Source organism: Bacillus paralicheniformis (genome assembly GCF_001042485.2).
Classification (GTDB): Bacteria; Bacillota; Bacilli; order Bacillales; family Bacillaceae; genus Bacillus; species Bacillus paralicheniformis.
Map to the genome: position 1 here is coordinate 230,686 of NZ_LBMN02000035.1, position 57,540 is coordinate 288,225.

General features: G+C 40.6%; 66 protein-coding genes and 2 pseudogenes (2 of these 68 cut by a window edge). 62 read left to right on the plus strand and 6 right to left on the minus strand.

Annotated features, from left to right (window positions below; translation table 11 throughout):
• From ACH97_RS17980 to ACH97_RS18035, 13 genes are all read left to right on the plus strand, one after another.
• Nucleotides 1-359, plus strand: the 3' portion of a protein-coding gene (locus ACH97_RS17980; protein WP_020451518.1) for an OsmC family protein. 28 nt of this gene lie to the left of the window's left edge; 359 of the gene's 387 nt are visible here — the last part of the coding sequence; its start codon lies beyond the left edge, outside the window; it ends in the stop codon at nt 357-359.
• 32 nt (nt 360-391) lie between these two features.
• The gene (locus ACH97_RS17985; protein ID WP_048350647.1) at nt 392-1,741 is read left to right on the plus strand and encodes a cytosine permease; all 1,350 of its coding nucleotides are present in this window, start codon (nt 392-394) and stop codon (nt 1,739-1,741) included.
• A 24-nt stretch (nt 1,742-1,765) separates the two neighbouring features.
• On the plus strand, nt 1,766-3,871 hold the full coding sequence (locus tag ACH97_RS17990; RefSeq protein WP_020451520.1) for a hydantoinase/oxoprolinase family protein: 2,106 nt from the start codon (nt 1,766-1,768) through the stop codon (nt 3,869-3,871).
• Nucleotides 3,868-5,346, plus strand: coding sequence for a hydantoinase B/oxoprolinase family protein (locus tag ACH97_RS17995; RefSeq protein WP_020451521.1), 1,479 nt, complete (start codon nt 3,868-3,870; stop codon nt 5,344-5,346). The genes ACH97_RS17990 and ACH97_RS17995 overlap by 4 nt, the downstream gene beginning before the upstream one ends.
• Nucleotides 5,343-7,082, plus strand: coding sequence for a hydantoinase B/oxoprolinase family protein (locus tag ACH97_RS18000; protein ID WP_020451522.1), 1,740 nt, complete (start codon nt 5,343-5,345; stop codon nt 7,080-7,082). Before ACH97_RS17995 ends, ACH97_RS18000 begins: the two co-directional genes overlap by 4 nt.
• A 171-nt stretch (nt 7,083-7,253) precedes the next feature.
• On the plus strand, nt 7,254-7,688 hold the full coding sequence (locus tag ACH97_RS18005; RefSeq protein WP_020451523.1) for a DUF2243 domain-containing protein: 435 nt from the start codon (nt 7,254-7,256) through the stop codon (nt 7,686-7,688).
• A gap of 277 nt (nt 7,689-7,965) precedes the next feature.
• Nucleotides 7,966-8,142, plus strand: a complete 177-nt coding sequence (locus ACH97_RS23840) for a hypothetical protein (protein ID WP_020451524.1) — start codon at nt 7,966-7,968, stop codon at nt 8,140-8,142.
• 403 nt (nt 8,143-8,545) lie between these two features.
• Nucleotides 8,546-9,802, plus strand: a complete 1,257-nt coding sequence (locus tag ACH97_RS18010; RefSeq protein ID WP_020451525.1) for an MFS transporter — start codon at nt 8,546-8,548, stop codon at nt 9,800-9,802.
• 191 nt (nt 9,803-9,993) lie between these two features.
• On the plus strand, nt 9,994-11,124 hold the full coding sequence (locus ACH97_RS18015; protein ID WP_020451526.1) for a Rap family tetratricopeptide repeat protein: 1,131 nt from the start codon (nt 9,994-9,996) through the stop codon (nt 11,122-11,124).
• Nucleotides 11,125-11,669: 545 nt separating this feature from the next.
• Nucleotides 11,670-13,079 carry a pre-toxin TG domain-containing protein gene (locus ACH97_RS18020; RefSeq protein ID WP_020451527.1) on the plus strand — a complete coding sequence of 470 codons (1,410 nt, stop codon included), beginning with the start codon at nt 11,670-11,672 and terminating at the stop codon, nt 13,077-13,079.
• Between the two features lie 12 nt (nt 13,080-13,091).
• Complete coding sequence (locus ACH97_RS18025) at nt 13,092-13,331, plus strand: hypothetical protein (protein ID WP_020451528.1); 240 nt, start codon at nt 13,092-13,094, stop codon at nt 13,329-13,331.
• 223 nt (nt 13,332-13,554) lie between these two features.
• Nucleotides 13,555-13,827 (plus strand): barstar family protein, encoded by a 273-nt coding sequence (locus tag ACH97_RS18030; RefSeq protein WP_020451529.1) that lies wholly within the window; start codon nt 13,555-13,557, stop codon nt 13,825-13,827.
• Nucleotides 13,828-14,618: 791 nt separating this feature from the next.
• Complete coding sequence (locus tag ACH97_RS18035; RefSeq protein ID WP_020451531.1) at nt 14,619-14,870, plus strand: hypothetical protein; 252 nt, start codon at nt 14,619-14,621, stop codon at nt 14,868-14,870.
• A gap of 571 nt (nt 14,871-15,441) precedes the next feature.
• On the opposite strand, the gene ACH97_RS18040 is transcribed toward ACH97_RS18035, so the two are convergent.
• Nucleotides 15,442-16,386: an urea transporter gene (locus ACH97_RS18040; protein WP_020451533.1), complete on the minus strand. Its 945-nt coding sequence runs from the start codon at nt 16,384-16,386 to the stop codon at nt 15,442-15,444.
• Between the two features lie 240 nt (nt 16,387-16,626).
• Between ACH97_RS18040 and ACH97_RS18045 the strand changes: the two genes are divergently transcribed.
• From ACH97_RS18045 to ACH97_RS18135, 19 genes are all read left to right on the plus strand, one after another.
• Nucleotides 16,627-16,929, plus strand: coding sequence for an urease subunit gamma (locus ACH97_RS18045; RefSeq protein WP_020451534.1), 303 nt, complete (start codon nt 16,627-16,629; stop codon nt 16,927-16,929).
• A gap of 21 nt (nt 16,930-16,950) precedes the next feature.
• On the plus strand, nt 16,951-17,277 hold the full coding sequence (ureB, locus tag ACH97_RS18050) for an urease subunit beta (protein ID WP_020451535.1): 327 nt from the start codon (nt 16,951-16,953) through the stop codon (nt 17,275-17,277).
• The gene (gene ureC, locus ACH97_RS18055) at nt 17,274-18,986 is read left to right on the plus strand and encodes an urease subunit alpha (protein ID WP_020451536.1); all 1,713 of its coding nucleotides are present in this window, start codon (nt 17,274-17,276) and stop codon (nt 18,984-18,986) included. The genes ureB and ureC overlap by 4 nt, the downstream gene beginning before the upstream one ends.
• Nucleotides 18,987-18,996: 10 nt before the next feature.
• Nucleotides 18,997-19,452, plus strand: coding sequence for an urease accessory protein UreE (ureE, locus tag ACH97_RS18060; protein WP_020451537.1), 456 nt, complete (start codon nt 18,997-18,999; stop codon nt 19,450-19,452).
• Entirely contained in the window at nt 19,445-20,128 is a 684-nt protein-coding gene (locus tag ACH97_RS18065; protein WP_020451538.1) for an urease accessory protein UreF, read from the plus strand. The genes ureE and ACH97_RS18065 overlap by 8 nt, the downstream gene beginning before the upstream one ends.
• A 20-nt stretch (nt 20,129-20,148) precedes the next feature.
• The gene (gene ureG, locus ACH97_RS18070) at nt 20,149-20,760 is read left to right on the plus strand and encodes an urease accessory protein UreG (protein ID WP_020451539.1); all 612 of its coding nucleotides are present in this window, start codon (nt 20,149-20,151) and stop codon (nt 20,758-20,760) included.
• Between the two features lies 1 nt (nt 20,761).
• Nucleotides 20,762-21,586 carry an urease accessory protein UreD gene (locus ACH97_RS18075; RefSeq protein ID WP_020451540.1) on the plus strand — a complete coding sequence of 275 codons (825 nt, stop codon included), beginning with the start codon at nt 20,762-20,764 and terminating at the stop codon, nt 21,584-21,586.
• A gap of 65 nt (nt 21,587-21,651) precedes the next feature.
• Complete coding sequence (locus ACH97_RS18080; RefSeq protein ID WP_020451541.1) at nt 21,652-22,344, plus strand: HoxN/HupN/NixA family nickel/cobalt transporter; 693 nt, start codon at nt 21,652-21,654, stop codon at nt 22,342-22,344.
• 35 nt (nt 22,345-22,379) lie between these two features.
• Nucleotides 22,380-22,985, plus strand: coding sequence for a PadR family transcriptional regulator (locus ACH97_RS18085; protein WP_080646589.1), 606 nt, complete (start codon nt 22,380-22,382; stop codon nt 22,983-22,985).
• Nucleotides 22,986-23,048: 63 nt separating this feature from the next.
• Nucleotides 23,049-23,360: a hypothetical protein gene (locus ACH97_RS18090; RefSeq protein ID WP_020451543.1), complete on the plus strand. Its 312-nt coding sequence runs from the start codon at nt 23,049-23,051 to the stop codon at nt 23,358-23,360.
• A gap of 37 nt (nt 23,361-23,397) precedes the next feature.
• Nucleotides 23,398-23,775, plus strand: coding sequence for a hypothetical protein (locus tag ACH97_RS18095; RefSeq protein WP_125897614.1), 378 nt, complete (start codon nt 23,398-23,400; stop codon nt 23,773-23,775).
• An 89-nt stretch (nt 23,776-23,864) separates the two neighbouring features.
• Nucleotides 23,865-24,563: a hypothetical protein gene (locus ACH97_RS18100; RefSeq protein ID WP_020451545.1), complete on the plus strand. Its 699-nt coding sequence runs from the start codon at nt 23,865-23,867 to the stop codon at nt 24,561-24,563.
• A gap of 570 nt (nt 24,564-25,133) precedes the next feature.
• Entirely contained in the window at nt 25,134-26,099 is a 966-nt protein-coding gene (gene spoVK, locus ACH97_RS18105; protein WP_003182136.1) for a stage V sporulation protein K, read from the plus strand.
• A gap of 122 nt (nt 26,100-26,221) precedes the next feature.
• The gene (gene hflX, locus ACH97_RS18110; protein WP_020451548.1) at nt 26,222-27,466 is read left to right on the plus strand and encodes a GTPase HflX; all 1,245 of its coding nucleotides are present in this window, start codon (nt 26,222-26,224) and stop codon (nt 27,464-27,466) included.
• Nucleotides 27,467-27,484: 18 nt separating this feature from the next.
• The gene (locus ACH97_RS18115; protein WP_020451549.1) at nt 27,485-28,750 is read left to right on the plus strand and encodes a methionine gamma-lyase family protein; all 1,266 of its coding nucleotides are present in this window, start codon (nt 27,485-27,487) and stop codon (nt 28,748-28,750) included.
• Between the two features lie 102 nt (nt 28,751-28,852).
• On the plus strand, nt 28,853-29,260 hold the full coding sequence (locus ACH97_RS18120) for a MerR family transcriptional regulator (protein WP_003182143.1): 408 nt from the start codon (nt 28,853-28,855) through the stop codon (nt 29,258-29,260).
• A gap of 56 nt (nt 29,261-29,316) precedes the next feature.
• Nucleotides 29,317-30,651, plus strand: a complete 1,335-nt coding sequence (glnA, locus tag ACH97_RS18125) for a type I glutamate--ammonia ligase (RefSeq protein WP_020451550.1) — start codon at nt 29,317-29,319, stop codon at nt 30,649-30,651.
• Nucleotides 30,652-31,093: 442 nt separating this feature from the next.
• Entirely contained in the window at nt 31,094-31,450 is a 357-nt protein-coding gene (locus ACH97_RS24530; RefSeq protein WP_426523434.1) for a peptidoglycan-binding domain-containing protein, read from the plus strand.
• Nucleotides 31,451-31,623: 173 nt separating this feature from the next.
• A complete protein-coding gene (locus tag ACH97_RS18135; protein ID WP_020451551.1) occupies nt 31,624-32,211 on the plus strand; it encodes a hypothetical protein in 588 nt (195 codons plus the stop codon).
• Nucleotides 32,212-32,243: 32 nt separating this feature from the next.
• Here ACH97_RS18135 and ACH97_RS18140 read toward each other — a convergent pair whose 3' ends face one another.
• Entirely contained in the window at nt 32,244-32,474 is a 231-nt protein-coding gene (locus ACH97_RS18140) for a hypothetical protein (RefSeq protein WP_009327761.1), read from the minus strand.
• A gap of 132 nt (nt 32,475-32,606) precedes the next feature.
• Here ACH97_RS18140 and ACH97_RS23515 point away from each other — a divergent pair.
• The 5 genes and pseudogenes from ACH97_RS23515 to ACH97_RS24110 all read left to right on the plus strand — a co-directional run.
• Nucleotides 32,607-32,903 (plus strand): annotated as a pseudogene (locus ACH97_RS23515) (type I glutamate--ammonia ligase); the annotation flags it as partial.
• 357 nt (nt 32,904-33,260) lie between these two features.
• Nucleotides 33,261-33,464, plus strand: coding sequence for a hypothetical protein (locus ACH97_RS18150; RefSeq protein WP_020451553.1), 204 nt, complete (start codon nt 33,261-33,263; stop codon nt 33,462-33,464).
• 1,076 nt (nt 33,465-34,540) lie between these two features.
• Nucleotides 34,541-35,008, plus strand: coding sequence for a DUF6323 family protein (locus ACH97_RS18155; RefSeq protein ID WP_020451555.1), 468 nt, complete (start codon nt 34,541-34,543; stop codon nt 35,006-35,008).
• Between the two features lies 1 nt (nt 35,009).
• Nucleotides 35,010-35,993 (plus strand): DUF6179 domain-containing protein, encoded by a 984-nt coding sequence (locus tag ACH97_RS18160; protein ID WP_228119633.1) that lies wholly within the window; start codon nt 35,010-35,012, stop codon nt 35,991-35,993.
• On the plus strand, nt 35,987-36,445 hold the full coding sequence (locus tag ACH97_RS24110) for a hypothetical protein (RefSeq protein WP_228119632.1): 459 nt from the start codon (nt 35,987-35,989) through the stop codon (nt 36,443-36,445). Before ACH97_RS18160 ends, ACH97_RS24110 begins: the two co-directional genes overlap by 7 nt.
• Nucleotides 36,446-36,569: 124 nt before the next feature.
• Here ACH97_RS24110 and ACH97_RS24115 read toward each other — a convergent pair.
• Nucleotides 36,570-36,886, minus strand: a pseudogene (locus tag ACH97_RS24115) (hypothetical protein).
• 460 nt (nt 36,887-37,346) lie between these two features.
• Complete coding sequence (locus tag ACH97_RS18165; protein WP_020451558.1) at nt 37,347-38,201, minus strand: manganese catalase family protein; 855 nt, start codon at nt 38,199-38,201, stop codon at nt 37,347-37,349.
• Nucleotides 38,202-39,507: 1,306 nt separating this feature from the next.
• On the opposite strand from ACH97_RS18165, the gene ACH97_RS18170 reads away from it, so the two are divergent.
• From ACH97_RS18170 to ACH97_RS23845, 12 genes are all read left to right on the plus strand, one after another.
• A complete protein-coding gene (locus ACH97_RS18170) occupies nt 39,508-39,996 on the plus strand; it encodes a cation:proton antiporter regulatory subunit (RefSeq protein WP_020451560.1) in 489 nt (162 codons plus the stop codon).
• A gap of 16 nt (nt 39,997-40,012) precedes the next feature.
• A complete protein-coding gene (locus ACH97_RS18175) occupies nt 40,013-41,236 on the plus strand; it encodes a cation:proton antiporter (RefSeq protein WP_020451561.1) in 1,224 nt (407 codons plus the stop codon).
• 503 nt (nt 41,237-41,739) lie between these two features.
• Nucleotides 41,740-42,156 carry a hypothetical protein gene (locus ACH97_RS18180; protein ID WP_020451562.1) on the plus strand — a complete coding sequence of 139 codons (417 nt, stop codon included), beginning with the start codon at nt 41,740-41,742 and terminating at the stop codon, nt 42,154-42,156.
• A 161-nt stretch (nt 42,157-42,317) separates the two neighbouring features.
• On the plus strand, nt 42,318-43,295 hold the full coding sequence (locus ACH97_RS18185; RefSeq protein WP_020451563.1) for an alpha/beta hydrolase family protein: 978 nt from the start codon (nt 42,318-42,320) through the stop codon (nt 43,293-43,295).
• A 60-nt stretch (nt 43,296-43,355) separates the two neighbouring features.
• Entirely contained in the window at nt 43,356-43,580 is a 225-nt protein-coding gene (locus tag ACH97_RS18190; protein WP_020451564.1) for a hypothetical protein, read from the plus strand.
• Between the two features lie 197 nt (nt 43,581-43,777).
• Entirely contained in the window at nt 43,778-43,927 is a 150-nt protein-coding gene (locus tag ACH97_RS24575) for a DUF7878 domain-containing protein (protein WP_465038449.1), read from the plus strand.
• Nucleotides 43,870-44,115, plus strand: a complete 246-nt coding sequence (locus tag ACH97_RS24580; RefSeq protein WP_436231765.1) for a DUF7878 domain-containing protein — start codon at nt 43,870-43,872, stop codon at nt 44,113-44,115. Before ACH97_RS24575 ends, ACH97_RS24580 begins: the two co-directional genes overlap by 58 nt.
• Before the next feature lie 161 nt (nt 44,116-44,276).
• Nucleotides 44,277-44,873, plus strand: a complete 597-nt coding sequence (locus ACH97_RS18200; RefSeq protein ID WP_020451565.1) for an SAM-dependent methyltransferase — start codon at nt 44,277-44,279, stop codon at nt 44,871-44,873.
• Between the two features lie 105 nt (nt 44,874-44,978).
• Nucleotides 44,979-45,461 carry a DUF4944 domain-containing protein gene (locus ACH97_RS18205; protein ID WP_020451566.1) on the plus strand — a complete coding sequence of 161 codons (483 nt, stop codon included), beginning with the start codon at nt 44,979-44,981 and terminating at the stop codon, nt 45,459-45,461.
• Between the two features lie 33 nt (nt 45,462-45,494).
• Nucleotides 45,495-46,067: a GNAT family N-acetyltransferase gene (locus ACH97_RS18210; protein WP_020451567.1), complete on the plus strand. Its 573-nt coding sequence runs from the start codon at nt 45,495-45,497 to the stop codon at nt 46,065-46,067.
• 130 nt (nt 46,068-46,197) lie between these two features.
• Nucleotides 46,198-46,674 carry a Rok-like winged helix domain-containing protein gene (locus tag ACH97_RS18215; protein WP_020451568.1) on the plus strand — a complete coding sequence of 159 codons (477 nt, stop codon included), beginning with the start codon at nt 46,198-46,200 and terminating at the stop codon, nt 46,672-46,674.
• Nucleotides 46,675-46,792: 118 nt separating this feature from the next.
• A complete protein-coding gene (locus ACH97_RS23845) occupies nt 46,793-46,966 on the plus strand; it encodes a hypothetical protein (RefSeq protein ID WP_020451569.1) in 174 nt (57 codons plus the stop codon).
• 352 nt (nt 46,967-47,318) lie between these two features.
• On the opposite strand, the gene ACH97_RS18220 is transcribed toward ACH97_RS23845, so the two are convergent.
• Nucleotides 47,319-47,939 carry a hypothetical protein gene (locus ACH97_RS18220; protein ID WP_020451570.1) on the minus strand — a complete coding sequence of 207 codons (621 nt, stop codon included), beginning with the start codon at nt 47,937-47,939 and terminating at the stop codon, nt 47,319-47,321.
• Between the two features lie 560 nt (nt 47,940-48,499).
• On the opposite strand from ACH97_RS18220, the gene ACH97_RS18225 reads away from it, so the two are divergent.
• The 4 genes from ACH97_RS18225 (at nt 48,500) to speG (ending at nt 50,388) form a co-directional block, all read left to right on the plus strand.
• Entirely contained in the window at nt 48,500-49,084 is a 585-nt protein-coding gene (locus tag ACH97_RS18225) for a TetR/AcrR family transcriptional regulator (protein WP_020451571.1), read from the plus strand.
• An 80-nt stretch (nt 49,085-49,164) separates the two neighbouring features.
• Nucleotides 49,165-49,497 carry a DMT family transporter gene (locus ACH97_RS18230; RefSeq protein ID WP_020451572.1) on the plus strand — a complete coding sequence of 111 codons (333 nt, stop codon included), beginning with the start codon at nt 49,165-49,167 and terminating at the stop codon, nt 49,495-49,497.
• Between the two features lie 2 nt (nt 49,498-49,499).
• Nucleotides 49,500-49,817 (plus strand): DMT family transporter, encoded by a 318-nt coding sequence (locus tag ACH97_RS18235; protein ID WP_020451573.1) that lies wholly within the window; start codon nt 49,500-49,502, stop codon nt 49,815-49,817.
• 28 nt (nt 49,818-49,845) lie between these two features.
• On the plus strand, nt 49,846-50,388 hold the full coding sequence (gene speG / locus ACH97_RS18240) for a spermidine N1-acetyltransferase (RefSeq protein WP_020451574.1): 543 nt from the start codon (nt 49,846-49,848) through the stop codon (nt 50,386-50,388).
• A 36-nt stretch (nt 50,389-50,424) separates the two neighbouring features.
• On the opposite strand, the gene ACH97_RS18245 is transcribed toward speG, so the two are convergent.
• Nucleotides 50,425-50,751, minus strand: a complete 327-nt coding sequence (locus ACH97_RS18245; protein ID WP_217626321.1) for a YxeA family protein — start codon at nt 50,749-50,751, stop codon at nt 50,425-50,427.
• A gap of 209 nt (nt 50,752-50,960) precedes the next feature.
• On the opposite strand from ACH97_RS18245, the gene ACH97_RS18250 reads away from it, so the two are divergent.
• The 9 genes from ACH97_RS18250 to ACH97_RS18290 form a co-directional block, all read left to right on the plus strand.
• The gene (locus ACH97_RS18250; protein WP_048350287.1) at nt 50,961-51,401 is read left to right on the plus strand and encodes a hypothetical protein; all 441 of its coding nucleotides are present in this window, start codon (nt 50,961-50,963) and stop codon (nt 51,399-51,401) included.
• 160 nt (nt 51,402-51,561) lie between these two features.
• The gene (locus ACH97_RS23145; RefSeq protein WP_020451577.1) at nt 51,562-51,981 is read left to right on the plus strand and encodes a redoxin domain-containing protein; all 420 of its coding nucleotides are present in this window, start codon (nt 51,562-51,564) and stop codon (nt 51,979-51,981) included.
• 76 nt (nt 51,982-52,057) lie between these two features.
• A complete protein-coding gene (locus tag ACH97_RS18260) occupies nt 52,058-52,921 on the plus strand; it encodes a manganese catalase (protein ID WP_020451578.1) in 864 nt (287 codons plus the stop codon).
• A gap of 82 nt (nt 52,922-53,003) precedes the next feature.
• Nucleotides 53,004-53,804: a DUF2935 domain-containing protein gene (locus ACH97_RS18265; protein WP_020451579.1), complete on the plus strand. Its 801-nt coding sequence runs from the start codon at nt 53,004-53,006 to the stop codon at nt 53,802-53,804.
• Between the two features lie 131 nt (nt 53,805-53,935).
• Nucleotides 53,936-54,430 carry a GNAT family N-acetyltransferase gene (locus ACH97_RS18270; protein WP_020451580.1) on the plus strand — a complete coding sequence of 165 codons (495 nt, stop codon included), beginning with the start codon at nt 53,936-53,938 and terminating at the stop codon, nt 54,428-54,430.
• Between the two features lie 16 nt (nt 54,431-54,446).
• A complete protein-coding gene (locus tag ACH97_RS18275; protein WP_020451581.1) occupies nt 54,447-54,749 on the plus strand; it encodes a hypothetical protein in 303 nt (100 codons plus the stop codon).
• 323 nt (nt 54,750-55,072) lie between these two features.
• Nucleotides 55,073-55,678 (plus strand): TetR/AcrR family transcriptional regulator, encoded by a 606-nt coding sequence (locus ACH97_RS18280; RefSeq protein WP_020451582.1) that lies wholly within the window; start codon nt 55,073-55,075, stop codon nt 55,676-55,678.
• A gap of 215 nt (nt 55,679-55,893) precedes the next feature.
• The gene (locus tag ACH97_RS18285) at nt 55,894-56,349 is read left to right on the plus strand and encodes a MarR family winged helix-turn-helix transcriptional regulator (protein ID WP_020451583.1); all 456 of its coding nucleotides are present in this window, start codon (nt 55,894-55,896) and stop codon (nt 56,347-56,349) included.
• Nucleotides 56,350-56,695: 346 nt separating this feature from the next.
• On the plus strand, nt 56,696-57,540 hold the 5' portion of the coding sequence (locus tag ACH97_RS18290; RefSeq protein WP_020451584.1) for a ring-cleaving dioxygenase. 94 nt of this gene lie beyond the right edge of the window; 845 of the gene's 939 nt are visible here — the first part of the coding sequence; the start codon lies at nt 56,696-56,698; its stop codon lies off the right edge, out of view.

Consider the following 57,540-nt stretch of genomic DNA (forward strand, 5'->3'; position numbering starts at 1 on the left):
AGTTTGGGATTTTTCATGAAGCCGGTATGCAGGCCAAGGGGTCTTTCACTCCGAATTCAGACGGCCTTTCGCCGATTGAGCTGTTGGAAGCTTCATTAGGGATGTGTATCACCATTTCTTTGCAAAGGATGTTTGAAAGGGACGGCATAGAAGTGCAGGAGGATGAATTTTCAGTTTCTGTTTCCGCCGCTAAAGCGCCCGATGGCCCGTCCCGTGTTGAAAAATGTACGGTTAGCGTCAAATTGCCCGAGCATCTTCCGACCGACTATAAAAAGAAATTAATCACCTCTGCTGAAAGGGCATGTACAATCGGCAATACGTTAAAACGAGGGGTAACGATTGATACGAATATGGTGTAACAACCTACATGATGAAACGAAGGAGCATGAAAATGGAAAACAACAGTAAAAAACCTTCCTATACAAATGCTGATGATTTTGCTGTTACATCAGTGCCTGAAAATAAGAGAAAATCGATTTTTAACATTACGATTACAAGCTGTGCCTGGATTATCTCATTGTCGACGATTGTGACTGGAGGAGCGCTGATCCAGGGATTGAATTTTGCGCACGCCGTTTTGGCTGCCGTCTTAGGTATGCTGATTCTTGCGGTCTATGGCTTTTTTCAAGGTGTAATGGGTGCAAAATACGGAATATCGACAACCGTTCTTGCCCGTCAGGCTTTTGGACGCTACGGATCGAGCCTTTTTGGAATCGTCTTGGCGCTGACGCTGGGAATCGGCTGGTTTGGCTGGCAGGTTGCTTTTTTCGGCACGACCATTTCTGAAATGTTTCCGGGTGTTTGGCTTGCAAAGCCTGAAGTCGCCATCGTTTGGGGCGGCATTTTAATGATCCTTACCGCTTTTATAGGATATCGCGGGCTTGCCGCTTTAAGCTTTATCGCTGTACCTTTAGTCGTCATCTTTTCTATATGGGGCATTGTGAGTGCTGTCAATTATTCTGGAAGCTGGCATAACTTGCTGACGTTTCATCCGACAGGGGACCCTATGACGATATTTGCCGGAATTACAATCGTAGTTGGAAATGCTGCATTGGGTGCGGTTGTTTTTCCTGATGTGACGAGATATGCAAAAGGAGCGGTTTCAGGAGGAATAGGTGCGTCTGTCGGTTATTTCCTTGGAGGTGTTTTCTGTCTTGTTGCAGGAGCGGCAATGGCCATTGCTGCGAATGTTCCGGATATCGGGTCAACACCGAATATTCCTGCCGCGATGAGCAAGCTCGGACTTGGATTTTTAGCATTTTTCATCATCGTTTTTGCACAGTGGACGACGAATGATAACAATTTGTATACCGGATCTCTGGGGCTTCGCAATGTTGTGAACATTCCTAAGAAAGCACTTGTGGCGATCATGGGCGTGATCGGCATCATGATTGCATTATTAGGTGTCCAGAATATGTTTGTGCCATTCTTAACATTTTTAGGTTTGTATGTTCCGCCGATCGCAGGCGTGATGATCGCAGATCATTGGATCACAGCACCTGTCATCAAGAAAAAACAATATCGATTCGGGGCTGGAACAACTTATTCGAAGCTGAATGTTGCGGCGATTCTTTCGGTGATCATCGGGGGTTTTACCGCTTCAAAGGTAACATTCGGCATCGGACCGATTAACTCTACTGTACTTGCATTTTTGATTTATATCGTTTTTACATTTATTTTCACAAATTTAAATCTCCGTTACGAAATCGGAGAAGCGACAGAGGAATCGTCTGGTTTTTAAGCGGATAAGGAGGAAAGGTTTTCAATGATGAATGAAAAAAACCAATGGGTATTTGGAATTGATGTCGGCGGGACGTTTACAGATTTAGTGGCTGTCAACAAGGGAGGGAAAATGGTTTCGACGAAGACGCCTTCAACCCCTGATCAGTCTGATGGTGTCATGAACGGAATTAAAAAAATGGCTGAAATCATCGGAATAGACGTAAAGGACCTGTTAGCCAATAGTCCATTAGTGGTCCATGGAACAACAGTTGCCACTAACGCTTTGCTGGAATATAACGGAGCAAAGGTGGGGCTTCTCACAACGGAAGGCTTTCGGGACGAAATCGAATTCCGCCGCGCGTACAAAGAAAGCGTGTTTTCTCCGCGCTTGGAAGCACCTTATCAAATTGTCCCAAGAAGATATCGTGTGGGGATTCCTGAACGACTGGATCATACAGGAAATGTCGTAACTGAGCTTGATGAAGAAGCCGTCCGCCGGGCAGTCCGAGGGTTTATCCAAGAGGGGATCGAGGCGATTGCTGTATGCTTTCTGTTCAGCTTCATGAATCCTTCGCACGAAGTCCGCGTTAAAGAGATTATTCAAGAGGAAGCTCCCGGCATGTTTGTATCGTTATCGTATGAAGTGCTGCCGCAGATTCGGGAATTTGAACGGGTGAGCACGACCATTGTCAACGCGTTTACCGGCCCTTCCATGCAAAGCTACTTGAACCATCTTGACGAACGGCTTCGCGAAGACGGATTTGCCGGAGAACTGTTTGTCATGCAATCTAACGGCGGGGTCCAAAATGTCATTCAAAGCGGAAAATTTGCCGCAGGAGGCCTTCTCTCAGGTCCAGCCGGAGGAGTGACGGCTGCTTCCTTTATCGGAGAAAAATCGGGCTACGAGAACGTCATTACCGTAGACATGGGCGGAACAAGCTACGATGTCTCGGTTATCGAAAAGTTAAATCCGGCGATCACGACTGAGAACTGGATCAGCAGATACCGGGTTGCCCTGCCGATGATGGATATTCACACGATCGGCTCCGGCGGCGGAAGCATCGCCTGGATTGACAGCGGCGGAGCTTTACAAGTCGGCCCGCGAAGCGCAGGCTCCAATCCGGGGCCGGCCTGCTACGGAAGAGGCGGAGAAGAACCGACAGTTACGGACGTGAATGTTTTCTTAGGCTATATTAACCCAGATAACTTTCTAGGCGGAGAAATGAAGCTTGACCGTTCACTGGCTGAAAAGGCGATCCGCACACAGATTGCCGATCCGCTCGGAATTTCGACAGTAGAAGCCGCTCTTGCAATCTCACAAATCGTCAATAGCGATATGTCAAATGCAGTCCACTTTGTGACGACACAACGGGGTCATGATCCAAGGAATTTCGCCCTAATGGCTGTCGGCGGCGCCGGAGCCATCCATGCAGGCAAGCAGGCGGAAGACCTCGGCATTAAAACCGTTATTGTTCCGTCCCTTGCCCCGGTCTTCTGTGCGCTCGGCGATGTGGCAGCAAACCTTAAAGTAACGGAGCTCAGGACGCGCTTTGAAAGTCTGAAAAACGTTGACCTGCAAGCGATGAATGCCGATTTTGAAAAGATGGAACAGACGGCCCGCGAAAAACTTGGAGGCCAGTCGGTCACCAATCAATATGAAACCCGCCGCTTTATCGATATGCGCTACGCCGGGGAAGTCCATGAAGTAACCGTACCGGTAAAATCGAGGACGCGGAGGATTACAGAATTGAATCTTGAAGCAACGGCGGCAGATTTCCATGACCTTCATGAAAGAATGTTTGCCCATAAAGATCCCGAGCACGACATTGAAATTTTAAATCTCCGCCTTGACCTGGTTGGCGTCAGAGAGCCGTTAAAGCTTAAAGAGGAGCCGTTTGAGCAGGAGGACCCTTCAAAAGCGAAAACAGGTGAACGCGATATGTATTTTGACATCGAACCGACGAGGACGCCTATTTTCAACGGATCAATGCTTGAGCCGGGCAACTTGATTGTCGGTCCGGCCATCATTGAGCAATGGGGTACGACCATTGTTGTTTATCCGGGACATGAGGCTCTAATCGATTCTTACCGCAACTGTGTCATTGAAGTAAAGCACTCTCAGCAGGCGACTAGAGGTGGAAATGCATGATCCAAGCTCAAATTCTTTATAGCAAGCTGCAATCGATCGGCAGAGAAATCGGGGATAATTTGCAGCGAATCTCCCGTTCCTCTTTGCTTTCGCAAGACCGGGCATTTGCTATAGCGATTTTTACGAATGAGCTGAAAATCGCGGTTCAACATCAATATGAGCCTGAACATTTGTTCGCATTAAAAGAAAGCGTGGAAAATCTGTTCGACTATTTTTCATTTGATATCGCAGATGGAGATGTGTTGCTCGTCGCAGATCCATACAGCGGCGGAACGAAAGGACAGTCGCTCACCATGGCGGCGCCGTTATTTCTTGAAGGGGAGCTCGTACTCTTCCCTGCTGTCCGCGCTCAGATGATCGATTTGGCCGGCGAGTATCCGGGCGGATTCCATCCCGATGCATTTGAAGTATGGCAGGAAAATATCAGAATTACACCTGTTAAGCTTTATAAGCAAGGCGTTCTGCAGACCGATATTCTTCGTTTCTTATTATCAAACAGCCGGGTGCCCGCTTCTTTTAAAGCGGATTTGGAAGCCATGTATACATGTTTGCATGGCGCCAAACAGCAATTGAAAACGTTTCTTGGTAGCTACGGCCAGAAAACAGTGACCGAATCGATCGACAGCATGTTTGAATACAGCCGCAAAAGGGTTGAGCACCATGTCTCTTATCTGCCTGAAACAGAAATGAGCGCTGTCCAGGAGTTTGAAGTTTCCGAAGGAAGCAAGAGTACAATTCATGTGCAAATTTCAAAGAAGGACGATGCGGTTGAAATCGATTTGAGCAGATCATCGGCGCAATCCGTAAAGCCGGTTAATTCGCCTGCCGCTTTAACGAAGGCGTTTGCCGTTTGGCCGTTCCTGGCGAGAATTGCCGATGAAATACCGATCAATGAAGGAACGCTTCAACCTTTTCAAACGAAGACGAGGCTGGGTACGATTTTGGATCCGGGATTTCCTGCAGCGACAGCATTAGCTCCAAGCATTACCGGCCATTTCATCGCTGAAGCGGTATATAAAGCCATTCAAAACGGACAAAGCACGAATGAAGAATTTCCGCCGATTTACGGGACAGGTCCGCAGGCCGTTTTTTATCCGGAGCTTGGCGCTGAAGCTGAAACGAAATCAATCGTTTTGGCGCCCGGGTATCCATCAGCTTCAAAAGGCTTCGGGCCGCCTGCTTTATTTGGTCAACGGATGCTTGTCTCTGCAGAGGAATTGGAGCTTTACCACGGTTTTAAAATGGTTTCCCGGGAGTGGACGGACAATGGGGAGGAAATGAAAGTGTCTCTGCTTAACCAGGAGGACGATATTTATTTCAACCTTCTTCTGCCTTTTAGTGAAAGGGGAGAATACGGGTCTCTGTCAAGAACGGGAGATCGTGACGAAATCTTTTATGAAAGCACGGTAAACCAACATGTGAAAAAAGGCGAGCTCCTCGTCTTTACGTACTCTCAAAAGGAGGAGCAGCTATGATTAATCAGGACTTTATTCTATCACAGGTGGTCGGCGGTTCCCTTGATGCGGTTGCCAGGGAAATGAGCGCCACTGTTACGAGAACGGCCCGTTCACCATTGTTTAACGAAGCACACGATTTTACGACGGGCGTCTTTGACCTTTCTGGCAAAAAATCGCGCCTTGTCGCGCAAGCCCCGGGCTGTACGCTGCACCTTTATGCGGTAGTAGGCGCAGTTGACCATTTATTGGACGCTTTTCGGTACGATCTTCATCCCGGAGATATTCTCCTGGTGAATGATCCGTATCATGGAGGCTCGCACAGCCTTGACTGGACAATCGTCATGCCGGTTTTTTATAATCGCAAGCCGATCCTGCTCCCTGCTGTCCGAAGCCATATGGCCGATAATGGAGGACCGGTTGCCGGAGGGTACAATCCGCGCTCAAAAGACATTTGGCATGACGGGCTGCGGATTCCGCCATTAAAAATTTATGAGCGGGGAGAAAAGCGCAGGGATGTATTCGATTTAATTGTTGCAAACAACCGGCTTTCCCATTGGCTTGAAGGCGACTTAAACGCGATGATCGGGGCATGCAAGGTCGCTGCCTCCCGAATCCAAACGATGCTGGATAAGTATGGCGCCGAGAAGGTGATTACGGCCATTGACAACCGGATTCAATATACAGAAAACAGGGTTCGCGATGAAATCACCAGCTGGCCGGACGGCACCTATGTCGGTGAAACATTTGCTGACCACGACTTTCAAGGCAACCGCGATATTAAGGTTCGCGCAACGGTGACCGTCAAAGGCAGCGATCTTCACATTGACTTTACCGGCTCCTCTCCGCAAGTAAAGGGCTTCATCAACAGCCCGCTTTCAAATACGACTTCATTTGCTTTTGTCGGTATTTCGACTTGCTGTGATGAGGATATTCCGATCAATGAAGGATATATGAATCCGGTAACAGTAACTGCGCCTGTAGGAACAGTTGTGAACCCGCAGCTGCCGGCACCGTGCGGACACGCAACTGCGTGCGTAGGAGCAGAAATAGCCGAGGCTGTTCTCCAGGCCATTTCCCAATGTGCGCCAAAACGCGTCGGAGTGAACGCCCATAAGCTTCCTCTCGCTTATTCCCACGGAAAATACGACGACGGGAAGCCGTGGGTGAACCTGAATTTTTACGGCTATACCGGCGGTGCGGGGGCTGCATACGAAACGGACGGATGGGGGCTTTATCCGCCTGTTATGACAGGAGTTATTCTGCCATCTATTGAAATGACTGAAGTTCAATACCCGAGCCGTGTATTAAAGCATGAATATACGAGCGATTTTACGGGAGCAGGCCGATGGAGAGGCACCCCCGGGTTGGATGTTCAGATCCAGCACTTAAAGGAAAGCCGCACAAGCGTCATGATGGCAGGGGTCCGAAATACAACAAAAGGCTTCTGCGGAGCTGGCGATGCACCAAGCAACAAGGTGATCGTCGGGTATGGAACAGACGAAGCCAAAGAGATCGAGGAAACGGCTTTTGAAGTCAAAATGCCTGCGGCCGGCATCATCCAATTTTACCGTGCAGGCGGCGGAGGCTGGGGAAATCCGCTGGAACGTGAACCCGAAAAGGTGCTGGACGACGTCTTCAACGAGTTTGTCAGCATTGAATCAGCATTGCAAGATTACGGTGTCGTGATTGACCCTGAGACACTTACCATTAATGAAATGGAAACAAATCGTGTGCGGGCTTCCCGCCTTTCATAAATAAAAAAGCTGATCTGAAAGGAATGAAGACACCTTTTCGGATCAGCTTTTTAAATACTCATATGGTAAAAAGAGGATAATCGCTTTCAGGAGAGAATGTAAACATAACCGGTTTGATCTTTTAAGCCGGCGGGTACATAACAGATTAGCAAGTAAAGGAGGACAAATCATATGAAAAACAAAAAAGCGTTTTGGGGACCTTTTCTGTTCGGTGTGGGTATCATCGCCATGATCGATGGCATTGTTTTTCACCAATTGCTTCAATGGCACAGCGTGTACATGGACACAGACCGCTCTCACCAAATTATGAGCGACGGACTGTTCCATCTGTTTTCGCTCGTCATTCTTTTTATCGGCGGGATCCTGTTGTGGAACAGAGGTGACTTGAGCAGCAGCCGGCCGCAACACATCTTTTGGGGAGCCTCTTTGTTAGGAGCGGGCTGGTTTAATTTCCTCGAGGGCATCATCAATCATCATCTTCTTCAGATTCACCACGTCAACCCGCTAAGCCCGAACCGCCTCTTATTCGACCTTGCCTATGACGCATCAGGCCTTTTGATCATTCTGGCCGGATGGCTGATCTACAGAAAAGGCAAACAGAAATGAAAAATTGGTTTGACTCGCACAATTATTTTTCGGGAAAGCGCAGGTTTCAACAAGACCTGCCCTGTTTTTGTCAAAATTTGAAGAAATAAAAAACTCCATTTTAAAAGTTGATATGATCAGTGACCGCCGCTTGAAGAATTCGGTTTATGTAACAAGTTTTTAAAGCGCGGCAAAGTGCAACTGTTCACTTCAAGCAAAAAGGGGGTTCACATATTCAATGGAAAAAGGTGTTTATATCGTTTGACTGCCATCTTTTAAGAGGAGGTTTCCATATAAAATGTTAAGTGTGCTGCTGCCTAATTTGCTTATCCTTTCTGCTATCATTTTATTTTTATATTACATGATCGTATTGGTAAAGGAAAACAAGATAAATCGCAAACAAAACGAGGAAACTCAACAGTTGCTTAGGGAGATATTAAAGGAAGTGAAAAGCAAAGATTTAGAGCGGAAATAAAAGATATTATATTATTTATGAGCGCAGTCCTTATTTTAAAAGCGATTAATAAACCTAAAAAAGTGTAATGCATTAACATGGGATCGAATAGACCCCTGATTGGCGAACTGCAATTAGGGGCTATTTCGCATGATGAAGCGTCAATTCATAGTTGAAAATGAAAACACGAAAATTCAAAGATGCTCTCATAAGCAAATAAAAATTTTTAGGTGTTTTGAAGCGGATTTTAAGCTCCCTGCGAAGAGAAAACTGGAAAGATTATAAAACAAGTACCCCTAATCCCTTTAAATAAAAATTACCTTAATTATTCCAAATTGTCATTGACATAATCCGGGAATAGGATATCCTTAAAGACAAACTTGCTGTAAGAATGAGGGATTTGTGGTAAGGGGGATCTTTAAAAATGAATAGCAATACTGTGTGGCAAAAAAACTTCACCTTTCTGTTTTGCTCTAAGATGATAAAGATAACGGCCGATTCTTTGGCATTTAACACAATCCTGTGGTTTCTTATTTTAGATGGAAAAGGGGCTATCGGGACAGCTTTTTTAATAGCTGTAAGTTTTCTTCCTCAAGCTATTTTGGGGCCAATCATTACTCCTTTGATGAAAACGGATCAATTAAAATTTTGGATGTTCTTTTCAGACCTAACTAGGGCATTCATAATGTTGATGATCCCGGTTTTCTATTTTAATGGTTTTTCTCCTTTGGCGTTTATCATATTGCTTATGCTTTTGCATTCCGCAACGGGAGCCTCATATGATCCTGCTTCTGTTTCTTTAATTCCGAAAATTGTGAAAGAGGATATTATTCAAAAGGCAAATGCGACAATACAATCCGCAGGCCAAGCAATAAAACTAGGAGCAGTTACACTATGCGGTGTTTTAATTGTATTGATCGGTGCAGCTCCTACAATGCTTCTGATATTACCTCTCTATGTAATGTCAGCTATTTTGGTCTTATTCATTCAATATGGTGGGAGTGAGGCGGAAGAGAATGCGAGAGCAATTCAATCGCGAGAGCCATATTTGAAGAAGTTAAGAAGGGGATTTACGCTTGTAAGACGTCATCATATTTTGTTTCCATTAGCGATTTTCTGTGTGTTTTTGAACTTAGGATCGGCACCATGGGAAGCACTTGCAGCAGTCTATATAGCGGAAGATTTAAACCAGGGGGCAATCATTCATTCTATAGTGAGGGTTCTAACTACCGGCGGAGCATTTTTAATGGGTTTCATACTGACTAGAGTGAGAGTAAATCGTTATGGATTGTTGTTTGTTGCCGCTGGCATTGTAGAAGGAACAGCTTTTTTCATTACAGGTATCAATTCGCTTTTAATATTGGTGTTTGCAGCAGCTTTTATCTTAGGAGCAACAATTAGTGCAATAAATGTTCCGGAACATACGATCATTCAAATTTCGGTAAATGATGAGGATCAGCCGCAGGTATATGCTGTCATCAGTATGATTTCATATGTGATGATTCCTATCGGTGCTTTAGCGGCGGGGTATGCTGCGACTGTTTTTGGGGCAGGGAAGGTCATTGCTTTTGGAGGGGTAGTCGAAATACTTGCAGGACTTGGTATCCTAGCTTTCACAAAACTAGGAAAATCTCAACGATCCGATTTATCAAAGGCCAAAAAAGATAGCTTTGAGCTATAACAATATTAGTGAGTTCAATTTTCGGCATAACAATTATAGACATTTTTCGTTCTTAACATTCAGATAATTCGATATAATAGAATAAATTCTGTTGTTTATTGGAATATTCAATGAAGGTAATGTCGATCTTACATCAAAAAGGGATTGAATGTTACAGAGATAAAATATTTACATAGAGAGGGGTTTATTAAATGTCTACTGAGAGTGTTATTCCTTATGATCTAGTAGCAACGAAGATGAACTATTGGTATAACTGTATAAAAAATAATAGAAGCGCTGCTGCTGAAAAAGCAAAAACTGAAGTTGAACAAGAAATAAAAGTAATGGAAGAAAACCAAGATGCTCTTGTTTACTTTTCACTGTTGGATTTTCGTCATCAGCTTATGCTGGAAGAACTTCATCCAAACGCTGACTTAAAGATAGACAAACATTATCAAGAGTTGAAAGAAACAAGAGGATGTCAAGACCTTAACGGAATGCTTGAATATTATTATCACTTTTTTATGGGGATGTACTATTTCAGACAAAAAGAACTCGTATTCTCATTGAATTGCTATAGAAAGGCTGAATTGGAAATAGAAGCGATTGAAGGAGATAGTACAGAAAAGGCTGAGTTCTATTTTAAAATGGCTGAGGTATATTATCACATGAAGCAAACATATTTCTCTATGAATTATGCTAAGCGTGCTTACGCTATTTATAAACAAGAGCCAGCTTACGGTAACAGACGTGTACATTGTCAGTTTGTTATAGCAGGTAACTGGCTAGACAATATGCATATGGAAGAGGCCATGAAGCATTTCAAACAAGCACTAGAGGATGCAGAGAAATTTGGCGAAAATTATTTGATCAGAAAAGCACTGTTTAACATTGGAGTATGTTATACTAACCTTGAAGAATTTGATAAATCATCCGAATTTTATCTAAAATCCCTAGATATTCTTGAACCGAAAAATGATGAATTTACGGCAAGAGCTTTATACCTTTTGGCTTACACAAAAGCAAGGCAAAATGATCTGAGGTCGTCAAAAAAATTCTATGAGAAATCATTAAAGCTAGCTCAGCAAAACAATATTGCAGAAACCTTGGCGACACTGAAGATCGTTAAAGGAATTTACTTAGATTCCGATTTGGACCTTGTAAGAGAAGCCTTCGAGTTTTTCGAAGAAAAAAAGCTATATCCTGATATGGAATGGTATGGAGTGTGTATAGGTGACACTTTAACTGAACAAGGTGAAATTCGGGGTGCAAATGAGTTTTATCGTAAAGCAATTGAAGCACGAAAACAAATTCGAAGGGGAGATTTTCTAAATGAAATCTAAACTATTGATTTGTGCAGTTTTATTGCTGGGTTTCACAGGAGTTGCTGCTTCTTCGTATATTCATACGGAAAATGACAGTTATGATGTTGCGATTAGAATTGAAACTTGAAGTTAAATTATAAGGTTTTAAGATAACCCTCTCTCTGTTTCTTGCAATATACAGAGGGAGGGTTATTATTCTCACTAATATTTGGCGTATTGCATTCCCACTTCCTTCTTTAACACTTATAAGTACACAAAGTTTCTTTAATGTCGGTTCAACATATTGTTTAAAACATTTTTTAAAGTGTTTCTATGCCTTTTCCCAGCAGCATTTTAAAATCTTGTTAAATCAAGTTATATGAAATGTAGACCAGCCAAATTTTCTGTTGGTCTTTTTTAGTGTAGAAATAAAGGTAGAAAAAGAACTCTATTATACTTTTAAAGTTTAAATGGTTTATTTTTCTTGAATTCCAGTTTATATACCTGTATAATTCCTTGGTGATTTTATATAAAGGAGGATAGTATTGGATTACTAAACTTATTTTACCAAGGAGAGAGCTTGTTTGAAGAAAGTACTAAGTGTTTTATTTATATTTACATTTTTATTCACTGCCATTTCAACAACTTTCACAATGCCAGAAAGGGCATTTGCTGCATCAGGAGTTACGTTAAATGAAGCTCAAATAAAAAAAATTCAAAAAGAAGTAGAGGTCTGGAAATTATTAAAAAAAGAATACGAATCACTCGATAAGCAAAAAAAAGCCCTTTTAAACAAAAAGTTAAAAAAGGCGGCCGCTGTAGTAGATGTTAAGCTTAAAGCGTTACATAAAAGAATTAAGAAAATAGAAGAAAAAATAATAAAAGAGATAGAAACTAAAATTATACCAGCCATAAATAAAGCATTATGGGTTTATAAACAAACAATGGAAGCGCTCGATGGCATTCATGAAATAATGGAGCAAATGATAGAAGCCGAGAACCAAATGATCAAAGGCTTAGATCAAATGAATGATGCTGTAGATGGAATGAATAAATCGATGGATAATGTTATACATTCCATGAATGAAGTTAGCGAGGCGATGGATGAATGTAATAAAGCCTTGGATGTCTCTATAAAAATAACGAAAGACATGACGAAAGAGACCAATAAAGCGAATGCTAACATGAACCAAATGGTTAAGGGTATTAACCAGGCCAACAAAGGGATGAACCAATTAAATAAGTCAACTGACAAACTAAACAAAGCAATTAAAAAAAGCAATAAAGCTTTAGATGATTACGATAAAAAATCAAGTAAAGTCAAAAATAAAAAAATCACAAAGAATCAGGCTAAGAAAACAAAACAACAAAAGGAACAGTTAAAAAGAGCCCAAAACAAAGTTGATAATGCTAACAAAAATTTAAAGAAGAATGAGAAGACTTTAAATGAGGGAGCTCTTGCTTTATCAGTTTTAATCGATTTTATTCCACTAGCATCTAATGTAAAAGGTGGAGCTGAGGCTATTACCGGCAAAGACTTAATTACCGGACAGGAACTCTCTGGATTTGAAAGAACTCTTGCTGGAGTAAGTGTTGTTACATCAGGTACTGCTAAGCTTGTAGGGAGAGCACTAAATATTTCAGAAAAAACTGCTAAGACTGCAAAAGTTGTTGAGAACGGTGAAAAAGCAATTAATGCTGGCAAAAAGGCAAATAGCGCATATGACATCGCTAAAAACGGTGGAAAACACTCAGGCTTTTATAAACAATATATAGAAAAATCACCGGAACAGATTAAGAAAGGCATAAGTTCTATAGATAAACAGATTGCTGAACACAAAGATAAAATAAAGAATCCCGAAAAACATATACCTCACTTTAAAAGTTTAGACCCTAGACAGCAAGAAGCTTTAATCACTAAAAAATGGCCTTCTGATATCAAAAGACAGCAAGAACAAAAACAAATTCTTGAAGGTATATTAAAATCAAAATAAGGAGATGTAAAAATGGAAAACGAAATGAAAAATTTCTTAGTGGATTTAGTGAGCGAAATTCAAGAGAAGTACAATGAATCATTGAACCCTACAGACGGAGAAAGTGCCGAAGAAAAAAATTATAGATTAGGTTCGAATTTCTCTTATTATGAGGTCTTAGAATTAATCGAAAATCAATTGAATTCCTTTGGCTATTCCCCTGAAGAATTAGGCACGATCACACCGTTAATAGGTGAAAAAATTAAAAGATAATGAGGCACCGACTATGGTGCCTTTTATATTAGTTAATGACTTTCCCATAGATCAATGTACCAGTCTTTTATGTGAATAGGGAGAAAACAATGAAATTAGCTTGCTTGCTAATCGATATAGAGGGAACGAAAGGATTTTATATTCAAATGATGGATTGATTTATAAAACAACTGATCATTACAAAACTTTCAAAAAAGTAAAATAAAGAAAGGTAGATAAAAAAATGGATGAAATTATACTTGATGGAGATAAATTTAGAACATTAGACGGTTTACATAAAACATTGAAGGAAAGACTAGACTTCCCTGACTATTATGGGGAGAATTTAAATGCGCTGTGGGATTGTCTTACGGGATGGATTGAAAGACCTGTAACCATTATTTGGAGGGATTTTGAGAAAAGCAAAAGCTATTTAGGATATAGTGCCGACGAAGTTTTAGAAGTATTTAAAGAAGCACAAAATGAACTAGGTGATTTGATCATAAAGGTCGAATAATAAAATTTAAAGTTTTTTAATTTGATAATATCCCCTTTAAGTAGGCTGTAAAAAGCACATGAATGATCATGGGGTATACTACTTTAAAGGGGTTTTTTATTTGGTAACATCAAAAGAATCCACAGGAGTAAGATCTGCCGAAATAACAAAAAGTATCCCATTTAATAATGTTGAGAAATAATTGTATTGATGGAAAGCACTACACGAACTGAAAATTAATCGATAATAATGACTGCCGATTAACTAAGCAAAAGTACTACTATTATGGATTTATTATCTGACTATTAGGTCATGATATTAAATAAAAAAAGACTTGACTGCGCCATCCAGTCGAGTGTTGTATAAAAAGGAGCCCTAAAATAAAATGATATCCATGCCTTTTCTATCGCACGTTCATCTTGAACGTGATTGAGCTTTTTAAATAAGCCTTGTTAATAATCCAATCACCGCAACTTTCACTGTAAAATACTTAGATTAAATTGTGATTCAACTTTTGTTGCCTGTGCGATCCAATAAAATAACATATCATTGTCAAGCACCCTGTAAAAGACTCAATATGTCACCATTTATCTAGATGACATTACCTCACAAATATTGAAAATTTAAAAAGAGAAGATGAAGAAAAGGAAACATCTCTATATTCATTAATTGTAAAAATGTGTATTATTTTTGAATTATTTTTCAATTCTACACCATTTGACAATTTTTTCATCCTTTTGGTGTTAAGCTCAAGGTGTCTATTAAATGGACAAGCATTTAATAGGTAAACAAAACGAAAAGGGGATGTGTTTATGTTTAAAAACAAACTCAAAAAAGTAGCGGGAGCGGTTGCAGTTGCTGGGGCTCTGTTGGTATCCGGATTACCTGCAAGTGCTGCGCCGGATTTAACTCCGATTCGAGACAAGTATCCAGACGCCTATCAATTCCAATGGAATGGCAACAATACTGTAACTGTTTTCTTTAGAGACAGCCAAGGTAAATCTTATCATGAAACATATACATGTGTTACGGTTATACAAGGAACTTGCTACGTGTATAAGTAAATCGTAAGACAAAATTCTGTCTCAATCGTTTGTATTCTTATTCTTTCTGAGACAGAATTTTTTTCATTAACCAAATCAGTTACTTTCACCTCTCTGTGTCCAAATCCTCTTTATTTATGCCCCTCTCGTTGATCAATGAAAACAAAGCTGGAACAGTTTTCATCGGCACCATCAGAATATGCTTGCGCCAATATGAGTTTTTCACAGTTTACAGGGGAGAGCTGAACAGCGGCCGCAGCACACCTTCAGACTGACTGGCCTAAGGGTCTTATCTAGCGAATAATGTCGGAGACGCTCTCATAGCATCATTATTGAAAAATAAGTCTGTTTCATGTGGTAATCGATTGATTCCAGATATTTCTGAAGTGAGAGTGTCAATGAAATGGAACATTCCTATCAAAGTCCCGGCATTCCTGTAAGTTTTTAGCTCACCATCGTTTTTCACAAGTTATCATTCATTAATGTCTAAACGCGAGTAGATTCGTATAGTAAGACATCATGGGTTTCTTCCATGACTTTTATTTCTTGCGTAACCACTAAGCGGCTGATTTACATCATCAATAGGCAATGCTTATAAGTTTTGCAGAACCTTTCTTGCACCTAAAAACAGCCATGAACAAAGAACAAACGGCATTGTTAGGGCAGGGAGTCCATATGGCAAAAGATAAGTGCTGAGTCCCGCTGTTATAGGCACTGTCAGACAAGCTGAAATGATCCCTGACAAAAATGAAAACCGGTTATGTTCACTTTTAAAAATGGCAGATACGGCCAGGATTGTTAAAATTGCATTATACCCGTAAAGACCCAATGTTATGAGAGAACGCTCTCCTCCTAAAAGGAATGCAATGATGATGGCAACTGCATTTCCGATAACTGCATAAAGTCCCAGTTTTCTTCCTGCCCAAAATACGGCTAGAAAAATTAAAATCCCGGATACTGTGTTATTCAGAAAAAATACTTGTCCAATTCCATGAAAGACCCCGTCTACTAAATTGACTCCCCCTGCTGTCTTTAGTTCCCAGTGTGTTAAATCCTGAGGTATCAGGGCAGAGCTTAATTTAACCCCATTTAATTTGTATGAAGCCAGCAATATAAACCATGTCAGGATAACAAAGGGGAATGTAAGAATTGGAACTTCGGTTCTTTTCGTAAAATGCATCATGGCGGCTGTAAAAATGGCTGCTAAGGCTGATCCAATTAAAGCGACAAGCCACATGTAAGGGCCAGTTAAGAATGATGCCAATGCCATTCCTGTTAACACAGAATTATATCCTAATAGACCCTCATTTATAATCTTTTCATCTGCCGCTCCCAATTTCCCTACTAAAGTACCGATAATAGCGGACAACAAAGCGATTATACCTAAATAATAGGAAAAAATAGTAATGGCTATAAGGATTAGAAAGCCGGTCATAACATTCTCAATCAGGATGACTTGAGAGATGCCTTTGAGAGAAGCTGTTATTAAACGGGAAAACACCGCCTCGCTTAATAAATGATGTTTGTTTTTTCGCATAATGAATATTCTCCTTTCTTTTCAAGGTTATATATCTTCAGTGTATCATATATAAATTTTTGAATATATAAATTGACATATATGTAAAAAATGATATACATTTAAAACAGAAGCAGGGGAATCAAATATATTTTCAGTTTTTTAGTTTTTGCGCTTTCAGCTCAGAATGTTAATGAACTGGCTCCCCCTTATATGAATGCTCACCGTTTGGTCGTAATAAAAATACAGGGAGGTTTTGTGATGCAACTATTACCGCGTGAAGTAGACAAGCTTATGATTGTTGTGGCAGCAGATCTTGCGAAGCGACGTAAAGAACGGGGATTAAAATTGAATCACCCGGAAGCAGTAGCCCTGATAACGTATGAAGTGTTGGAAGGAGCACGGGATGGAAAAACAGTTGCGGAGTTGATGGAATATGGAACAACCATTTTGTCGCGGGAAGATGTAATGGAAGGCATTCCGGAAATGATTGATGATATCCAGGTAGAAGCTACATTTCCAGACGGCACAAAGCTTGTAACTGTACATAGTCCAATTAAATAAAATGGATAGGAGGCTATTGAAATGGAACCGGGGCAACTATTTTTAAAAGAAACGGATATCATTTGTAATGTCGGAAGAGCGGCGTCCAAATTGAATGTAACGAATACAGGTGACCGCCCAGTTCAAGTAGGTTCACATTTTCATTTTTATGAAGCGAATGAAGCGCTTCAATTCAAACGAGAAGAAGCATTTGGAAAGCGACTAAACATTCCGGCAGGAGCAGCTGTGCGTTTTGAGCCCGGGGATGAAAAAGAAGTGGAATTAGTGCCTTACGCCGGCGAACGCCGGGTATACGGATTTAATAATAAAGTGGACGGATCATTAGAAAAAGAGGGGAACCAATCATGAGCTTCAAGATGCCAAGAAAGCAATACGCTGAAATGTACGGCCCGACTACAGGGGACTCTATTCGTCTGGCAGATACAGATTTGCTCATCGAAATTGAGAAAGACTACACGACATATGGAGATGAAGTGGTATTCGGCGGCGGTAAAGTTATTCGTGATGGAATGGGACAACACCCTTTAGTTACACGTGGAGAGGGAATAGCAGATGTTGTCATTACGAATGCTGTTGTCTTAGATTACACTGGTATTTATAAAGCGGACATTGGAATTCGTGATGGCAAAATCGCTGGAATCGGGAAAGCAGGTAATCCGCTAATCATGGACAATGTGGATATTGTGATTGGCTCTGGTACAGAAGTTATTGCTGCTGAAGGTATGATTGTAACTGCGGGCGGAATTGACACCCACGTCCATTTTATTAATCCGGAGCAAATCAGAACAGCATTAGCTTCAGGTCTTACCACCCTAATTGGAGGAGGAACAGGCCCTGCTGCAGGATCAAAGGCTACCACGGTTACACCGGGCGAGTGGCATATGCACCGAATGCTTGAAGCGGCAGAGGGCATGCCGATTAATGTTGGGTTTACAGGAAAAGGACAAGCCGCTTCAGAAGCTCCACTGGTAGAGCAAATACGCGCCGGCGCCATTGGACTGAAAGTTCATGAGGATTGGGGCGCTACAGCTTCAGCTATCGATCATGCGCTAAGTGTGGCTGACAAATATGATGTTCAGGTTGCCCTTCACGCGGATACATTAAACGAAGGCGGATTTATGGAAAATACAATGGCAGCTATTAAAAATCGCGTCATTCATATGTACCATACAGAGGGTGCAGGGGGAGGACATGCTCCTGACTTAATTAAATCGGCCAGCTTTAACAATGTTCTGCCGTCATCTACGAACCCGACATTACCTTATACAGTCAATACGGTAGACGAGCACTTAGATATGTTAATGGTCTGTCACCACTTGAATCCATCTATTCCGGAAGATTTGGCGTTTGCTGACTCACGTATCAGACGCGAAACGATTGCAGCTGAGGACATTCTCCAGGATATGGGTGTATTCAGTATGACTAGTTCGGATGCCCAAGCGATGGGACGGATTGGAGAAGTCATTTTACGTACATGGCAAGTAGCCGATAAGATGAAAAAACAAAGAGGAACAATGGCGGGCGACAGCGAGCTTTCGGACAACAACCGCGTAAAACGTTATATTGCCAAATATACAATTAATCCTGCCATTACTCATGGTATTTCCGAATATGTCGGTTCTATCGAGAGAGGGAAGATGGCCGATCTCGTTGTCTGGAATCCAGCATTTTTCGGTGTGAAGCCTGAAATGGTGATGAAAAGCGGCTTTGTTGCAGAGAGCTTAATGGGAGATGCTAACGCCTCTATCCCGACACCGCAGCCTGTTATTTACCGCCAAATGTATGGACAGTTTGGCAAGGCGCTGTCCAGCACTTCCATTACGTTTATTTCCCAGGCAGCTTTCGATGACAAAGTGCATGAGAAGCTTGGGTTGCAAAAAATCATTCTTCCGGTTCGCGGTATTCGCAAACTAACGAAAAAAGATATGAAGCTGAATGGCGAAACTCCTGAAATAACGGTCGATCCACAAACATATGAAGTAAAAGTAAATGGCCAATTAATTACATGTGACCCTGTTGATAAGGTGCCAATGGGTCAACGATATTTCCTATTCTGAGGTGAGAGTCATGATCATTGAACAAATCGTAACAAATCTTGAAAACATGGAAAAAGAGGAAATTGAAAAACGCCATATTGAAAAAGTTTACCTTGAAAGTGCTTATTTAGTAAAACGAATCCAACGGGTGAAAACAGATCATGGCAACGAAATTGGAATACGCTTAAAAGAAGCGCGTGACCTTGTCGCTGGTGATGTTTTGTATATGGACGATAAAAATATGATCGTCATCGATGTACTGTCCGATGATTTATTAGTTATCAAACCGCGCACCTTGAATGAAATGGGAACGATCGCTCATCAATTAGGAAATCGCCACCTGCCGGCGCAGTTTGAAGAGGACGAAATGCTTGTTCAATATGATTATCTTGTAGAAGAGTTACTTCAAGACCTGCAAATTCCATATAAACGTGAAGACCGAAAAGTAAAACAGGCTTTCCGCCATATCGGTCATAGCCATGATTAATATTTTATCTTTACTCCAACTATGTGATTCAAATTTCCCTATAGGGGCTTTTAGTCATTCGTATGGTCTTGAGACCTATATTCAAGAAGATAAAGTCCATGATCAAGCAACGTTCGTACAATGGCTTCATACGTATGTAAACGAGCAGCTCATCTATTCAGATGGGTTGGCTTCCCGTCTTGTATATGAAGCTTTAGAGAACGAAGATTTACAAACAGTATGGAAATTAGATCGCATGTTGACTGTTCAAAGTTTGCCGCGTGAAACAAGAGAAGGAACCCAAAGGATGGGCGAGCGGATGTTAAATCTTATTGAATCCCTATATGATATACCCATTCTTTCAACATATCGGGAGCGTATAAATCAAAAGCAATCGTTTGGACATCCCTCCATTGTATTTACGATTGTAGGTCATCATCTTGGTGTCCCTTCATCAACGACTACACTGTACTATTTGTATTCAGCAGTCTCAAATCTTGTTCAAAATGCGGTACGGGCTGTCCCTCTGGGGCAAGTGGCAGGTCAAAAGACAATTCAAGAATTTCAGACTGTTTTAATCGAAGCAACAGAAAAAATTCAAAGTTTAAATGAAGAAGAATTTGGGATTGTTTCTCCCGGTTTAGAATTATCTCAAATGATGCACGAGCGTGTAAATATTCGTATTTTCATGTCTTAATAAAAAAGGAAGTGTTAGGTATGAAACCAATTAGGATCGGTGTAGGAGGACCTGTAGGAGCAGGGAAAACGATGTTAGTCGAAAAATTAACCCGGCATTTGCAAGATGAAATGAGTATGGCAGTTGTGACAAACGACATTTATACAAAAGAAGATGCCAAGTTTTTAATGAACAACGGGGTGCTTCCCGCAGATCGGATTATAGGTGTGGAAACAGGCGGCTGCCCTCATACGGCAATACGCGAAGACGCGTCAATGAACTTTGCAGCCATTGATGAGCTGGTGAAGAAGAATCCAGACGTTGAACTTATTTTCGTTGAAAGCGGCGGAGATAATCTGGCAGCTACATTCAGCCCTGAACTTGTTGACTTTTCAATCTATATTATTGATGTGGCCCAAGGGGAGAAAATACCGCGAAAAGGCGGTCAAGGAATGATTAAATCTGATTTGTTTATCATCAATAAAACAGATTTAGCGCCTTTCGTTGGAGCAAATCTGGACGTTATGGCATCTGATACGAAGGTTTTCCGCGGAGACAAGCCGTTCGCTTTTACAAATTTAAAAACGAATGAAGGTCTTGATCAAGTCATTGACTGGATTAAGGAAAATGCACTATTAAAAGGACTGGAGTAAGATGGGGGACTGGACAGGCGTTTTGCGTTTGAGCGCTGAAGAAAAAAATGGAAAGACCATTGCGAAAAATGTGTATTTTCAGGGGGCGTATAAAGTCATGCGTCCTATTTATCATGATGAATCAGGACAAGCCTGTTATTATATTTTAAACCCCGGCGGCGGTTATTTAGACGGTGATCGCTATCAAATGAAGATTTCACTGGAGAAACAAGCAAGATTAACATTAACAACCCAAGCGGCAACTAAAATATATAAGACACCGCATACACATGCATATCAGGAAACGGAATTTAACCTTAAGGAAGGCAGTTATCTTGAGTACATTCCCGATCCGCTTATCGGCTATCAAAATGCACGGTATAAACAAAAAAATATAGTATATATTGAAAAAGAATGTACGTTCCTTTATTCAGATATTGTGACTCCTGGATGGTCTCCTAGTGGAGAAAAGTTTACCTATGAGATGCTTCAATTCATTAATGAAATCTATATGGAAAATGAGCTGGCAGTCTATGACCATATCAAACTATGCCCGACCAAACAAAATATAGATGGTCTGGGTTTAATGGAAGGCTATTCTCACTTAGGTTCCATGATTGTGATCAATGAACAAGTAGATCATGACCTTCTTGATCGTTTATATCAGGCCGTGGATACTCAGACAAAAGAATATAAAATAGGCATATCTTTATTGCCTGTCCCTGGGTTTTCCGTACGGGTATTAGCAAATCAAACACAGATCATCGAAAGTCTGTTTTCCGAATTTCATCATCTCCTCAACCAAGTATGGTTTAACAAAACCCCGAGTTTTTTAAGAAAATATTAACGGTTAAAAAACCAGCAACTGTTCAATTGTTGGTTTTTTTCAGATTCAAGAAGGGGCTGTATTTTGTGGAAGGTACATTATTCTCGGTTTTAATGCTGGCATTAATTTTAGGAATCAAGCATGCGATTGAACCTGACCATGTGATTGCGGTATCGACAATTGCAAGTCAAAGTAAAAAGTTATGGCAAGCTTCTTTAGCGGGCATATTTTGGGGCATTGGCCATACTGTAACATTGTTTATAGTTGGAATCATTGTCATTGTAATGAAGGGGCAAATATCAGAAAAATGGTCGATGTCCTTAGAATTTTTAGTAGGAGTCATGCTTGTTTATTTAGGGGTTAAAACGATTCTTTCTTTCAAGAATAGCCCTGTACATACGCATCAACACAAACATCTCCACACCCATCAAAGCAGCGGCGACCATAAGCGCCGCCATAAAAACGTAACGTACTTAAGATCAACATTCATCGGTTTAGTTCATGGTCTTGCAGGAAGTGGAGCCATGGTCTTATTAACGATAAGTACTGTCAAGAGTGTAGAGGAAGCGGCAATATATATTCTTATATTCGGGGCAGGAACAGTTATTGGTATGCTTTTCTTTACAACAATCATTGGAATTCCCTTTGTGCTGAGTAAGAAGCGAGGGGCAATCAGCGGAACACTAGGGATGACGACGGGTGTAATAAGTGCTGTTTTTGGTGTATACTATATGTATAACTTGGGTATTAATGAGGGTTTATTTAACCTTTGGATTTAAAAATAGTATAAAGTAACCGCCATTTAAAGATTGAGGTGAATGATATAAATACTTTAGGGTATGCCATTCTGAGCGTTCTCGGCAGAAGACCTTGTTCAGGATATGAGTTAGTTCAGTACCTGGAGGTAGTGTGGCCGGCAAAACATAGTCAAATATATCCTTTGCTAAATAAAATGGAACAAGAAGAATTTCTTGAATACGAGCATGTAGAGCAAATAGGGAAACCTGATAAAAAAATATACTCCATTACTGACAAGGGAAAAGAAGCGTTAGAAGATTGGATCGCTGTATCTCCTTCAGATCCAATAAATAGGGACGAATTTCTTATTAAAGTATATTCGATTTGGTTGTTGAAAGAGGAAGATTCTGCAAAACTGATTCAGGATCGAATCAAAAATTTAGAAAAAACAATTGATACCCAATTGAACAAAATGGCGGAGCTAGAAAAAAACAAGGAATCGGATAGCATGTCAAAAAACTTTGGCCGTTATATCTTGATTGATCGCAAATTCAGACTGGCCAAAGAGGAAAAAACATGGTGTCAGAAGGTTTTAAATCTAATAAAAGATAAGAAATTTAATTTTCCCTTTCTGTGTTATGTCAGTGTAGAAGGGATAAATGGAGCGTCACTGCTTATCTAGACAGAAAACGAATATCACGTACATAAAATAAGGCGCCTCAATATAACACAGTGAGAACGCCGCATGTTTACGCCCGCGTTCAAAAAAACGAATGGTGCAGAAAAACGAAACGTGCCATTTTTGATAAACAAACGAGGGAACTGCCGGACTGCCCCACAAGATGAGACAAATAAAAAAACACCTTCGAGTTTGAAATCGGATCAATCTTATCCGAAATATGACTTGGAGGTGTTTTTAAATGAGAATCGGGTTACATGGTTTGGTGATGGAAACGTGACTGAAGGAGAACTGAAGATGATTTGGGAAAAGACATTTGCTGTTCAGGGAATGACGGAAGCTATATTGAGTACCCTAATGATCACCATGACGCAATAAAGAAAATAAGAAAGAAGAGGGCAGAATGCAATCACGAGTGAAAAACAGACAACACCAATATATAAATAATCCAATAATCAACTTCGTAGATAAATTAATAGAACTCATGAAAAAAGCGTTTTATGGAATTGCTGGCGTTCTTCTAGCTCTAGCAGTTATAGCAGTCCTTTTCTTACCTGGATCTGGGGGATACAAAGCTGGAGATGAAATCGAGATTCTCAGGAATATTCATGGTGCTAAGTCTATCGAGACGTTAGAGAAGAACTACGGCAGTATATCTGAATTAACAAGTGATGGAGTAAATACAATTGATATACCAAGGTATAAAAGAATAAAAATTATTAAAACCATGGATGATCGTGATTTGGCATTAATAGAAGTTTTAAGCGGGTCTTATAAGGGCACTCACTGGTAGGTAAAAAATCATCCATTGAAAGAAAGCGTGCCGATCATAGATATTAGAATAAAATTACGAATTTATCCTGAGCAAAGAGAGGTGTAAAAATGGTAAATGTCTTAACTAATATCTTAAAAAATGACAGATTGGATGTATATCCGTTATTTAAAAAGTTTTGTTCCCTCAAAGAAAAAGGGTTGCGTAAGGAATCCTTTAAAGCATTATCTTCCTTTATTGATGAAGCAAAGATGTGGGATGATAATGCACAACAGAATTTTGCTTGTTGGCTGTTTGCTTTATTTGAAACATCAGATGATATTCACCATGTACTCGTTCATCCATTGGAAAAGGAACTTTTAAAGCCTTTACTTGAGAGATGGATGAAGAGTAATCCCGAAGATCCAAGACCATATAGGTGGTATGGGGTGTTTTTAAATACTGAAAACCGTGTTGATTACTTACACAACGCACTTAGACTTGGTGGCAGCAATGAACAATTATCCTTATTAACGCTAATCGATATTAATTTGAACGCCCTTTGGTATTCATTCCATCATATATCCGAAGATTTATATCTTGGCGATATTAAAGAAGATACAGCACTTCTTGCTAAGTCCCGGGAGTTAAACAACAAGGTAGAGTGTCAACAAACAAGAAAAAACAATAACGAAGCACTTAACTATTATCAAGATCTATTGAATGACTGGGTGATGTTTACAAAAGAACAATCAAAGGGATTTGTTGAATGGTGTGAACATAAGGGGAGAAACTATTATTGGGTCAAAGCTTATTATTACGAAAAATAACATTATATTAAAATTGAAAAGACTACAGCGAAAGGTGAAAGAGTACAGCCGATGAAATAGAATGCAAAAAGGGAATGGCAACAATACTGTAATCGTTTTCTTTAGAGGCAGCCAAGGCAAATCTTATCACAGATTTTACGGTTAGCGAAGGACTTGCTACGTGTATAAGTAAATAAATCGCCATACTAATTTGCTGTCTCGATCAGTTCTGATTCTTCTTGAGACAGAATTCTATTTAACCAAATTAGTAAACACTTCAATTTCATTTTTTATCCCGGCGCGGCGGATTGGTACATTTCCCAAAGGTCCTCATCATTCATCATTTTCTTCCGATCTAACATGTCAACCCGTTAAGCATTCACCAAAAAGGCAAACAGAAATAAAAAATTGGTTTGTCCGCACAGCTTACCTGAATACAATAAGAAATAAAGTATTTCTCGGGAAAGCGCAGGTTTCAACAAGACCTGCCCCGTCCTTCTCAAAAAACATCGGAATGCGCAGTCATGTGGGCGTCTGTCACGGCTTAAGCGCGCCATGAATAGGATATAAAGAGAGAATGGTGAGGTGAGTGTGTTGGAAAGGGCTGTTACTTATAAAAACAACGGACAAATCAATATCATACTGAACGGTCAAAAGCAGGTTTTGGCCAATTCAGAGGCTGAAGCCGAATATCAGGCCGCACTGCAAAAAAATGAAGCCAAACACAGCATTCTGAAGGAAATTGAAAGGGAAATGAACACCCTGGTCGGGATGGAGGAAATGAAGCGCAATATTAAGGAAATCTACGCCTGGATTTTCGTCAATAAAAAGCGTGAAGAACAAGGCCTTAAAGCTGGAAAACAGGCGCTACACATGATGTTCAAAGGAAACCCGGGAACCGGAAAAACGACCGTCGCCAGGCTGATCGGCAGGCTTTTTTACGAGATGAATGTTCTCTCAAAAGGCCATCTGATCGAGGCGGAGCGCGCCGATCTTGTCGGTGAGTACATCGGTCATACGGCGCAAAAAACGAGGGATTTAATCAAAAAAGCGATGGGCGGAATCCTGTTCATCGATGAAGCCTATTCCCTTGCCAGAGGTGGAGAGAAAGACTTCGGCAAGGAGGCAATCGATACATTAGTCAAACATATGGAAGATAAGCGGAACGAATTTATTTTAATCCTCGCTGGATATTCGCGGGAAATGGATCATTTTCTTTCATTAAATCCAGGCCTTCAGTCAAGGTTTCCGATCAGCATCGATTTTCCCGATTACTCAGTCAGCCAGCTGATGGACATTGCGAAACGGATGATGGCGGAAAGGGAATATCAGTTCAGCCCTGAGGCCGAATGGAAGTTGAAAGATCATCTGATGGCCGTCAAAAGCACGGTCAGCCCCGCGAAGTTCAGCAACGGCCGCTTCGTCCGCAACCTGATCGAAAAATCCATCCGGTCGCAGGCGATGAGACTGCTGATGGGAGACTGCTATTTAAAGAATGATCTGATAACCATCAAAAGCCAGGATCTCGACTTGAAGGAAGACGCGCCGCACGTATAATGGCGCGTTCTTTTTTTATTTTCGAGGATTTCTGGCAACCGCTCCCTTCGTTTGTTATGATAGTACTGCTTAATTGACTAACGTTAAGAAAGGAACATGATCATTTGAACGGACAGGACGTCATGAAAGAGAAAGCCATATTAGTCGGATGCCAGCTTCCGCACGTATCTGATGAGCGTTTTTCATACTCGATGGAAGAGCTCGCCGCGCTGACGAAAACGGCCGATGGAACGGTTGTTTCCACGGTCACGCAGAAGCGGAACCGTGTGGATGCTGCTACATATATCGGAAAAGGAAAAGTAGATGAATTGTCGGTGCTCTGTGAAGAGCTGTCGCCCGATGTTTTAATTTTTAATGATGAATTGTCGCCGAGTCAGCTGAAAGCGCTTGTCACAACGCTTGACGTGAAAATTATCGATAGGACGCAGTTGATCCTCGATATTTTCGCCAAACGCGCGCGGACAAGGGAAGGAAAGCTGCAAATTGAGCTGGCGCAGCTGCAATACGCCCTCCCGCGGTTAAGCGGCCAGGGAATCAACCTGTCAAGGCAAGGCGGCGGAATCGGAACAAGAGGCCCAGGGGAGACAAAGCTGGAAACCGACCGGCGTCATATCCGAAACCGGATTCATGAAATCAATGTTCAGCTGTCTACCGTCATTCGCCACAGAAGCAGATACAGAGAAAGAAGAAAGAAAAACGGCGTACTGCAAATCGCGCTCGTCGGCTACACCAATGCAGGGAAATCGACCTGGTTTAACAGGCTTACAGACGCCGACAGCTATGAAGAAAACCTGCTGTTTGCCACACTTGACCCGATGACCCGCAAAATGACGCTGCCGAGCGGATACAGCGTGCTGCTCTCAGATACGGTCGGGTTTATTCAGGATCTGCCGACGACTTTGATCGCGGCTTTCAGATCGACGCTCGAAGAAGTAAAAGAAGCCGATCTGATTCTTCATATGATCGATTCTTCACACGAAGACTACGAGGGCCACGAAGCGACGGTCAAGCGCCTTCTTGAAGAACTTGAAGCCGACGATATTCCCGTTTTAACCGTCTATAACAAAAGAGACCGGAAGCGGCCGGATTTCATCCCTTCTTCAGGGAGAGGGCATATCATGACGAGCGCCAAAATAGACGGAGACTTGCGGCTGTTTAAGCAGGCGGTTGAAGACTATCTGAAAAAGGAACTGCTCGTTCCGTATGACGTAAGGATTCCCGCTTCAGAAGGAAGGCTGTTGTCGAGAATCAAGTCTGAGACAATGGCGAACAGCACTGTTTTTGACGAAGATCGCGAAGTATATGAAGTAGAAGGATATATTCTCCCTGACCAAAACATTTTGGGAGAGCTGAAGAAGTATATGTAGGAAAGGACACTGCAGAACATGTTTGAGACATTAAAACACGGAGATCTACTAAAGAAAACGGCGGTAGAGGCTGAAACCGATATCGCTCAAATCCATAAAACAATTGATGAAATCAGTGAACGAAATGAGTGGAGGGTGCTTGAAAGCTACAGAAAGCACAAAGTATCGGATACGCATTTCACACCATCGACTGGCTACGGCTACGATGACATCGGCCGCGATACGCTGGAAAAAGTCTATGCCGACGTCTTCGGCGGTGAAGCGGCCCTTGTCAGACCGCAGATCATCTCGGGAACCCATGCGATATCAATTGCTTTATTCGGCGTTCTCCGCCCGGGAGATGAACTTCTTTACATCACAGGCAAACCGTACGATACCCTCGAAGAGATCGTCGGCGTCAGAGGTGAGGAAAACTCGGGGTCTTTGAAAGATTTCCAGGTCGGATACAGCCATGTCGAGCTGACTGAAAAAGGAGCCGTTGATTTTGACCGCGTGGCAGCTTCCGTCACACCGCAGACAAAAGTTGTCGGAATCCAGCGCTCAAAAGGATACGCAGACCGTCCGTCTTTTACAATTGATGAGATTGAGAAGATGATTCGCTTTGTTAAAGAAATAAACGAGAACATCATCGTTTTCGTCGACAACTGTTACGGCGAATTTGTAGAAGAGCGTGAGCCGTGCCATGTTGGAGCGGATCTGATGGCAGGCTCGCTGATTAAAAACCCGGGAGGCGGCCTCGCCAAAACGGGCGGCTATATCGCCGGCAAGGAAAAATGGGTGAAAGCCTGCTCCTACAGAATGACATCACCTGGAATCGGCAGTGAAGCCGGTGCGTCGTTGTACACCCTTCAGGAGATGTACCAGGGCTTTTTCCTTGCGCCGCATGTCGTCTCCCAGGCATTAAAAGGAGCCGTATTCACAGCCCGCTTTCTTGAGAAGCTCGGCTTTAGGACGAATCCTTCGTGGGACAGCAAGCGGACCGATTTGATCCAGTCTGTCGAATTTTCCACCCCGGAGCAGATGATCGCGTTTTGTCAGGCCATTCAGTACGCTTCTCCTGTCAACGCCCATGTGACACCATATCCGAGCTATATGCCGGGCTATGAAGACGATGTCATTATGGCGGCCGGCACTTTTGTCCAGGGAGCAAGCATTGAACTATCAGCGGATGGCCCTATAAGACCGCCTTATGTGGCATATGTCCAAGGCGGATTAACCTATTCCCATGTGAAGAATGCGATATGTAGTGCTGTGGATGCGCTCATGAAGCAGGGATTAATGTAAAGAAAATAAAGAATATTTTCACGTAAAGAATCCTTACATCATGTTGACACATTATATAACATCAAATATAATAAATTTATATAAGAAAAGGAGGAAATTGAGATGAGTGATAAAATTCGCCGCTCAATGCCCTTATTTCCGATAGGTATCGTCATGCAGCTGACCGAACTGTCCGCAAGACAAATTCGGTATTATGAGGAAAATGGACTGGTATTTCCTGCAAGAAGTGAAGGGAACAGACGTTTATTTTCATTCCATGATGTAGATAAGCTGCTCGAAATTAAAGATTTGATCGAACAAGGTGTAAACATGGCGGGGATCAAACAAATTTTCGCCAAAACAGAAAACGAACAAAAAGAAGACAAACAAGACAAGCCGAAAAAAGCAGAGAAACACAACTTGTCGGATGAAGAACTGAGAAAACTGCTGAAAAACGAGCTTATCCAAGCAGGCCGTTTCCAAAGAGGGACGACATTCCGCCAGGGAGACATGTCCAGGTTTTTTCATTAATTTGTTAGCAACTGCATTGCTATATACATTTACCTTTTAGAGGAGGAGTTTTACGAATGGCAAAGTATACAAGAGACGATATTGTTAAACTAGTAAATGAGGAGAATGTAAAATATATTCGCCTTCAGTTTACAGACATTCTTGGAACGATTAAAAACGTTGAAATTCCTGTGAGCCAGCTGGAAAAAGCACTTGATAATAAGGTTATGTTCGACGGCTCTTCAATCGAAGGATTCGTCCGCATTGAAGAATCCGATATGTACTTGTACCCTGATTTAGATACATTTGTGATTTTCCCGTGGACCGCCGAAAAAGGTAAAGTAGCCCGCTTCATCTGCGATATTTATAATCCGGACGGCACGCCGTTTCAAGGCGATCCGCGCAACAACTTGAAGCGCATTTTGAAAGAAATGGAAGACATGGGCTTCTCAGATTTCAATCTTGGACCGGAGCCGGAATTCTTCCTGTTCAAGCTTGACGAAAAAGGCGAGCCTACCCTTGAACTGAACGACAAAGGCGGATACTTCGACCTTGCGCCGACTGACCTTGGCGAAAACTGCCGCCGCGACATCGTACTTGAGCTCGAAGAAATGGGTTTTGAAATCGAAGCGTCTCACCACGAAGTTGCACCTGGACAGCACGAGATCGACTTTAAATACGCTGGAGCCATCCGCGCTTGCGATGATATCCAAACGTTCAAGCTCGTCGTTAAAACAATCGCGCGCAAACATGGCCTGCACGCAACATTCATGCCAAAACCGTTGTTCGGCGTAAACGGATCAGGCATGCACTGCAATCTATCACTCTTCCGAAACGGAGCCAACGCTTTCTTTGACAAAGACACTGACCTTCAGCTGAGTGAAACGGCAAAGCAATTCATCGCCGGCATCGTCAAGCACGCAACAAGCTTTACAGCTGTGACAAACCCGACTGTCAACTCTTACAAGCGCCTAGTTCCAGGCTATGAAGCACCTTGCTATGTGGCATGGAGCGCGCAAAACAGAAGCCCATTGATCCGTATCCCGGCTTCCCGCGGCATCAGCACGCGCGTAGAAGTCAGAAGCGTAGACCCTTCTGCGAACCCGTACCTTGCTTTGAGCGTACTTCTTGCAGCAGGACTTGACGGCATCAAAAACAAGCTTGAAGCACCGGCTCCGATCGACCGCAACATCTATGTCATGACAAAAGAAGAGCGCCTCGAAAACGGAATCGTCGACCTTCCTGCGACACTCGCAGACGCTCTCGAAGAATTCAAATCAAACGAAGTCATGGTCAAAGCCCTCGGCGACCATCTATTCGAACACTTCGTCGAAGCAAAAGAAATCGAATGGGATATGTTCCGCACACAAGTCCATCCTTGGGAGCGTGAGCAGTATATGTCTCAGTATTAATCTAGGAATCCCTTGGCACCAGTGGTGTCAGGGGGTTTTTTGTTTTTGTGGGTATTTTTAATATTTTAAGAGGGAACATTAATCACCCACAAATCACCCACAAAAAATCAATAAAAAAATTACTCCATTATCGTGGAGATATACTCTTATATCTATTCATTGAATCCATGTCGATCCTGTCCGGCTCCGTCGGTAAGCGATTCAAGCCATCTGGCGGCATTCAGGAAAAAAGTTAATGCTCTGTTTGGGAATAAAACTGTGTCAAAGACAACATCATCTACGAGCCAGTCAAGCAAATCCACAGGGACCATTCTGGAAAAAAGGGTCGTCCGGTTCCAAGGTCAAGTCGCTGCAGAAACGCTTGAATGCCGCTGGCTTCTTTCTGCCGAAATACGGGGCCGATGGGTCTTAAGGGGATGAATCTGTGCAAGCTGTTAAAGCTCTGCAAAAGAAGGCGGGTATCGCGTTGGATGGAATTTACGGACCGGCTACAGAAAAAGCGCTCGTAGCTATTGAAGCGAAAAAGAAAAAGCCTTCCTCAAACGGCAAAAAATCATCCTACCCGCTGCCGTCTGGCATCTATAAGGTGAAAAGACCACTGATGAAAGGGACGGTCGTCCGGCAGATTCAGGATGCGTTGGCTACCCTCTATTTCTATCCGGATATAGGAGCAAAGAATAATGGCATAGATGGCTATTACGGGCCGAAAACGGAGAACGTGGACAAACGGTTCCAGCTGATGTACGGGCTGTCTGCGGATGGTATTTATGGGCCGAAAACGAAAGCAAAACAAACTTGAATCATTATTGCAGCGAAGACAAGGTCCTCTATCTCGAGAACCTTCTTATACTAATCTTTTATCGGATAGAAAATTAAAAGTTCGTAAAATTTTCAAAAGGAAATTTTCCATATAGTTGGTTTATATGTTAATATATTACTTGTAAATATAAACTATAGGAGGTTGTTTTTGGTATGAAAAGTATGAAGGCTAGGGTGTTAATGGTTTTTTCAGTATTTGCACTCCTAACCACAGTAGTATTGACTACGCCAGCGGCTACGGTACAGGCAAAAAATGCAACAGAAAGTTTGATCAATCATCAAGAAGTTAGCGATGTTGTGCAAAATGTTGATGAAAAAGTCATGGAAAAAGCGAAAAAGTTTGTAAAAGAAGCATTGAAAACCAATGATGATTTTACATATTCTGTAGACCGTCAAAAAGCACTCCAAATTGGTTTTTCTGTAGATCAAGTAACAAATATGGCGATGTTTTATGAAAACTTGCCAACAGAACAAGTGAAATTTTTAGAGGAAGGGAAACAGGTTGCGGTAAAAGGCGATAATCAAATCAAGCCTATGTTTGTGCCTGCGTTACCATGGGTTGTATATATTTCGTTGCAAGAGTTAATTGCAATTTTAACAGCTGTGGGATTAGCTGGTGTTGCTCAAAAGTTCTTAAAAGACATTTACACACATGGGATTAAAGAAGCATGCAAAAAGTTTTCAAAAAAACATAAGAAGATTAAAGCCTTCTGTGAAAATAATGGATATCCAACAAAATAAAAATAACTCCTGGATTAGTTCCAGGAGCTTTTTTATAAGTAAATCGCCAATAAAGCCGCTAAGACAGCCATAATAAAGTAATCACTACTATCCATTTTGGTGCCGTTTTTAACAAAAACATTTAAAGCCCAATTCAATTTTGTACCATCGACCGTCTTTGAAACAAATTTTTTGCCGATATTGTAATACAGCACGTTGAAAAAGGCGTATGCAACTGAACAAAGCAAATAGAGCAAGATAAACTTACCAAAAAACAAAAGCATTGCTGGTCACTCCCACATTTTGAATTCTTTAACCAACAACTTGATTTTACCAAAAATGTTTATAATAGAAAAGGAGACGTTTGTAACATCTTCACCTGTCAAAAGAGGAATTTTTTCGTGATAACTATAGACTTGAGTATACAGTTTGTAGCAGGACTTGACGGCATCAAAAACAAGCTCGAAGCACCGGCTCCGATCGACCGCAACATCTATGTGATGACAAAAGAAGAGCGCCTCGAAAACGGAATCGTCGACCTTCCTGCGACACTCGCAGACGCTCTCGAAGAATTCAAATCAAACGAAGTCATGGTCAAAGCCCTCGGCGACCATCTATTCGAACACTTCGTCGAAGCAAAAGAAATCGAATGGGATATGTTCCGCACACAAGTCCATCCTTGGGAGCGTGAGCAGTATATGTCTCAGTATTAATCTAGGAACCCCCCCTGGCACCAGTGGTGCCAGGGGGGGTTGAATTTTGGTCAAAAGATTGGGTGACCAAAATATGACCAAAAAAATTTGAAGTTTCAATCTAACTCCATAATCGATGAGACATAACCTTCGTAATCTTCGATTCTATCTTGGTCAAGTTTCTTACTGATATTGGGAGTAAACATCATCTGCTTTTCTTAATATATTTCATGTCTGTACCTGAATTCCAAGAGTAAAACCACGTGTGTTAGGCGAAAAGTGTGGTCAGCTTGGAATGACGCGGCAAAAGTGACCAAATACTGATTGGAATGAATATGTTATATTTAGGGGAACAATAAGCGAAGGGGAAACTATTAAATGTTTGAGTTGGATAAGATGATAAACAAAGTAAACGGCCTTAAAGAAGAGCACGCAAAGGGAACCCTTAAGGTTATTTGCGGAAAACTGGATAATCTAAAACACGCGGGTGGTCAATATACAGAGAAAGAATTTGTTGAAGATATTCGATCAATGATTGAGGATTTTCGAGAATTGGATAATAAAGAAGAGAATAATGAATAAAAAACCCTTCTTGCAAGAAGGGTTTTTTTTTATAACAATACCACACCGACGACATATACGATCGATTTAGTTATAAACAATTTTTAAAACGGGAGGTTTTGAAAAAGCGAAATAGTAATAACTAAAGTTGATAAAGAGCCCAAAGATATCAAAGATACAATTTTTCGGTTGTTTTGCTTTTTTGGAGATTTACTTAATTCATAGATTAATGCACTCCATAAAAGTATGGATGCCAAAATAATAATACTCATATACACATAATCCTCCTTTTTATGGTTAACATTGTCATCGATTTTACCACATTTAGGATTGAGATGTCGATGAAATAAGCATCTTTATTTCATTCTTTGACTGAAGAACAAAACCGTTTGTTTTCAACTCGGACATTATAGTTCCTTCGGAGTTCTCACTATGAACACTGGCATTCACTTACTCTCTAGTATGAGTTCCTTATTGAAATGTCTTTATTTCTTTTGTTGTCGAAAATGAAATGAAAACCTATCATATCCAGAACAGAAAGAGGCATTGAAACAAAAAGGTTAACAAAATGAGGTTGCAAGCTGCAGCCTTTTTAGTTTGAAAAAAGTTAGTACAAATGGAAAGAAATCATCCAACACACTGTTGGTCGGCATCTTTAAAGTGACAAACGCATGAAATGAAAGGAGCGGCTGTACGTCAGGTTCAGGAAACGTTGGCTGTTCTTTAGCCCTAAGAGAGCAAGGTATTGACGGCAATACGGTCAGAAAGCGGCGGGACCGTCACTGATGGTATTTACGGGTCTAAGACAAAAAATAGAAAAGTTAAATTACACAACAATTAATAGAATGAAGTATAAGCAGATAAAAATTTTGAACGAAATCTGTTGAGTTGAAGGGAAATTAAATTGGTCTTGAGGAATAAAAAGCTGATTTAAGAGGGAAAGAAACAATGCTGCTGAAAAACAACTATTGACATATGTAAGTAAATAGAATAAATTAATTATTGTTATAAAAAAACACCTAATTTTATCATAACACACAAGATATAAAAAGTCAATGTTTTTTTAAAAAAAGATGCTTTTGAAAGGAAGAGAGGTTATGAACTTATCTCGTTTTTTGAATTCCATTCAATTATCCCCTCAATCAAAACCTATGATGGAACTGCTTGAATTAAATGAAAAAACAAAAGAGCATGGCTTGATCTTAACACCCAGCGATATCAAAACATTAATCGTTTATAGAAATAAAGTGCTTCATGATCATGGACGTATAGAGCTGGGGATTGAAGTACTAAAGGAATTAATTGAGGTGTTTGCTGCTTCACCCTATATGGATGAGGATCATGATGTCGAAACGTTAATCGAGCTTCAGGAGATTTTTTATTATCTCAGAAATGAAACAGAAGATAAGATAGGTGACATGAAACTGATTCATCAGATGATGGAGTGTTTTAACGGACCTTCTGCGGGGTCTTTAGAGTTATTAAGAAGTAAAATGGAGGAACTCGCGGAGAGTTTCAGAAGAAATACGATGAGAAGTGAGTCTTTATATAAAGGTGATGAATAACATGGGAAAAGAAAATACTTTAAATCGCTATGATTTGGTTTCAAATTTTACGATTGATAAATCAAAGTTAAAGCAAAGCCAATTTATGTTGTCGCTTCTAAAAGAAGGCCAAAGGGTTGGAGTTATTACCAGCGAAAAAGCTTACAAGATACAGGTAGAGATTATGCAAATCCTGCAACGATTGATAGGCCAGTATACCAAAGGGGAAAGTACGTCGGTTACTACAGAAACGGCGGAAGGGATTATGGTTTCCCTCATGTATGCAATAGATGCTTATGCTCTCCATTTTGAGAAACCTGAAGAGGTTATCGTACATTTACGTTCTGATAGTATAAAAAAAATATATACCAAAGGTGTCGAATTACTTCACTGTTATTTTGAAGAAGCTAAACAATTGTATCAAGACGTAAAAAAATTAAAGTTAGATGTGCCTGTTGATGCTTATAATTTAACCATTGACGAATCGTTACCTGTATTTATGAATCATTATAATATTATTTTTGAAGCTCAAAATACGATGGCGAGCATTGACTATCCTTTAGCTATTGACAACATGGAACTGCAAGGTGTTTTTTATATTAAACAGTATTTAGAGCGACTGCTGATAGAAACGAGATTCTGTCACTTTTTTAACCATCACGATCTAATGTATATCTTGACAAACTTCGGGAGAATATGCCGCTTTAATTATCGCATAGAACTTTTTAATATTTTTGAGTTAATGATAAACAATGCTGTTTTTTCACTGCTATCCGGGGGCGAAGCCAATCAAGTCAGAATTTCTGAAGTTCAATATGACAGGTTGAGTCGGTTGTTAAGTGATTGCCATGCTGATAAAAGGGCAAACTTGATTAACGAAGCATTTGATCGGTTACAGCGGGATTTAAAGACAGATCAAACGATTACTGATTATATCAATTTGTATCGCAATGAATGTATTCAAAGGGTAAATAACGCTGCGGAATTGATGGCTTCAAAATGTTGATCATCAGAGAAATTGAAGAGAGAGAAAAACCAATAGCGTTAATGTTAAATGAAAATGATCGCATGAGTGATATTGAAATGCGGAAATTGGTGGATTGCATCATGGAAAGAAAAAACACAGCAGAAAAAATATCGCTGATCCGCGATCATTTTGTTTCACTGCATGATTATTTGGATTTGCTAAATTCGGGATGTCTGTTTGACGACGAATATAACGCACTTTTTGCTACGTTTGGGAATTTTGAATTGGCCATTTTTGCGAAAATTGTATTTTATGAAGAATTAAGAGGGGGAATCCTCAATTTCATTGACATTGTTGCTGACTGCTCTGAAGCAAAGAGCGAGTGGGAAACATATTATATGAAATTTATTAAACAATTAGAAGATGAGCGCATTGCAACGATTGGACAGCTCATCAATGATATTGACTATGAGGAGATATCGTTTTATTAAGTTAAAGACGTTTTTATAAGTTTTTACAAAGGAGAGTCTAAAGAAAGACGAAGATAAATAACAGCACTCGATAAATGCAATCTTATCCCGCCAAGAAAGTTATTTTTCAACACAACTTAAAAGCTTAAAGTAATTCTACTCCAACTTGCTTAGTGAATTTTACTTTTATTCTCTCTTCTTCTCCAATACTTACAACCATGAAATTTTCAACTTTCTTAATGCTAGTTACGTTTTGAAAAACACCTGTAAATACCGCGAAATCTTTATAGGTTATATCCAGGCTGCAAGTTAGTTGATAAACATCCAGCGTCAAGATTAACTTGAAGTTTTGATTATCTTTATAAGTATAAATAAATTCGCCAGCCTCTGGATCATCAGCTATACTGGCTGGCTCACTCTCAAAAAGTTCCAGTAAATCGTATTCTTATATTTTATAAACATCCAAGTGACTCCTTAAAAATAGTGATATTACTGTAATAGCGTCTCTATTTTCACTTGAAACTACTTTAATCTCTTTTGTTTCATGGAAAAAGCATAATAATGAATAATTTAATACGAAGGATTTAGTAATAAACAAATTAAAACGGAAGTTTTTGAAAAAGCGAAATAGTAATAACTAAAGTTGATAAAGAGCCCAAAGATATCAAAGATACAATTTTTCGGTTGTTTTGCTTTTTTGAAGATTTACTTAGTTCATAAATTAATGCACCCCAAAAAAGCATGGATGCTAAAATAATAATACTCATATACACATAATTCTCCTTTTTATGGTTAACATCGGCATCGATTTTACCACATTTAGGATTGAGATGTCGATGAAATATTCATCTCTATATCATAGCATAATCAATCAAAATTAAAGGTGCTCAAGAGATTTCTTGAGCACTTTCATACATCCTGATCAGGCATTCATATCGCCTAACCCGGGACTATGTTCATTCGGTATTTCCGGAAGCACGGGGACAGGAAATCCTGCGGGAGGCTCTGTTACTTTTAACTCTCCGCCATTACGGCTTGGAGATTTTCCTTGATAGATTTCTCCGATTCTTGTCTCATCCAACCTGAAGTTAAACTGGGCATTGTGGTAGCCTAATTCAACAAACTTTCTGCACTCGGGATATTTATTAATGTCGTAATTCGGCACAGGAAAAAGGTTCGCCCAGTCAACCCCCAATGTCTCAAGGGCTTTGGCAAACGCATTTTGGTGAGCATTGTCGCGTACAATAAGAAAAGCAAGGGTCTCCCGAAATGTCTGATTAGAGCTCATTTCATAGATCCTTGTTTTTTGCAGCACGCCTGTCGACTCAAGAACCAAGTTATCCAGCAGGTCGGCAATTAAGTTTCCGTGGTTATACACCCAAGATCCATTCCACGGATTCCCCCCTGCATCAACGGGAAGAGAGCTTTGCGCCCCGATAATATAATGATGAGGATTAGCATTTTTAATCGCTTCATTGAGGGGAGCCTGATCTGCACCTTGATTGCCGGCTCCTTCGCCGCCTGATTCATCTAATAAAGCATTAATTGTACTTTGTACCAGTTCAACATGAGCAATTTCCTCTAAGAAAATGCCCCGGAGCAGGTCACGGTATTGTTTCTGTTTTCCCCTGAAATTTGAGCTTTGAAAAAAAAACTGCATCATCGTACGCATTTCTCCAAAATGTCCGCCTAAAATTTCCTGCAACACTTTAGCGGCTGCCGGGTCTGGCTTGTCCGGTTTAATGATATTTATAAGTTCCTCTTTGTAGTAATACACAACATACCTCGCTTTTAAATGATTGATTTCTTATATCATTTGTAAGAGAAGATAAAATATACAGATATTTTCTTCTCAGCAAGAAATAAAACCAGAATGAAAAAATCACAAATAAAACACGAAAAAAATATATAAACAAGAGAGCCGCAAAATAATTCCTATTTGAACCCGACTTATTCGAATTTTCGGAAAGAGAAAACGGCGAAATTGATAGACGGAATGGGCGGATTGATGAACTTACAAAAAATCCCCCTGGATTTTCAAGGTTTTTTTGTTAGTTAAACTGGTCCCGAAATGCTCATATCGATCATAAAAGTCTGGATTTTCGTTGGTAGTTCATTAGAAATGGGTTTTTATAGCCAGCGGCTAATTATTTGCGGATTGAAATTTAGTCCAGACCAAAAAGGACTTTCATAACCGAACATTGGAATGCTGGTTCCTTTTAGAAAAAGAATTGGCTATGTTGGTTTTAAAAGGAGAGAAACTTTTTTTGAAATCTTAAGTTCAGTCATGTCTGTCGTAATCGTTTATTAAAAACCTTAAACAAAGGTGTAGACACTGGTCAATGTACAATATCAGGATCGTACTAAAAAACAGCAATTTTCCAACACAAGCTACATATTTTATTCAGCATTCTATGCAAAGTTCCTCTTGAAAAAGAGATGACTACAACTTGTCAATTCTGTTCATTTTTCCATAATTTCTGACTATCCACTATGTATACTGCATTTGGGGGATTATCATATACTGAGCTTAAATTATAAAAAGTATTCAACCAGGTTATTTTTGCATGCAGCTTTAGTAAGTTTATCAAGCAACTGTTCCCTGAATCCCTCTTCAATTACCTAAAACTACCTGTTAATTGAAATGGAATCCAGCGATTAAGTGAGCATTTGTGAGATAATCGTATAAAACCGAGGGAGGCGAAGTAACTTTAATCAAGTGTTGGCTTTTTACATAATCTTTGGCGTTTGCATTGTTACACAACAATACTATAATGGTATTGAGTGACATGGATCAAGAAGGTTAATTAAGTAATATGTGTAAATTATATTGAGTGAGTTTGTTTGTAAAATATGTAAAAAAATTGAACATTCTTACCTTCTTTATTGTCTTCACGTATAAATATTAAAATTATTTGAAAAAGAAGGGGCAATAGGGAAGGAGGTTGCTTTCGAAGGCGATTTCACGATTCGCCCTTCTGAGTCGTTCAGATGTCTTTGGATTTAAGGAAAGCAAAATTGAAGTCAATCTTTAGAATAGCCCTAATCCATATCCATTATTGTTTTCAGAGGAGGAATATTAAATGAACATTCGGGAAATCGAGCTTCCGGGAATCGGATATAAGTTTGAAATCTTTACAAAAAATCAGGATAAGTTGGTCATTGTAATCCATGATGACGGCCGCAGAGAAATTTATCATTTTGATGCTGACGATCATGAAGAGGTTTTGGTCAGTGCTACTTTTAATGATTCTGAAGCCAGAAAAATTGCAAGTATATTAGGAGGTATGGCATATAAACCTAAAGCTTTAGAAACTGTAGAATTTGCCTTTGACGATACAATCATTGAATGGTATCAAGTAGAACCCAATGCACCTGCTGTAAATAAAACGATTGGCGAAATTGATATTAGAAATAACTTTGGAGTTACTGTTATTGCTGTTAAGAAAAAGAACAGCAAAAAGTCACACAATCCGGGATCTGATACAGTTATTGAAGCTGGCGACACATTGGTTGTTTCAGGAGAAAGGCAGCAGATTAAAGAATTAATTAAAAAGCTGTTATCAACCTAAGGAGTGGAGATTATAGATGGATCACTTAGTATTTGAAGTTGGTACGGCACTTGTTATAGTTGCGATTGGGGCTGTTGTTGCAAATAGACTAAAGTTTTCAATCATCCCCTTTCTAATTATTCTTGGGATGATTGTAGGCCCGCATGCTCCGACGATTGGGATCATCGATTTAACATTTATCGAAAGTAATGAGATTATTCAATTTCTAGGCCGAATAGGTGTGCTTTTTTTACTTTTCTATTTAGGGCTTGAATTTTCCGTTGGCAAACTGGTCAAATCAGGTCAAAACATCGTAGTAGGCGGCAGTATCTATGTAGCCATTAACTTTATTTTAGGTCTCCTGTATGGATTAATCGCAGGCATGCCTTGGATGGAAACACTCATTATTGCTGGACTGCTTAGTGTATCTTCCAGTGCGATTGTAGCCAAAGTTCTTGTCGATTTAAAAAGAACAGCGAATCCAGAAACAGAGCTCATCCTGGGGATTATTTTATTTGACGATATCTTTCTGGCTTTATTTTTAACAACTGTATCAGGAGTTTTGCTTGCAGGGTCTACATCCTTTCTCGGTATCTTCACCTCTGTACTTATTTCTGTTGCTTATATGTTACTGTTCTTTATTATCGCTCGAAAAGGAGCTTCGTTATTAAATAAATGGTTAAACATAAAATCAGATGAAATTTTTATCATTGTGATATTCTCGATCTTATTTTTTGTTGCGGGATTTTCAGAAACGCTTCACGTGGCAGAAGCGATTGGTGCCTTATTGTTAGGTTTAGTTTTTTCTGAGACCGAGCATCGGGATCGCATTGAACATCTTGTCGTTCCATTCAGGGATTTCTTTGGCGCAATTTTCTTTTTCAGCTTTGGATTAAGTATTGATCCATCAACATTAGCAGATGCCATTTGGCTGGCATTAGGGGCAGCTTTACTTACGATAATAAGCAATTTTGTGGCTGGAATGATTTCTGGACGGAAAGCGGGGCTATCCCATAAGGCCTCTAGTAATATCGGATTAACCATCATGGCTCGGGGAGAGTTTTCTATCATTGTAGCAAATTTAGGGGTCGCTGCAGGATTAAATCCTATTTTAACTCCTTTTACCGCGCTTTATGTTCTCATTCTGGCAATTTCAGGACCATTTATGGCAAAAGAAAGTAAGAATGTTTATAAACATTTAAACAAAATTTTCAAGTGGAGCAAACCTCCGGAAAAGAGCAAAATGAAAACACCCATTTAATCTATATGCCTATCTTCCGTAGCGGCATCAGCTATTTCTCTTAAACTTACACGATCAACATAAAATTTCAATTCGTCGCTTTTCTTCAATAAAAATCAATTTCTTTCTTCTTTAAAAAAGCTACGTTGCTTTGCACTATTGGTGTGAGAGCTGCAGCGGATGACTTCACTGTATACATTTACTTTTTTGTTTTATAGAAGCTTAGGCTGATACATTCGGCAACTGGGGCCTCGAGCGATCCTGCTTCATCCTATTTCAAAGTAGAGCCGCAATTGATTGTGAAATCATTCTCATTAATGTTTTGCGGCATCCTGCTTGCCATAATGGGGGACGTAAAGCAATAAAATGAATGAACTGCAGTCGCCATTGGTTACTAAAAAGGCGGATACAAATAGAAGTGTTAGACATCATCCTTCCGCTATGCAGTAAATTAAGCTATTAGTTTGGCATTTTAGAACGGCGTCTGTCATTAAACTACTGATTGAAATGTAAGGGAGTAAATTATGTTTTTAATAGGTTTTGCTTTGGCGAACTTTATCAAGCAGCCGATATTAAGTTTTGGAACGGTTTTTCTTTTCATCTATGGACTTAGATTTTCTTCCAAAGGTATTAATGCTGAAAAACATGATTACTATATCAACCTATACAGACTTATATTTTGCTTTATAATACCTTTCCTTAACTTTTTTATGTATTGGTCAACAATAGGTGGAAATGCGGGATTCGGGTTTACGTTTAGTCCGCTTACCATACTGCAAAAGCTGTCTTTCTTGTCACAGATTATCTTGATATTCTTACCCGAGATTTGCAAATTTTTATCTCGTAAAAACTTAATTCAAATTGATGAAAAGAAGCAAAAATTAGCATCAGCTTTTTATCCAATTGCTTTAATCCTAACAATTTGTATGGCGTATAATTAAGGGGCTTAAACAGCGGCGTTGCTCTAACAAAAAATATTGAAGTTGCGAGAGGCAAGCGATAAGAATATAAAAGCAGTTTGTGAAAGTTAAAGGAGCTCCTCTTTTGGCCAAACGTCTCGTCCATAAAAGCGCTATTACTAAAATCTTCAGGAGGGCAAAAAGTGTTTTTTGCAAAGATCATCGATCGTTTAGCTTTATATGATTTGCACAGAAAAAGAAGTAAAGATCAACATTTTTCCGCTTTTTCATTGAATTTGATTGACAGGGGGGAATTCTATCAAGCAAAAGCGGCTGATGTCGCCATTATGCTTCATGAATCAAGAAAAAACTATTTGGCTGGACATTTCAGCTATGAATCTTTAATTCCATCCGGGGACCCTGTCAATGATGCTTTAAAAGGCGAGGTTTTTTTAAATAAAAATGATATAAATCAGCCTAATGTTATTTTTGTGCATGGCTGGCGAATGGATTCATACGACAGAATAAAAAAGATATTTCATGATCGTATCATGAACGATTTAGGCTGGAACATGTACTACTATCCTCTTCCGTATCATTTTGAAAGAGAGCCGGAACATTCACTTTACAGCGGAGAATTGATGATAAGCGCGAATTTGAATCGTACGGTTGATTCGGCGAGACAAGCTATCGTCGATTTACGGGCTCTCATTCACTGGATAAAAGCAAATAAAAACGGCCCTGTTATTATAGTGGGCGTCAGTTTAGGCGGGTGGATGACAAATTTACTGGCTGCCCTTGAGACTGAAATCGACATCGTGGTATCGATATTTTATGCCAATCGTCTTTCTTATGCGATATGGAATACCATCCCGGGTAAATTCATAAGAGAAGAATTGGAACAGCACGGTGTGACATATGAAGATTTACAAACATATTGGGAAATTACAGATCCCAGCCAGGCTGTGCCGAAAGTTAATAAAGATAATATTTTGCTGATTTCCGCGGCACATGATCAATATGTTCATATACAGGATGCTGATGATTTGTGGGAAAGCTGGGGGAAGCCCGAAAGACGTCTCTACAATTGCGGCCATGCCGGAATTGTTCTTTGCCGCAAAAAGCTGGCATTAGATACGATTTCTTTCATCCGAAAAAAATTAAAGCAGATTCATAAGTAATTTCAATATTAATAAGCGGGCAATTTCCAGAATGCTAAATCATTATATAGGAGGCTTTTTATGTACTTTGTTTCCGGATTTGTTTCAGTTTTGTTTGGTCTCGTCATGCTATTTATCTTACGGTTGTTATCTGTTGCTTTTCCTCATGATATAACTGATGCAGCTGGCAATGATGAAGCTTCAGCTTATTTTCAATCATCTGTATTATTTTATCCGGTGCTGCTTATTTTAGGCGTAGTCTTGATTATCGTTCATTTGCGAACAAATGATAAGGAGAAGGATTAGTTCAAAGGGGAGTGAAAAATGGCTAATCCGTAATATTGGGCCAAGGTGAGCGGAGTGGTGAGACAGTTTGTTTCGATCTAAACATACTATCTCAAAAGTTTATAAGTTCACATCTGATGAATCAGATATCCCAATGAAAATGAGAAAAGCCCCTTCCATAGCAATGAGAGTAGAGGGAGAACTTGAAATCAAAATAAATGAATTACATATTTCAAAAAAATATCGCCTTATTGGAATTTTATGTTTCTCTAAATGAGTGGATTAAAAAGATCAAGAAAAAAACAAAGTTATGGAGTATAGATATCACACCACGGAGTATGAAAAGGGCGAACCCATTATTTCATTGATACCATTTGATTATAAGGCTCGACTAACGACCATTTGGGAAACTCAACAATCATATAATGTATTCGACCTTGATTACATCACCGGAAAAATGGAAATTTTACACGAAAAACTTGGACGTGATATTGAACATCATTATAGGATTTCATTGAAAAGCATTGTTGGTAAGATCCCATTAAGAAAATATTGATTTATCCTAAAGGCTAAAAACAGGGGCCGAGTTTAAAAACACCTTATCTGCGATGTGAAAATAAAATGCATATTCTAAAAGAAGCGGGTATATCAATGGCTATGAACGACGAATCACAATACCATTGATATGGAAGCATCCAAAAAAGGAGAACAAAAACGATGAACTTTTGGCACGAGCGCTTTCAAGATGAGAACTATGTGTATGGAACGGAACCGAATGCGTTTTTGGCAGATTCGCAGAAAAAACTTCAATTGTCGGGTGATGCTTTAGCCATTGCAGAAGGCGAGGGGCGCAATGCGGTTTTTTTAGCAGAACAAGGGATGAACGTCACGTCATGGGATTATGCCGAGTCAGGGTTGGAGAAAACGAAAAAGCTTGCTGAAACCCGTCATGTATCGGTGAAGACGGAGCTTGTTGACTTAAATGAAGCGTCTTGGAATCAAGGGCATTGGGACGAGATTGTATGTATTTTTGGACATTTTCCAGAAGAGCTGCGCCGAAAAACACTTCTTGGAGTAAAAGAAGCCGTGAAGCCCGGGGGATTTTTCGTGACGGAAGTGTATTCGACGCACCAAATTCCTTACAAAAGCGGCGGGCCGCAGGATCCGGAGCTTTTATATACACCGGAAGAATTTTTACAAACCTTTTCAGATTGGCGTATTGTCCACTTTTTTATGGGGGAAGTCGTTCGTCATGAAGGGGCTTGGCACAACGGCCTGTCTCATGTCATTCAATTTATTGGTCAAAAGCGCTGAATACTCCGGGGAAATATGATTTTAAAAAGGTGCCGTTTATGGCGCCTTTTTTGCGTAACTTTTTTCACCGTCATCACTACTATTGTGATGAAAGCGGGGGAAATGATGAAAAACAAAAATGGACTCAAACGGCTGCTGATGATCAGCAGCGCATTTCTGCTTTTAATTGGCGGGGGATATGTCAGTGCAATGATCTTCGGAAAGAAAGTGGTGTATGAAGGAGAGGGGGAAAGCGGTCTGTGGCATGCTTCGATTGAGAAATCAGATAAAACGTCAATCGGGCCTAATTATTTTTTGAATTTGTATTGGGATGGCGCGAAAGAAGATGCGAAAAGAACGATTGTGAAAACAATCACCTTATACATAGACGGCAAAAAGTATGATGATAGAGGAGAATACGATCTTTCTGAGTATACCGGAGAGGAAATGGATGACGGAGGCCATATGGAAGATCATATCGCGACTTTTGATTTTATGCCTGAAGAGGATGTCATCGGGCATGCGTTATCAGTCAAAGTGGAGTGGAAAACCGGAGATGAAGAGAACGCAGAAATAATGAAATTAACCAAGATTCCGTGGTATAAATGAAACGACAATCACTGAATAAGGAAGTGATTTAAAATGAATGAAATTGAGATCAGAAGGCCGCAAATTGACGACGTTGAAGAGCTGAATCAGTTTTTCAGAATCGTGGTCGAGGATACTTTTGCTAAAGAGGGGATATCCGATCTGCTTGATGATCAAGAAAGTGAAATTGAAAGTAAGAGGCAATACTTGAAAGCAGACTTAGACAGCAAAGGGAAGAGCCGGCACTTTTTTATCGCTTCAGATCAACGTCTGAATAAAATCATCGGTACAATCGAATATGGCCCTGCAAGCGAATTGATCGATATTTGTACGGATGGGGCTTTAAAGGATTTATATGAGGTAGGGACGGTATTTGTCCACCCGGATTATCAAAGACGCGGAATCGGGTCTTTGCTGTTCAACGTTATGTTATTGACCTTTCTGAATCGGGGAGTGAAGGAATTTTGTTTGGACAGCGGTTATCCCGGTGCACAGAAAATATGGAAGAAGAAATTCGGCGAGCCTGACTATATGCTGAAGGATTATTGGGGGAAAGGATATGATCATATGATTTGGAGGAGACGGACGAAGGATATGCCGATTGATACAAGAACATCAATAACGTAATCATCCTTTATATTCCATATACGTTTTAACGATAAAAAGAACTTTTCTTGAATTTATTTTTAAATAAATTGTTAAAGTTAAAAAAGTCCTATAAACTATAATGGAATCTTAATTTTAGGATGTGGGAGATATGTTCGACGAAAGAGAAGCGTTGCGTTTGAGACTTGAACAGCTAGGTGATGCGGAGATTCAGGTGATGCGGGAATTGCGAAAAGAACGACAGGACATTTATTCGAAGCTGCGTGAATTGGACCGGGAGAGTGATCCCGCAATTAATAAAAAATCTTCATTGATCGACTTGGCAAGCGCTGCAGCAGAGGAATTAAAACAATCCCAAATTGCCGCTGACAAACATCCGCCCATCAAGACTCCATCTCATACTATTTTCCAATCAAAAACAACCATACAGCGCGAGGCTGCCTTAAACATTTTAAGCCGCTATGAAGAGGGCTTGAAAGGCATTAAGCTCAAAACTGAAATCGAGAAAGAAACCGGCTTTCCGATTAAAAACATGACGACATTTATGAAGAGCTTAATGAAACATCGCCCAGATATTAAAAAGCCTGCCCGCGGCCATTATATTTTGCATAAAGAAAAAGACCTTTGAGGTTTTCGTCATTATTCCAGATTCATATTGTCATAAATCAGAGCGGAATCTTTAAAAATTGAAACCAAACAACACCTATATCGTATATTTAGCTAAAACTAATGCAAGGGTGTTCTACATGTTGGATAAAAAGAAATACTTCATGATTATGGTACCGGCTTTAATTTTAGCGTTTTTATTTCAATTTTTTGTTCCCTCAGAACAAAGGTACTTGGGGATTGTGTTTATTTTAGCAGGCGGGGTGATTTATTATCTTTGGGTGCATATAGAAAAGGACAAACAGAAAGATTGAGCGCATCCTTTGATTTGCGAATCCACTAAAAAAACGTCTATATAGACGTTTTTTTGTTATTGATATCCATTGTTAGCCAACCTGCTGGGCGGCAACCGACTGAGCCGGTAAACAAATGCTCAAGCAGCCGTTTCTCCCAGATTTTATCGATCTTTTAACTTTAAGGCGTAAGCTTTGAACTGTTAAGAGCTTTGATACTTAAGCTGTAAACGCTGAACGTTGAGCTTTGAGCTTTTATCTCAATGTTGGCACAGCGTCTCTTTGGCTGTGCAGATGAAATAAAAGGAGGGAGTCACCTTTCCCTCGGAAGGTGTTTAGTTTTATCGGTTTTCGGTTGGCTAACAATCGGCCGTTAATCGATTTTGATTTTGGTGAGTGTATTGCTCTCGGACAATGCAAAGTCAACTTCCATTTCAAAGTCCTCGATCTTTTTTGACAAGGAATCGATCTTCTCTTTTAGGTTCAGCGGATCGATGATTTTTGCTTCATTTTCAGCGAGGAAAGATTTGACGATTTCCTGGTTTTCAGCCGCTTTTACTTTGCCGTCTTTTCCGAAAAGAGTCTCCAGATGTTTGTCTAGTCTTTCTGTTACTTTTTGATTGACGCTCTCGGCCTCGTCGACTAAATCAGCGTACACTTCTTTCAGCTTATCCAAAAGCTGAATGTCGTAGCTGATGGAGGTTTTTCTTTCGATGGCTTCAGCCACAGTCATCTTGACTCCGGCCACTTCGATTTTGGTCGTCGCGTTGGATACAACAATGGCAGACTTAATGGCATTTCGCCTTTTGATTAAGGCTTCAATTGATTGATAATCGGCTTTCGCCCTAGTTTCCAAGTCTTCGGCTGTCCGAAATCCGTTCGGCAGTTTCTTTCCGATCATCAAACCTCCGAATGTGCTCTCATTTACGGCCCGCTTGATTCTTTTATCCAACATTTTGAGTTCGCTTAGTGCTCTGGTGATCGTAAGTTCCATTCTATAGCCCCTTCGTCGTTTATATATTTAAAAAAGCTCTTTATTTACTCATTAGAGTAATGATTATATCATATTGATTTTCCAAGTGTTATATTTTTTGTGCATATTTTCATATAGCATAATAGTCCAAAAAGATTCATAGAAAGCTGTAGGAGGTCTAATCGATTATTCGATTTCATGATCACTATGCATTGCATTTCTCTTTAAAATGAACAGGGAGATCAACAAAAAAACTTTTAGCAAAAGAAAAGCTTTGCTGAGAACTTTTCCTAATTCCTATTGTTTGTCTTTGCTCCGTTTCACTGCAAAACATATTGCGAGGACGGCTGCGATAAGAGAGGCAGCTCCGCATGCCAGCTTGATCAGCGGTTTCAACAATATCAACTCCATCTGTTTTCGGTATATGTGTAAAGTATAAAAGGGATTCATATCCAAAGACAGCTTATGCTTAGGATTTTAAAGAAATTTTAAGGAAATAAGTCCTGCGCCGCCCGGTTGACAATGAAAAGCCGCTCCACTAAAATGAATGATAGTCATTCATTTTTAGGGAGGTCTGCAACATGCCAAAGCAAACGTCCGGGAAATATGAAAAGATTTTGCAGGCGGCCATTGAAGTCATTTCTGAAAAGGGGCTGGATAAGGCGTCGATTTCAGATATCGTGAAAAAAGCAGGTACTGCGCAGGGCACTTTTTATCTTTATTTCTCATCCAAAAATGCATTGATTCCCGCGATCGCGGAAAATCTTCTGACACATTCTTTGGACCATATTAAGAGCAAGGTCGACGGAACCATGTCTTTCTGGACCGCCTTGGACATCATGATCGATGAGACGTTCAACATGACGGAACTTCATCAGGATATTATCGTTCTTTGCTACTCAGGTCTTGCCTTTGACCATTCGATGGAAAAATGGGAGGCGATCTATCAGCCTTATTATTCCTGGCTTGAAGGACTTATTGAAAAAGCAGTTGAGAAAAACGAGGTCATTCCGGACATCAATGTGCGCTGGACGGCCAGAACGATTATCAACTTTGTCGAAAACACAGCGGAACGTTATTACATCGGGGCGGAAAAAGACGAAGAGCTCAGTGTGTTCAAAAAAGAAATATTTACTTTTCTGAAGAGAAGCATAGGAACCAAGTGAAAAATGACCGGCTGCAGCTGTTCATTTTTTATCGGCCTAAAAATGACTGACGTTCATTCACAACAGGAAGGGTGTTATCATTGAGTTGGCTCCTCGTCATTATTGCGGGTTTTTTGGAAGTGGTTTGGGCCTCAGGTCTTAAACATGCGGATTCCTTCGCCGATTGGCTGATGATCTTTGTACTGATCGCGGCAAGTTTTCTCATGCTGATACGATCTTACAGGAACATTCCGATGGCGTCGGCTTATACCGTATTTGTCGGAATCGGAACGGCCGGCACATATGTGACGGGTGTTTTTATGGGCGAACCCTTTTCAGGAGGGCAAATATTTTTTTTGATCGTGCTGTTGGGAGGCATTATTGGCATGAAAATGTTTACAAAAGAGAACAATACCCAGTCAGGGGGTGATTGATCATGCCGTGGTTATTTTTGGTGATTTCTGGAATCGAAGAGGTCATTGCCGCCATCGCTATGAAATATGTAGACGGCACAAGAAAAAAATGGCCGATTATTGTCATGGTATTGGGGTTTGCTTTGTCTTTTTTCTGCCTTTCGAAAGCCATGCAGGCACTTTCAGCCGGTGTTGCCTATGCCGTTTGGACCGGGATCGGCAGCATCGGCATTACGGCAGTCAGCTTATTTTGGTTTAAGGAGCGGATTCGCGCTCCGCAGCTCATCTCACTTGGCTTTATTATAATCGGGGTGATCGGCCTGCGCCTTACATCATCTTAAATTTTAATTTATATTGGAGGTTGCTGATATGTTCAATCAGCTTAAATTGCGTCCGCTCGAAAGAGAAGACCTTCCGTTTGTCCACCGTCTTAACAACGATGCGAAGATTATGTCGTATTGGTTTGAAGAACCGTATGAGACTTTTGTTGAGCTGCAGGATTTGTTTGACAAACACATTCATGACCAAAGCGAACGGCGCTTTATCATAGAGAAAGAGACTGAGATGATCGGATTGGTTGAGCTGGTCGAAATTGATTATATTCACAGACGGGCGGAGTTTCAAATCATCATTGATCCAGAGCATCAAGGGAACGGGTATTCGTCAAGCGCAACGTATTTGGCGATGAACTACGCGTTTTCCGTTTTGAATTTGCACAAATTGTATTTGATCGTCGACGAAGATAATGCAAAAGCGATTCACTTGTATAAAAAAGCAGGGTTCACAATCGAGAGCGAGCTGCAGGATGAGTTTTTCGTTGACGGCTATTATCGTAACGCTATTAGAATGTGCATTTTTCAGGATGAATTTTTATCACTTAAAAAAAGCAAAAAGGAAGGCATGCAAGGATAAACAAAAGAGATGGCGCCGCCATCTCCCGCATGTTTTTTAATTTTTCACACCTAATCGATCTTTGGCTTTGTCGGGAATATCGTCTTTTTCAACCTCTTCCCACGATTTCACGCCTTTATTTTCAGAATAGAAAAGCCGTAAAAACGCGCCTGTACGAAGGTTTTTATCAGCTGTGAATTCCATTGTTTTTTCTTGACCGTCCTCATCAAAACCGGCCAGTTCATATTTGAAGACGGAGTATTCCTCGCCGTCGTCAAACTTCGACGTGTCTTCCTTCCCGTTTCCGGTAATGTGAACATAATATTCGTCTGTTCCCACACGGTTTAAGTTACATCCGCTTAATAATGCGGTAAATATGATCATCAGGCTGATCCATACGATATGCTTTTTCACAATTTCACCTCATTTATCATTTTAAGATTCATTGTCTGATAAAAAAATCGAATAACGTGACATGAACATTACACTTTTGTAAGGGATCGTTCGGCACACTCATCTTGAAACGGGAGATTAAATTTCAATATCCTTTTTATTCAATAAAGTTTATAATATGGAAAAAGGGAGGGGCGCCAATGAAAAAAATTTTATTTTTGATGTTGTTTTCAATCATGATGGCCTGCAGTTTTCATATTCAGCCTGCTGATGCCGCGGTTACAAAAGATGAGAAAAAGACGACCATGACAATGACTGAAGATCAAGTGGGATTTTTTATGGCGGACAGCACCAATGTAAATTACTACCCGACATGGCTGTATTATAAGTTTACGATTTTTAATGCAGAAGGCTGTACACTCAACATCAAGCTGCAGAGAATCACGTTAACAGGACATGCGATCACTTTAAGCGAGAAAGAATTTACTGGAAATCATCTTCATTTAAGTGCTGCAGATAAAGTGAGCGGGACGCCGCACCGCAATCATTTCCTGGATATCACAAAAGTGTCAGGCTGCGGAGAAGTTGGAATTACAGGCTTTTACGGCTTTGAGCATGAAATGCCGGACTACTCATCATAAAGAAAGCCCAGCAGAGGAGAGTCCTTTTTTCATATCAGGGCTAACATATCGGGAAAAAAAATGAAAAAACAAACGCTGCTTTTATTGAGAGGCGCCATCCTCTTGCTCCTATGTTGTGCGGCTGGTTATGCTCTTTATCAGCATATTGCCGGAGGCCGGAATGAACAGGCAGGCATTACATTTTAAATTATCGACTTTAGAGGGCGGTGACATCGAACTGAAAAAATTACGGGGAAAGGCGGTGGTTGTCAACTTTTGGGGGACTTTTTGTACACCGTGCAAAGAGGAGATGCCGGTCATGCAAAAAGCTTATGACCGTTTTAAAGGAGACGGTTTTGAAATCATCGCTGTCAATGTGCGTGAATCGAAAGGTGCGGTAAAGAGCTTTGTCGACCGCCATGGCTTAACTTTTCCGGTCGCTTTGGATCAATCGGCTGAAGGTTACCGTTCTTGGGAGATTTATTATTTGCCTACAAGTATATTCATTAATCGGGAAGGAAGACCAGAGCGGATGTATGTCGGAGGAATGTCTGAGCGGCAAGTTGATATGTGGATTGAAGATCTTCTTAGCGGTTCATAGAAACTCATTTAAAAGGGATAGACAAACACCTATTGTTCTTATCGTTCATAAGGTAGCTCATGAGAGGAGCGATCTTATGTTTTTTCATATTAAAGAACTGCAGTATCATGCAAAGCCTGAAAAACCCGATCCATTATTTGCGAAAAAGCTGCAGGAAATACTGGGAGGACAGTTCGGGGAAATATCAGTAGCTCTGCAATATCTTTTTCAAGGCTGGAGTGTCAGAGGAAACGGCAAGTACAAAGATCTGCTGATGGATACAGGAGCTGAAGAGCTCGCCCATATCGAGATGCTGGCGACGATGATTGCAAGGCTTTTGGACGGTGCGCCGGTCGGCGATCTTGAAAAAGCGGCAAAAGATCCGGTGCTCGGCGCCATTCTCGGAGGGATGAATCCGCAGCATGCCATCGTATCAGGATTAGGGGCGATGCCGGCCGACAGCGTGGGAAACCGCTGGACTGCCGATTATATTATTGCAAGCGGAAATTTGCTTGCTGACTTTCGGGCAAATTTAAACGCGGAATCACAGGGACGCCTGCAGGCTGTCCGGCTTTATGAAGAGACGACGGACCGCGGTGTCAAAGATATGCTGTCCTGGCTGATTGCAAGGGATACGATGCATCAAAACCAGTGGCTTGCAGCCATTAAAGAACTGGAAGCGAAAGAAAATGTCGTCGTCCCAAGCACGTTTCCGCGCCATCTGGAAAAAAGGGAAGTCTCTCATGTATTATTTAATTTTTCAAGAGGCAACGAGAGCGCTGCAGGCAGATGGGCGAAGGGACCGAGCATGGATGGGGAAGGCGTTTTTCAGTATGTTGAACATCCTCAGCCCCTTGCGAAAAAACCGGTGTTAAAACCTGCGCCTGCATATATTCATGATACGCCGCCATCGGTTATTCAACATCCCCGGGATGATATACTGCCTCCGAATCTTTATTGATCAGCTTCTATTTGCATGATCATATTTCGGGCTTGCAGCGAATAGCCATAGTGAAGAATGGTATTTAAAGGGAGGCGCAAGCTTGAAAACTTATAAGGAGACGGCCGTTTTTGAACATAAATTTTGGCTTCAGGTTTTGGGTGATCATGCGCGTTTTATTTTGGATTCTTTGGCTGAAAGGGAAAAAGAAGATATTCAAAAGGCGAAGCAGTTCAAGCAGACGTTTGATGTTTTGCTGAAAAAAGTGAATGCTTCGCCTGATTTGTATTCATTAACGCTTGAAGCTGAAGAATATGCCCTTCAATTCAGGAAATTTAAACTCTCCATCATTAAAAGGCACCTGACAGGCGATATTAAAATTCACCTTCCCCCGACTTTTATCAACCATATGGTAAATGAACTGGAGGAGTACTTGCTTGTGCTAAAATACTTAAAAAAACGGGAAGTGCCGCCTGTTTTCCACGAGTTGCACCACCATATGCTGTGGCTGATGGATGCCGCCGGACATGCTGGAGCAATTGCCGATGACCTGGATGCGGTGGAAAAACGGTTGAAAGAGAAGAGCAGGGAGTTTGTCAAACACTTTGAACAGTTCTATATTAAATCCGTTGAATTGACGGGGTATCTCAGAGCGAATGTTGAATCTTTTCCCGCTCTCAGAAGGATGAATAAAGACGTGAAGCTTGAGATTGAGCTGTTTCGTACCTTTTTGAAAGAAGTGGAGGAGCTGGAGCTTACAGATCAGATGCTCGGTACGTTCTCCGCGCTGATGGCAGACCACATGATGAGGGAAGAATGCTATTATTTAATGAAAATCGCCGAATCGACAAATACGCAAAAACCTGCGTGCGACCCTGCGAAACCGAGGCTGCTTGAAAAGTAATGCCGACGGTTTTGCTATTTTTTTTGATGAAGCCGCGAATCGATCTTGGCACCTGCGGTTTGCACAGCCTTTTTCATGCGATTATAATTCAGAATATATAGATAATCTAAAAACTGTTTGGAGGGCCTTTCTTGCATATCAGAAAATTAACAGCTTCAGATGCAGAAAACTATCTGAAGCTTTGTGAAACGATCGATGAAGAATCTGAATTCATGCTGTTTGAACCGGGTGAACGAAAGCTTCAGGCACAACGTCAAATCAAACAGATCCAATCCGGCGTGTGTGAAGTTTTTGTTTGTGCGGCTGATGACGGAAGCTTAGTCGGATATGTTGCAGCAGTCAGAGGACAGGTTCAGAGAACACGCCACCGTGCCCATATCATCATTGGCATACGCCAAACATATATTGGACAAGGTATTGGAGTAAAGCTGTTTCAGGCATTGGAAAAATGGGCCTGTGAAGAAAAGCTTCACAGACTTGAGCTGACTGTCATGACCCATCATACAGCCGCCGTGCGTTTATACAAAAAAATGGGTTTTATCATTGAAGGCACTAAAAAGCACGCTTTGAAAGTAAAAGGACAATATGTTGATGAATATGTCATGTCCAAATTAATCAACGAATAGCAAATGGAGGTTTCAAATGAAAGACGGGTGCCATCAGGCCATCGCCGCTGTCAGCTACTACAAAACAGAACGGACGATTGATTTTAACCGGCAAACCTATACAAAAAAGCATAATCAAATGTACCTGTACAACGATAAAATTTTAACGGCAAGCCGCCAGTATCGCCTTGAGCACGTCCACGATGTATCATACAGACCTTTTTCCGAGGCCGGTTTGCTTTACCTCCATACGAACCAAGGGGTATTTGCTTATGAAGTGGATGCGGACCCCGGGTATTTCATAGAGGCTTTTAAAAAACAGAAAAATCCAATTAAATAAATTACAATATATATGAAGTTTTTAGCAGTAAATGCTAGAATGAAGGTTGGGAATTTTGCAAGGAAAGGAACATACGGCTACCGGCCTGTTAGGGCGATTGACCTTGTTGACTTACCGGGCTAATGTCACTTGGCGGTGTTTATATGTCACTGCTATGCTTGATGAAAGAACGTCCGCTTAGGCTGCAAGTGTATGTTTGAGCAAAAGATTTTAAGCGTCTTTTTCCAATTTTCTTTAACATAACGAGTCCTTGACGTTCCCAGTATATCTCAATACATAGATGGTTAACTTAATTAGAGAAGTAGAGAGGACAGGACAGCTTAATGAAAAAGAAGACACAGAATACGGTTCAAAAGATCGTAGAAGCCGGATATCATCTGTTCGCCCAAAATGGATATTCGGCAACCTCTGTAGATGAAATTATGAAAGAAGCCGGATTTTCTAAAGCTACGTTTTATTTGTATTTCAAGTCAAAGGAGATGCTGTTTCTCCATATTATGAATGAGCAAATGGAAGATCGCTTTCAAACCAGCATGAATTGTTTTCGAAAAAAGACGCTGAGGGGATTGCTCGCAGGGATTGAACACTTGATTCAAACATCAAATAAAGAGCATTCGACAGCTTTGTTTTTGGAATTTATGGCAAATAGTCATAGATATCCTGAGATTCAAAGAAAAGTAGCCCTTCTGTATGAGCAGTGGAGAGAGTTTTTTGTCGAACTGATCGAGCAGCTTCAGGAAGAAGGCATCGTTCAAAAACAGCTCAATCCGAAGGTGATGGCCACCACGCTGATTGCAATCTTTAACGGATACAACCATCAACACCACGCGGATCCCTCGATTAATAAACAGGAACAGCTTCAGTCCATTATTTTCTTGCTGAATCCGAAGCTGCATCTCCAGATAAAAGACAAACTATTTCATGTATGACAAGACTTCTGAAACAGCCGGCGCTGCCGACCTTGAGTCGGCGGTTTTTTGTGTTAGATCCGAATCCTGCTTCGGCAATGGAAATGCATCCGTTTAACAATTCTGTCTCATCTGTTTTAACTCGTAATAACATAAACCGTTTTAAAAAGTTGACAACAGCAAATCGTTATTATACAATTTTCTCGAATTCGAGATAATTAAAAAGGATGAATACCGTGGGCAGTCAGGAAATGGAGAGATACGAAGAGGAGTTGTCTTTAAAGGCATTTATTGTGTTGTCTCGTGCACTGCAATCGATTAAAAAGCGTGTGGAAGAGGATATTAAATGTTTAGGACTAAACCCAACTGAGTTTGCTGTTCTAGAATTAGTCTATAGTAAAGGCGATCAGCCGATCCAAAAAATAGGCGAAAAAGTATTAATCGCAAGCAGCAGCATTACCTATGTTGTAGATAAGTTGGAGAAGAAAAAGTTAATAGAGAGAAGGCCTTGTCCTAAAGATCGCCGTATAACATACGCTGCTTTAACGAATGAAGGAACTGCACTGATGAACAATCTTTTTCCAAAACATAAAACAGCTATGAAAGGCATTTTCGGCGGCTTAGACATAAAAGAAAAAGAAGTTCTAATTGAAAAGTTAAAAAAACTTGGCTTCCATGCCCAAAGCATGTAAATTTTTTTATGATAATATCTCGAATTCGAAATATATGAATTCATGATAATGAGAAATAAATATTGAACTGGGTATTCTATTTCTGAACAGGAGCTTCATGACATAACAAGATCCTGGGCTCATCGGCAGTCATCATCGTTAGCAAGCAACAGAAATCTACGAAGGTTGAAAACTGCCCGGAGTCCTATAAAGAAAAAGGCAGGGATGCTTGTCCATTGATTTTGATCTTTTAAAGAAGGAAAAAATAAAAAGCAGAAAAACCACGGGGATTTAGAAAACCTGTAAATGAATTTGTAACGTATTTCTCATCATAAAGCTATGTTTCATGAAAGAGGAGTGAAGTGGAATGAAAAAGAAAACAAGCGGAATCCATCACATTACAGCGATTGTCGGCCATCCGCAAGAGAACGTGGATTTTTACGCTGGCGTTCTTGGTTTACGTTTAGTGAAAAAAACCGTTAATTTTGATGATCCGGGAACATACCACCTCTATTTTGGCAATGAAGGCGGGAAACCGGGAACGATTATTACATTCTTTCCTTGGGCAGGTGCCCGGCGAGGAGTCATTGGAGATGGTCAAGTGGGAGTGACTTCTTACGTCGTTCCTAAAGGCGCAATGGCTTTTTGGGAAAACAGATTAGCAAAATTCAATGTGCCTTATACAAAAATGAACCGTTTTGGAGAGGAATACTTGGAGTTCGATGATCCTCATGGTCTTCATCTGGAAATTGTCGAAAGAGAACAAGGGGAAAAGAACAGCTGGAAAGTAGGGGAAATAACACCGGACAATGCAATCAAAGGATTTGGTGGAGCAACACTGTTATCCAAACAACCCGAAAAAACGGCTGAATTATTAGAAAAGGTCATGGGACTTGAAAAAGTTGGAGAAGAAGGAGATTTTGTACGTTTTCGTTCTGCTGGTGACATAGGAAATATGATTGATTTGAAATTAACAACTATAGGAAGCGGACAAATGGGGACGGGTACAGTTCACCATATTGCCTGGAGAGCCATTGATGACAATGATCAATTGGAATGGCAAAAATATGTTGCGGAAAACGGATACCGTGTTACACCTGTGCAAGACAGAAATTATTTTAACGCGATTTATTTCAGAGAACACGGGGAAATCTTATTTGAAATTGCAACAGATCCACCAGGATTCGCCCATGATGAATCATATGAAACAAT

Bases quoted from the DNA above. Each gene is read 5' to 3' on its own strand.
- ACH97_RS17985 (WP_048350647.1), top strand. From the start codon at position 392: ATGGAAAACAACAGTAAAAAACCTTCCTATACAAATGCTGATGATTTT.
- ACH97_RS17990 (WP_020451520.1), top strand. From the start codon at position 1,766: ATGATGAATGAAAAAAACCAATGGGTATTTGGAATTGATGTCGGCGGG.
- ACH97_RS17995 (WP_020451521.1), top strand. From the start codon at position 3,868: ATGATCCAAGCTCAAATTCTTTATAGCAAGCTGCAATCGATCGGCAGA.
- ACH97_RS18000 (WP_020451522.1), top strand. From the start codon at position 5,343: ATGATTAATCAGGACTTTATTCTATCACAGGTGGTCGGCGGTTCCCTT.
- ACH97_RS18005 (WP_020451523.1), top strand. From the start codon at position 7,254: ATGAAAAACAAAAAAGCGTTTTGGGGACCTTTTCTGTTCGGTGTGGGT.
- ACH97_RS23840 (WP_020451524.1), top strand. From the start codon at position 7,966: ATGTTAAGTGTGCTGCTGCCTAATTTGCTTATCCTTTCTGCTATCATT.
- ACH97_RS18010 (WP_020451525.1), top strand. From the start codon at position 8,546: ATGAATAGCAATACTGTGTGGCAAAAAAACTTCACCTTTCTGTTTTGC.
- ACH97_RS18015 (WP_020451526.1), top strand. From the start codon at position 9,994: ATGTCTACTGAGAGTGTTATTCCTTATGATCTAGTAGCAACGAAGATG.
- ACH97_RS18025 (WP_020451528.1), top strand. From the start codon at position 13,092: ATGGAAAACGAAATGAAAAATTTCTTAGTGGATTTAGTGAGCGAAATT.
- ACH97_RS18030 (WP_020451529.1), top strand. From the start codon at position 13,555: ATGGATGAAATTATACTTGATGGAGATAAATTTAGAACATTAGACGGT.
- ACH97_RS18035 (WP_020451531.1), top strand. From the start codon at position 14,619: ATGTTTAAAAACAAACTCAAAAAAGTAGCGGGAGCGGTTGCAGTTGCT.
- ACH97_RS18040 (WP_020451533.1), bottom strand. From the start codon at position 16,386: ATGCGAAAAAACAAACATCATTTATTAAGCGAGGCGGTGTTTTCCCGT.
- ACH97_RS18045 (WP_020451534.1), top strand. From the start codon at position 16,627: ATGCAACTATTACCGCGTGAAGTAGACAAGCTTATGATTGTTGTGGCA.
- ureB (WP_020451535.1), top strand. From the start codon at position 16,951: ATGGAACCGGGGCAACTATTTTTAAAAGAAACGGATATCATTTGTAAT.
- ureC (WP_020451536.1), top strand. From the start codon at position 17,274: ATGAGCTTCAAGATGCCAAGAAAGCAATACGCTGAAATGTACGGCCCG.
- ureE (WP_020451537.1), top strand. From the start codon at position 18,997: ATGATCATTGAACAAATCGTAACAAATCTTGAAAACATGGAAAAAGAG.
- ACH97_RS18065 (WP_020451538.1), top strand. From the start codon at position 19,445: ATGATTAATATTTTATCTTTACTCCAACTATGTGATTCAAATTTCCCT.
- ureG (WP_020451539.1), top strand. From the start codon at position 20,149: ATGAAACCAATTAGGATCGGTGTAGGAGGACCTGTAGGAGCAGGGAAA.
- ACH97_RS18075 (WP_020451540.1), top strand. From the start codon at position 20,762: ATGGGGGACTGGACAGGCGTTTTGCGTTTGAGCGCTGAAGAAAAAAAT.
- ACH97_RS18090 (WP_020451543.1), top strand. From the start codon at position 23,049: ATGTTTACGCCCGCGTTCAAAAAAACGAATGGTGCAGAAAAACGAAAC.
- ACH97_RS18100 (WP_020451545.1), top strand. From the start codon at position 23,865: ATGGTAAATGTCTTAACTAATATCTTAAAAAATGACAGATTGGATGTA.
- hflX (WP_020451548.1), top strand. From the start codon at position 26,222: ATGAAAGAGAAAGCCATATTAGTCGGATGCCAGCTTCCGCACGTATCT.
- ACH97_RS18115 (WP_020451549.1), top strand. From the start codon at position 27,485: ATGTTTGAGACATTAAAACACGGAGATCTACTAAAGAAAACGGCGGTA.
- ACH97_RS18120 (WP_003182143.1), top strand. From the start codon at position 28,853: ATGAGTGATAAAATTCGCCGCTCAATGCCCTTATTTCCGATAGGTATC.
- glnA (WP_020451550.1), top strand. From the start codon at position 29,317: ATGGCAAAGTATACAAGAGACGATATTGTTAAACTAGTAAATGAGGAG.
- ACH97_RS18135 (WP_020451551.1), top strand. From the start codon at position 31,624: ATGAAAAGTATGAAGGCTAGGGTGTTAATGGTTTTTTCAGTATTTGCA.
- ACH97_RS18140 (WP_009327761.1), bottom strand. From the start codon at position 32,474: ATGCTTTTGTTTTTTGGTAAGTTTATCTTGCTCTATTTGCTTTGTTCA.
- ACH97_RS18150 (WP_020451553.1), top strand. From the start codon at position 33,261: ATGTTTGAGTTGGATAAGATGATAAACAAAGTAAACGGCCTTAAAGAA.
- ACH97_RS18155 (WP_020451555.1), top strand. From the start codon at position 34,541: ATGAACTTATCTCGTTTTTTGAATTCCATTCAATTATCCCCTCAATCA.
- ACH97_RS18160 (WP_228119633.1), top strand. From the start codon at position 35,010: ATGGGAAAAGAAAATACTTTAAATCGCTATGATTTGGTTTCAAATTTT.
- ACH97_RS24110 (WP_228119632.1), top strand. From the start codon at position 35,987: ATGTTGATCATCAGAGAAATTGAAGAGAGAGAAAAACCAATAGCGTTA.
- ACH97_RS18170 (WP_020451560.1), top strand. From the start codon at position 39,508: ATGAACATTCGGGAAATCGAGCTTCCGGGAATCGGATATAAGTTTGAA.
- ACH97_RS18175 (WP_020451561.1), top strand. From the start codon at position 40,013: ATGGATCACTTAGTATTTGAAGTTGGTACGGCACTTGTTATAGTTGCG.
- ACH97_RS18180 (WP_020451562.1), top strand. From the start codon at position 41,740: ATGTTTTTAATAGGTTTTGCTTTGGCGAACTTTATCAAGCAGCCGATA.
- ACH97_RS18190 (WP_020451564.1), top strand. From the start codon at position 43,356: ATGTACTTTGTTTCCGGATTTGTTTCAGTTTTGTTTGGTCTCGTCATG.
- ACH97_RS24575 (WP_465038449.1), top strand. From the start codon at position 43,778: ATGAATTACATATTTCAAAAAAATATCGCCTTATTGGAATTTTATGTT.
- ACH97_RS24580 (WP_436231765.1), top strand. From the start codon at position 43,870: ATGGAGTATAGATATCACACCACGGAGTATGAAAAGGGCGAACCCATT.
- ACH97_RS18200 (WP_020451565.1), top strand. From the start codon at position 44,277: ATGAACTTTTGGCACGAGCGCTTTCAAGATGAGAACTATGTGTATGGA.
- ACH97_RS18205 (WP_020451566.1), top strand. From the start codon at position 44,979: ATGAAAAACAAAAATGGACTCAAACGGCTGCTGATGATCAGCAGCGCA.
- ACH97_RS18210 (WP_020451567.1), top strand. From the start codon at position 45,495: ATGAATGAAATTGAGATCAGAAGGCCGCAAATTGACGACGTTGAAGAG.
- ACH97_RS18215 (WP_020451568.1), top strand. From the start codon at position 46,198: ATGTTCGACGAAAGAGAAGCGTTGCGTTTGAGACTTGAACAGCTAGGT.
- ACH97_RS23845 (WP_020451569.1), top strand. From the start codon at position 46,793: ATGTTGGATAAAAAGAAATACTTCATGATTATGGTACCGGCTTTAATT.
- ACH97_RS18220 (WP_020451570.1), bottom strand. From the start codon at position 47,939: ATGGAACTTACGATCACCAGAGCACTAAGCGAACTCAAAATGTTGGAT.
- ACH97_RS18225 (WP_020451571.1), top strand. From the start codon at position 48,500: ATGCCAAAGCAAACGTCCGGGAAATATGAAAAGATTTTGCAGGCGGCC.
- ACH97_RS18235 (WP_020451573.1), top strand. From the start codon at position 49,500: ATGCCGTGGTTATTTTTGGTGATTTCTGGAATCGAAGAGGTCATTGCC.
- speG (WP_020451574.1), top strand. From the start codon at position 49,846: ATGTTCAATCAGCTTAAATTGCGTCCGCTCGAAAGAGAAGACCTTCCG.
- ACH97_RS18245 (WP_217626321.1), bottom strand. From the start codon at position 50,751: ATGATCATATTTACCGCATTATTAAGCGGATGTAACTTAAACCGTGTG.
- ACH97_RS18250 (WP_048350287.1), top strand. From the start codon at position 50,961: ATGAAAAAAATTTTATTTTTGATGTTGTTTTCAATCATGATGGCCTGC.
- ACH97_RS23145 (WP_020451577.1), top strand. From the start codon at position 51,562: ATGAACAGGCAGGCATTACATTTTAAATTATCGACTTTAGAGGGCGGT.
- ACH97_RS18260 (WP_020451578.1), top strand. From the start codon at position 52,058: ATGTTTTTTCATATTAAAGAACTGCAGTATCATGCAAAGCCTGAAAAA.
- ACH97_RS18275 (WP_020451581.1), top strand. From the start codon at position 54,447: ATGAAAGACGGGTGCCATCAGGCCATCGCCGCTGTCAGCTACTACAAA.
- ACH97_RS18280 (WP_020451582.1), top strand. From the start codon at position 55,073: ATGAAAAAGAAGACACAGAATACGGTTCAAAAGATCGTAGAAGCCGGA.